Origin of the sequence: Bradyrhizobium sp. th-b2, assembly GCF_000426785.1 — a bacterium.
Classification (GTDB): Bacteria; Pseudomonadota; Alphaproteobacteria; order Rhizobiales; family Xanthobacteraceae; genus Bradyrhizobium; species Bradyrhizobium septentrionale.
Genome location: NZ_AUGA01000050.1, coordinates 1 through 55716, shown reverse-complemented (window position 1 = coordinate 55716; position 55716 = coordinate 1). Strand labels below are relative to the sequence as shown.

Genomic DNA, 55716 nt, shown 5'->3' with positions numbered 1-55716 from the left:
GATGGCGACGCTTTCCTGGCCTACGTCGAGCAATTGCTCGCCCCATCGCTGCGGCCGGGCGATACCGTTATCATGGACAACTTGCCCGCTCACAAGGTCCATGGCGTTCGAGAGGCCATCCGGGCGGTCGGAGCAAGCCTGCTCTATCTTCCGCCCTACAGTCCAGACTTCAACCCGATCGAAATGGCCTTCTCTAAACTGAAAGCCCTGTTGCGGGCCGCCGCAGCGCGCACCATGCCCGATCTCTGGCAAGCAATCGCCAACGCTCTCAAGCGCTTCTCACCCGAGGAATGCCAAAATTATCTCGTCGCGGCTGGTTACGACGCAACGTGATCGGAAAATGCTCTAGTTGCAGCTCCGATCAGGGGACGCGCTTTCGGCTGGGACGATCGTTATTGAGCTAGGCTCCGATGCTCTCAGCGTGACAACTTCTGCTCATGCCCTCAGCGGACGTCGCACCGGTCTCGGCTCGCGTGAGCTTCTGACCAAAGACGACTTCGCCGTACCATCGCTAATGCTAAATCGGCTACTTCGGGCGAAAATGAAGGACGCGCCCTCGCGGCTCACTCGTGTTAGAACGCCGACTCTGGTAGCTTAATAGTCGCGATCTTCGCCTCCTTGGGACCAGCCGAGCTTACGAAATGACGCAGCCGGTCCTTCAGATCAAAGAGCTCGTCAAGAGGCACGTTGAGGAAGCAGTAGAATTCGCCCAGCATCTGTTCGGTTCGCCTGCGAAGCGCAGCGCCTTTAGGCGTTAAGTCAACGAGCACGCGCCGTTCGTCTTCTGCCTGCCGCCGCCGCGTCACCAATCCCTTGGCCTCAAGACGTTTCAGCATCGGCGAGAGGGAGCCGAGATCCATTTGCAGCGCGGAAGCCAAGTCTCCGACGCCCCGCGCCCCGCGTTCCCAAAGCACAACGAGGACCAGATATTGCGGATAGGTGACGCCGAGCTTCTTGAGGAACGGTACGAATAGGCGCGTCATGTGGTTGCTTGCAGCATAGAGCGCAAAGCAAAGGTGGTTGTCGAGCCCCGGCATCTCAACTGGCGCAATGGAACGCTGGTTGCCTTGGTTCTTAGCGTCGCGCCGCGCGTTCATCGTTTGTGTCTTCATCCTGCCTGCCCATTCAAAACAAATCATCCCTTAGGCGGAATCCTAACGTTAGCAGTTGCATCAGCCAAGTCTCACCGGCCGCAATATTATAGCGCTTGACTATATAGCATCCAGTACGTTTGACTCTCATTACTTTGTGTGCAAAATATATGCACCTCATCAATATGGGGTGCCTCCGGCAAACGTATTTCGTCACCGGATTTGCAAATGAAAACAAAACCAGAGGGGAGGAATGCCATGTCCGACATGGATCGCCGTGCGTTCGTTGGAACTGCTGCCATCGGTGGTGTTGCGGCCGCGGTTTTTGCCGCTTCACCGGCAGAAGCCGTGGGACAGAGTGGCTATTTTGTGATCGCGGAGATCGTGTCCAAGAAGGACAAGGCGGACGATCTACGAACGCTCCTCGTGCCCTTCGCCGAAAGGTCGGCCAAGGAGCCTGGCTGCGTCGTCTATACGCTGATGGAAGTCATTGGCGAGCCCGGGCGGTTTCTCACCTTCGAGCGCTGGTCCGATAAGTCCGCGCTCGACGCTCACATGGTAACGCCCGACATCAAGGCGATTGTGCCCAAGCTTGAGCCGGTGTTGGCAAAGCCGTTTACCCAGCTCTTCCTCGAAGCGCGAACGGGCGGTTAGTCGAAGGGCTCTCAGAGTCGCTCGATAGCGGCACATTACCAGCGGGTCGCTCTCTTTCGGAGGGGCCTGGACGACGCCCATTCGACAATTCAAACACAAGAGGGAGGGAAAGAAATGCGTGGCCTAATTTATGGGCTCGGGGTGGCACTCGCTTTTGCTGCCCCGGCGTTTGCAGGCGATCTGACGAGTATTGAAGTGGATCCCAGCGGGAAGGCGATTGCTGTCAAGAAGGATCCTGGAAAGCTCGCGCCGATACCGGATATCGGCGGCATACCGAACAAAGGTTTCAACTATGCGGCAATCTATCAGGTGCCGCCTAACAGCGTTGATATCGGCAAGGGCATCAATGTGATGCGCGGGCATGTTGATGCCAACGGCTCGATTGCGCTTCACGAGGGAGCGGAGGAACAAACCTACGTTCTTTACGTCATCAGCGGCACTGGCACGATGACCTTGAACGACAAGGCTGGCAAAAAGTACGGCGAGATCACTTACAAGCCTGACGACGTCATCCTGTTCCAACCGCATACGTGGCACGGCTGGGTCAATGGCGACACGCCGTTCGAATTCCTTGGCTTCGACATGCAGGCGCAGCGAAAATAGGAGTAGCTAATTTTCTGCACTCAAATGCGTCCAGCTATCGCTGACCGTCAGGCTCGGCGATAGCTGGAAGTTGGTGGCTCGGATTTTCTGGAGTCTCCGTCTCGCGGAATGCCCACGAACAAGCTCTCTCGAGCCGAGAGCGGATTCAGCCGGTTTGTATATCTGCAGGATAACACGGGGAAGGAAAACATATGTCAGAGATCATCTTGCATCACTACGCACTCTCGCCTTACTCGGAAAAGGTACGGCTCGCCTTGGGTCTCAAAGGCGTCACATGGAGCTCTGTCGACATTCCCATCTGGACGCCGCGCCCCAAGCTCACGCCGATGACGGGAGGCTACAGAAGAACCCCGATTCTCCAGATCGGATCCGAATTCTATTGCGACACTCTGCACATCATTCAAATCATCGAGAAATTGGGTCAGTCAGGCGCGCTTTATCCAAAAGGGCAGGAAGCGATGACGAAGGCTTTCGGCTGGTGGATCGAGAAGGGCTCTTTCTTCAACGCCGTGTGCCTGACGATCGGCAACATGCCCGGGATTCCTCAGGAGTTAATCGATGAGCGGCGCCCGTTGTTTCGCGTCAACCTTGATCCCGGTGAACTGCGCCCCAAGCGCGCGCTTTACTTGCAGAGGTTTGACGCCCACCTCGCGTGGCTTGCCGAAGCCCTCGCCGACGGCCGCAAGTTCATACTTGGAAACGAGCCTTCCGCCGCCGATCTGTCGGCCTACCATCCGATTTGGTTCGCGCGGCAAAATGGCGGCAGCGAAGTCAACGACCTGCTCGCTTTCGCAACCGTGATCGACCCCTGGTACAAGAGAGTTGCTGATCTTGGCCACGGAAAATTCTCGGAAATGACGCCCGACCAGGCGATCGAGGCGGCCCGGGCAAACCAGCCAAGCGAGCCTGACGATTGGTTGCCCGAGGCGGCGAACGTCGGGCTCCAGCGCGGCGATTGGGTCAGTGTGACGCCGGATGACTATGGCAACGCCGTACATGGAGCACTGCTGGCGTGGACCGCAGACGAGGTGGTGATCCGCCATGAAGACCCCTCGGTGGGAGAAGTGAACCTTCGTTTCCCGCGCGTCGGCTTTGACACAGTTCCAGCGGAGAGAAAGGCCGCTTGACCATCCACGTCATGAGGCTAATCCGAAGGCGGCGGATCGGGCTTGTGCGTACACTGGATGCCCTTCTTCTGGGCGCCAAGTGAAAATGAGGGAGGCTGAGCACGGTAGCGATTGAGGTCACCTTCTACGCGCAACCGTAACGTCCGCTTCACTCCCGACATCGGACATTGCAGCGTTATTTAGGTGGAACCAGCTGCTATCGACCACGCGCGCCAGTGCGCATCCGTTCAGATGGACGGGTGACCGGAAAAGCATCCTTCATGAAATCCGCGAGCATGTCGCAGAACGCATTGGCGTAGCGGGGGAGGGTGCGCTGCCGATCCCAGAACAATGCGATCGGCTCGCGCAGCGGCTTTTTTTGAAACGTGACACCGGCAATTCTCAACTTGTAGCCCATTGCCCGCACCGCGGAGGGAATGATTGCAACGCCGTGCCCATCCTCAGCCATTGCCATCAGCGTGTGCGGGGTGCGACTTTCGAATTTGACGTTGATCTCGAGGTGGGCGAGACGGCAGGCAGCGTCAAACGTTCGGCGGAACACGAAATTGTTGTCCAGCAGCAACAAAGGATGGGATGCCAGTTCCGCAATTTCGATCGTTGCGGACTTGCGGATCGCAAGCGTCGGATGAAAGGCCGCAAGCTGATCCACGGGCTTCAGGGTGACACTTGCGTAGCGCGTATCCCCCTTGGGCACAGCACTGAGAAGATTCTGACCGAGATGAATGTCGCCACGCTCCAGCAGGTCGCGGATATGCGGCCAGCCCAGCGCCTCGATCATCACCACGTGGACGTTGGGATAGCGCTTCGTATACTGGTGCCAGAACGGCGAAATAACCCCTTCGATGAATTGCGGTGAAGCGGCGAGGCGTAGCACGCCTGTTTCTCCGCTTCGCAGCACCTCCGCACGTTCACGGATCACATCTGCCTGGTTCAGCAGCGCGCGACAGTCGCCGAGCAGTTGTTCTCCTTCGCCCGTCAACGTCAGCCGCCCGCGGATGCGATCAAATAGCTTGAGGCCGAATTCCTGCTCAAGATTGGCAATCTGGCGCGAGAGCGCGGGCTGCGCGATACGAAGTTGCTGAGCGGCTTTTGAGACGGTGCCGGATTCCGCGACTGCAACAAAGGTGCGGGCGTGCCTGATGTCCATGGCCCAACAGTATGCTGCTGCGGCATAGGATGCTAGATCAATTAGCTATTGGACGTATGGACGGGCCTTTGTGACGGTGGTCGCCGTTCGCCGATGCGAACGGAAAGGCTTTCGATGATGCCATGAACCCATTGCGTCTGCTCGCTTCCCCAACCGTTGCATTTGCCCTGATTGCTTCCACCGCCGGCGCCGAAACTTGGCCGGTCAGGCCGATCCACGTCATTGTGCCGTTTGGGGCGGGCACGACGACCGACATCGTTCCGCGCATTGTCTTCGAGCAAGTCTCGGCCCAACTCGGCCAACCGGTCATCGTCGAGAACAGGCCGGGCGCCGGTACAACGACCGGCGCCAGCGCCGTCGCAAAGGCCAATGCGGACGGTTACACGCTGTTGGTCAATTTTTCCGCTCATACGATCGCCCCTTCGCTCTTTCCCTCACTCAGCTACGACGTATCGCATGACTTTGCAGCGATAGCGCCGCTCGGCCTCGTGCCCAGCGTCCTGCTCGCGTCGCCCGCGAAGGGTTTTACGCACGTCTCCGACCTTGTGGGGGCAGCGAAGGCAACACCCGGTTCACTCAATTTCGCGTCGGCGGGCATCGGCACTGCGACCCATCTGAGTGCGGTCAGGTTCAACAACAGCGCTGGAATCGTATCCGTCCACGTGCCCTTCAAGGCCGCGCCCGAGATATTGGGTGAAATGATGGCTGGCCGGATCGACTATTTTCTCGCGCCGATCGCGATCGCGCTTCCGTTCTTACGCGATGGCAAGCTTGTGGGATTGGCGGTCAACGCGCCGGCGCGGCTGTCGGCCATTCCTGATGTGCCGACGCTTTTGGAGGCAGGGTTTTCCAACGCCGATTATTCGTTCTGGATCGCAATCTTCGCACCCGCGAAGACCTCCCGCGCCATTATCGACCGGCTTGCGGTCGAGACGCACAAGGCGCTTGCCGAGCCGAAGGTGCGAGACAAGCTTGCCGCGCTCGGTATTGAGCCCATGCATTTGATCCCCGAAGCGCTGGATGCAATGGTAGCCAGGCAGATCACAATCGATGCCGAGTTGGTGCGCACCGCCGGCCTCGGGGCAAAATAGTGGAGGGGAGACGATGGACCGCGCACCGACACAGGCCTTCCTGGCGAATGACGGTGACGCTTACGAATTGCAGATGGGACGATGGAGCCGACGCCTCGCACCGCTGTTGATTGACTTTGCCGGGATCGATCGTGCCGCCCGTGTACTTGACGTCGGCTGCGGGACCGGAAATCTCGCCATCTGTCTCGCCGGCAATCCCGCCATCGGCAGCATCACCGGCCTCGACCTGGCACCCACCTACATCGAACACGCAAGGCGTGGAAATAGCGATCCGCGTCTCACATTCGAGGTCGGCGATGCCTGCGCCTTACCGTTCGCGGACGCCTGGTTCGATCATTCGCTTTCGATGCTGGCGTTGCAGTTCGCTCCCGACACCGATCTGGCGATACGCGAGATGAAGCGGGTGACCCGACCGGGCGGCACCATCGCCGCCGCGACATGGGATACGCGCGGCGGATTTGTGGCTTTCCGGATGATCTTCGACGCCGCAGCGATGCTCGATCCACGCGGGTACGCGGCGCGGGCGCGCGCCTACACTCGGCCCTTGAGCCGGCCCGGAGATCTGGCGCAAGCGTGGTGCGCGTCCGGTTTGAACGAGGTCGAGCAGGATATGCGAACTATCAGGATGGACTATGCGTCTTTTGCCGACTTTTGGACTCCCGCAGACGGCAGCGAAGGACCGATCGCAGCCTTTGTCGGCTCGCTGGATAGCGCTGCGAAGGCCAAGCTACGCGAAGCTGCACAATCGGCCTATCTCGACGGTGAGACGGACGGTCCCCGCTCTTACGCAGCTACTGCCTGGGTCGTGAGAGGTACGGTGCCGTAGGGAGCCGACTTCTGGCCCTTAACGGACATCGCACACCCCTGAGTTTACGCCGGCTTTTGACCCCAAAGCGGACATGGGACGGGCTGTGAGCGACGTTCGCCTCTGATCGCAGCGGTCGAGAAGCCGCGCTGTCTCGCCAATGACTGCGCCCCGTCATTGCCAAGCCCACGAGCTTCAATCAGACTTACTTCAACAAAAAAGCACTTGGGAGGAAGCCGATGTCCATTCGCGTCACCGCGCTAGTCGGCGCGGCGTTTGTTCTCGTTGCTCAGCCGGCGCTGGCCGAGAAGAAGTACGGGCCGGGTGTCAGCGACAGCGAGATCAAGGTCGGTCAGACCATAGCCTACAGTGGACCGGCATCGGCATACGGCGTGCTCGGCAAAACCGAGGCGGCTTACTTCAAATGGTTGAACGACGCCAGAGGTGGCATCAACGGCCGCAAGATCACATTAATCAGTCGGGACGACGCTTACTCGCCGCCCAAAGCGGTCGAGAACGTCCGAAGCTTAGTGGAAGGCGACGAGGTAGCGCTGATCTTCGGTGTCCTTGGCACGCCGCTGAACATGGCGATCCGCCCCTATCTCAACAAACAGGGCGTGCCGCAGCTGTTTCCGGCCGCAGGCTCGTCGGCTCTCAACGACCCCGAGCATTTCCACTGGACGATGGGATGGCAGCCTAACCTGCACGACGAGGCGAAGTTCTATGGCAAGAGCTTGCTTGCCCACAATCCGCATCCGAAGATCGGAATCCTTTATCAGAACGACGATTTTGGCAAGGACCTGATCGCCGGCCTTAAGGACGGGCTCGGGCCGGACGCCGACAAGATGATTGCCAGCGCCCAGAGTTTCCAGCCGACCGATCCGACCATCGATAGTCAGATGGTGATCTTGCAGAACTCCGGTGCCGACGCTCTGTTTCTTTTTACGTACGCGAAACAGGGGGCACAGGCGATTGGCAAGATGTGGGATTTGAAATGGAAGCCGGAGACCTTCCTGCATCTCGGCGCGGCCTCGATCGGAGCGACCTTCAAGCCCGCCGGGCTCGAGAAGTCGGTGGGCATCATGACCGCCGGATTTATTAAAGATGCGACCGATCCCCGATGGGCCAACGATCCCGATATCGTCGCGTGGAAGGCCTGGATGAAGGAGAACATGCCGGGCACGGACACCAATGACAGTCTGACAGTGGCCGGCTACGCCGTAGCTCAAACACTGGAGCAGGTGTTGCGTCAGTGCGGCGACGATCTGACCCGGGAGAACATAATGAAGCAAGCCGCGAACCTGAAGAACTTCCGCCTCGGCCTGCTGCTACCCGGCAGCCTGATCAACACCAGTCCAACGGACTACCGGGTGGTGACCCACGTCGTACTGCAGAAATTCAACGGCACCAGTTGGGACGAAGTGAAGTAGAGCGGATAACCTTAGATCGGCAGCCTGGGTCGCGACTCCTTGACGGGGCGTAGATGGCAGTCCGGATGTCGCGCAGCAACCGCGCCTCGAGGGGCGTCCTTCCCCTCGGCGCGCCCTTGCTTATGCAGTTTCCGTCTCACTTGCTCGTTGAGCTCAGAAATGGGCAATCAACCTTGCAATTTGAATTACCTAAGTATTATCAAGGTATTAACTTGCCCGCTCCGAGTATGTTTTGTCCCCGGTTCTCTCCATCCGCCACTTTGCCTCGCCACTTCGTACCTCCAAACGGAGACACGCCCGAGAGGCGTAGGGTGATGTTTTGGAGCCATGAGCGGCATTTTCCCGCCAAATCGAGCGGGCGGGAAGCCGCTAGCAGTTGTCGATCGTGCGACGCGTCGCACAATCGATGGGTCAATCGTTCTCCGGTCGGATGAGCCAACTAGTTTCCGACAGGAACGAAGCGTGTTTAGCAATGGTTGTTGGATGTCCGGTGCCGTTCGGCCTAGGGCGGTGCTGGATGATGACCAAAGTGAAAACTCGGCCTCAGCTTGCCCCCCTCGCTGGGGCCATTTTTTTCGCGCGCCTTGTCATCGTCTTTTCGGACGTGAGCATGAGGCCCTCTCAGCCGCCGATGGTGCCGAAGTCTGGTCGCCCGAGCCTTAGTCGTCCAGGTTCGTTCGCCGCATGAGCTGCACTCAATAATGTGCTCGTGTTTCCCGGTGCGTACGTTGAGGATGGTCCGGACCAAATCTTGGGGCCTGCCGCACCGACAGATTTTGACCGGCGGCTGTTCGATCTCTTGGATTCTCTGCCCGATTGCGCGCATGGACTTGCCCCTCCAGCGAGGCGAGTCCTTAAGTTAAAAACAACGAGCCGATGCCGCGATGGTCGAATTGAAGCCGGCTACCCACGCCGCTCCAACTGCCAAAGCTGCGCCAGCCAACGTGCTGGCGACTATTCTTCTCATCGTGGCACCTCGGGAGCCTTCCGCCAATCTAGCTATCCGCATTCTGCGTCGCGTGGCGCGATACCGTGGATTTTGACCGTGGCTTTTCAGCCTCTCTCAACAGACCGCAACAAAATCAACATTGTGTAGAGGAGGGGATGTCCGCGCGGGCTAAAAGAGCGAGCGGCAGCAAAAATGCCTATGCCTGTCCGCTTCAGTGTTCACGATCGATAACGTCCATTATCGATGCTTGGCCGCGATGTAAGCGCATTTTTTCCTGAGGCGTGCCTCAGCGAAGGGCTACCAACGGACAAGCTGCGCTATTCGATAGCCTTGACGGCGTCAGGGTGCAGAGGCACCAAAGTAGCCGTGCTCAGCCACTCACGCCGCTTTTCTTCGGCGCGTTGCGATGGCGCAGGAAGCGGCCGAGCAGTCGGCGCTTGCTCTTGCGTGGAATCAGGTCGATATCGCTGACGAGCTTGGCGCCGCCCTTGCGCCGCTCCAGCACGATCTTGCGGCTGTGGAACGCTTCCAGTTCGACGCGGTGGGCGACGCTGACGATGGTGGCTTCGGGCAATTCCTTGATGACGATGTCCATCATCTTGTCCTGGCTCTTTTCGTCGAGCGCGGACGTCGCCTCGTCCAGCACCACGATGTCGGGGTTGTGCAGCAACAGCCGCGCAAAAGCGAGGCGCTGCTTTTCGCCGCCCGACAGTGTCTGGTCCCATGGCGCGTCGTCCTCGATCTTGTCCCTAAGGTGATCGAGGCCGACCTTGTGCAGGGCTTCGCCGATCTGCTCCACGTTCCAGTCGTCGGCCGCACCGGGATAGGCGACGGCGCGGCGCAGCGTGCCCGAGGGTATGTAAGGCCGCTGCGGAAGCATGAACAGCCGCCGGTCAGGATGGAAATTGACGCTGCCGGAGCCCCATGGCCAAAGCCCGGCGATGGCGCGCACCAGCGTGCTCTTGCCTGATCCGGATTCGCCGGCAACCAGTAACCGCTCGCCGGGCTCGACCACCACCTCGGTCTCGTCGACCACGGCCGTGCCGTCGTCGAGCGATACCTTGAGGTCGTTCAAGGTGAGCATGGCCTCACCCTCGTTCTTGCCACGCCGGATCCGGCCGAAGCCGTCGGCCTGCTCGGCGCGCTCCAGTCCGTCGAGCGACATCATCAGCGAGGCAATACGGCGCGCACAAGCGTTCCAGTCGGCGAGCCGCGGATAATTGTCGACCAGCCAGCCAAAGGCGCTTTGCACGATGGTGAAGGCGGACGCGGCCTGCATGACCTGTCCAAGCGTCATGCTGCCGTCAAGGAACTTCGGTGCGCAGAGCAGGATCGGAACAACCGGAGCAATGAGGCTCGATCCCTGCGACACCAGCGTGGTGCGCATGTGTTGGCCCGCAAGCCGCGCCCACTGCCGCAGCACATTGGCAAAAGTCTTGTCGATGCCGTCGCGCTCTTCGTCCTCACCGCCAAGCAGCGCAATACTCTCGCCATTCTCGCGCAGGCGCGTCAGCGTGGAGCGGAATTCGGCCTCGGCTTGGTTCTTGTCCTCGGAGATCTGCACGAAGCGGCGCCCGATCACCATGATAGAGCCGGAGGCGATGGCGGCATAGACGAAGGCCGCAATAACGAGAAAGCCGGGGATTGTGAGCGTCGAGCCCCCGAGCGTCACGGTGAGCGCGCCGCCAATGCTCCAGAGCACGAGGATGAAGGTCGAGGCCGAGAGAAAAGCCGATGTTACGCCGGCGATGAAATCGACGGGCGAATCGGTCGCGATCCGCAAGTCCTCGGCGATGCGATATTCGGGGTTCTTGTGGTCGCCACTGACAAGGTTGAGCTGGTAATAGCGGCCATTGGTTAGCCAGCGCGAGATGACGGAAGTGGTCAGCCAGGTGCGCCAGCGCCGCTGGATGCTCATGCGGGCGAACACCTGTGCGACGCCGAGCGCGACGCTGCCGATCGCGAGCGGAAAGAAGATCGCGGTGAGACGAAATACCGCGGCCGAATCGCGCTTCTCGATGGCATCGAAGATCGCGCGATTCCAGATATTGATGCCGTATTGGAAGCCAACTGTGCCGACAATCAAGACCAGCAGACCGATCGAGAACGGCCAGGCGAGGCGATCGCCCTTGCGTCCCCAATAGCCGCGGGCGCTGATCCAGAAGCGAGTGAGGAGGTATTCCTTGCGGACTTGCTCCGCTTCTTCCGGCGTGAGCTCCGGGTCAGGCTCGACGACCTCTGGCGGCGGCGGTTCGACCTCGCCGCCGTCCTCGGCGACGACCTCCGCGATTGGAGCCTTCGCCGCGCGCGATTTCTTGTTGTCGTGCAGGCTTTCGCCGTCGCGCGATTTTGGTTCTGCGACAATTCCGATCATAACCTGATAACATGTGTGATATCAGAAGGTTCCTTATCGCCTTTCCGGGTTGCCCCGCGGATGAACACGGGAACCGCGGGTGGATTTATATGAGCGCCGGCGGTGGATCGAGCTATGGCGGTGACGGCAATGACGTTGGCGTCGGATCGGCTGAATGGACGTCTTCAGCGGGGACGCCGGCGATGATGTTCTCTACGGATATTCGGGCAACGATTATTTCTACGGTGGTTTCGGTAACGACACGATGTACGGCGGCGACGGCGTCGACGTCCTGATCGGCGGCCCCGGCAGCGATTATTTCGACGGCGGCACGGGTGTGAATTACTATTTTGACGGGAGCGGGACACCCCGTATCGGTGCCGACACATACGTCGTCAACGATGTACCCAGCGTCCAGGTGGTGCAGGACTGGAACGCGACTACCGATATCGTTCAGATGAACGGGTCTGGTTTTACGTCCTTTGCCGACGTTCTGTCGCACTCCTATCAGAACGATGCATACTTCGTCGTTCAGGTCGATGGCGATACGGCAGTGTGGCTCAACGGAGCTAGCGCCAGCACTCTCACGGCTTCCAATTTCTCGATAGTGAGCTAGGTGCCAATCCACAACGGCGACGCCTTCGGCCTGATGCGCACCCATTGCGGTCACGGCCGGCGCGGCGCCGCCGCCGCGCGAGCGCTACGGACGAAGCTCGGCATCGGGTGGTGGTTCTTGTCGCATCCGGGGAACAGTGGCGTCGCCGGAGAGGTGTTCCTGATTCTATGGCTTTGAACTTGGCGACGGTGCGGGAGTTTGAGGCGCCGGCGCGGGTTGATCCAGAGAGGTGATTGGCTGATCCGTCCCCGTATGCGGAATGCAGGTCCCGGCATTCGCGAGTTTTCCGGCCGCGTCCTCTCGAGCTCGGCGGTGGTGGCGGCCACGGCGCCTGTCGAACTGGTCGTCATCCATCATCGAGCGTAGACTCAAAGCGCCGTAGGCGTTCGCATAAGTCTGTCGCAACTGCTGCTCAGCGGTCAGGCAATCCGAGAGCTTCTCGAACACAATATCGGTTTGAATTGGTGCTACGCCACCAACCAATACGACTAGAATCCATTTCATGTCTTCGCGATCTCAACATCCGAACCTGCGCGAAAACGCCGTGTAGATGAAGGAGTTCCTGCTGCCCTGCGGCTTTTGCTTGTAGAAGTAATCAGAGACATCGAAGGACAGGTTGCCGAGTTGGATAATCGCCCATATGGGCACCAAGTCTGGCAGATGGAAAAGGCCGCCAACGTGGCGGCCTTAATAGTTAAAAGAAGCTAGTCGCAACGGCGGACCCTGCGAACGGACCCGTCGTCACGCTCGATCGTGACGGTGCGGCAATCGCGATAGCCGCGATCGTAGCCGTAGGCACGATAAGCGGGGCGATCGTAGTCGCGGTAATAGCCACGGTTCGGTCCCACCGCCACTCCGCCAAACGGGGTCTCAACTGCAACTTGAGCTGATGCGGGTGTTGTGATCATTGGCGTGACGAGGGCAAGCCCGGCAACCGCCAATGCGCCAGTCAAAAACAAAGTCCTCATGGTTCTCCTCCTGGGTCATCGAATTGGCGTCTAACATCACAGGTAAAGCAATGTTCCTGCGACCAGGCCCCGCAGTGCGTTTCGGATTCGAATAAAACGCTGCGGGTTGCGCTGGGAACTTTCGAGACCGGCCCGGCTTGAAGTGCAGAACTGAAACTGGAGGAGGGATTGGTTATGAATGGGATTATTTACTTGATCGGTTTGATTGTCGTGATTGGCGCTATCTTATCATTCATTGGCTTTAGGTAAGCGGCCGATGAGGACTTGCGCGAAATCTGTTTGGTGCTGACTCACAAAACCGCTCGTCCCCAAGCGAGAAAATCATTTCCAGCCCGATGATAGCGTCAAAATTCAATCCGAATGGATGAATTTTGATGCTGAACGAAGCGGGCGGCTACGGTACGGGCGATGAGGGCGAGCACGAGGCGCCGTCCGATGCCGAACAGATTTTTGACAAGCTCCAGAAGTGGTGCAAGGCGGATTTCAACAGCAAGGGTCAGGTCAAGTGGCGCCGCGAGGCCCGCGAGGATTTTGACTTTGAGGCCGGTGAACAACTCTCCGAAGATGACAAGCGCATTTTGGAGGATGCCAATCTGCGCACTTGTCCTCGCGCCAGTGTGGCCGGGCGGTGGAACTCGCGGGCGCGACAGTCGTTTCTTGGCCGCGGCAGCGGTAACGAATAGGAGAGTACGTGAACCGACGCCAGCTTGTTCAAGGGTCGGCGGTGCTGCCGGCGTTGCTGCTCGCTTCGCAGAGCGGTTTCGCCGCCGCTCGTCCGTCGGATGAGGCGTTCGGGCCGTCCACGGTGAGGGACTTGGCCCGTATGCTGGCGGGCAAAACGTACGAGGCCCCGGACGAGAGGCTGCCGAGCGGATTGAACGACCTCGACTACGATCAATACCGTTCGATCCGCTTTTTGCCCGAGCGCGCACTTTGGCGCGGCAAGAGCCTTCCGTTTGAAGCGCAGTTCTTCCATCGCGGCTTCTTCTACAAGAACAGAGTGAACATCTTCGAGGTCGCGGACGGAAAAGCGACCGAGCTCAAGTACCGCAAGGCGGATTTCTCGTTCGGCGCGAAGGTCCCGGCGTTCGACGACGTCGATCTCGGCTTCGCCGGCTTCCGCGTACACGCCCCCATGAACCGGGCCGACTATTACGACGAGGTCTGCGTCTTCCTGGGCGCAAGCTATTTCCGCGCCGTCGCCAAAGGACAGACGTACGGGCTTTCCGCTCGCGGGCTTTCGATCGATACGGGTGAAGCCAAGGGCGAGGAATTTCCGCTCTTCAAGGCCTTCTGGCTCGAGCGGCCGGCGCCGGGTTCGACATCGTTGGTGATCCATGCGCTGCTCGACAGCAAAAGCTGCGCAGCGAGCTACCGGTTCACAGTGCGGCCCGGGGAAACGACGGTCTTCGACGTCGAAATGTCTGTCTACCCGCGCGCCGAAATGCAGCGGGCCGGGCTCGCGCCCATGACCAGCATGTTCTTCTACGGTCCCAACGACCGCAACGACATCGACGATTTCCGTCCATCCGTCCACGACTCCGACGGCCTTGCGATCTTCAACGGGAAGGGCGAAAGCCTCTGGCGGCCGCTCAGCAACCCCCGCGACCTCCAGATCAGCACTTTTCAGGATCTCAATCCCCGCGGGTTTGGGTTGATGCAGCGGGAGAGAAACTTCTTCGCCTACCAGGACATGAATCAGGTTTCGAGAAACGACCCAGTCTCTGGATGGAGCCGATCGAGGACTGGGGCGAGGGCGGCGTCACGCTGTTCGAGATCCCAACTAAGGAGGAGGTCCACGACAACATCGCCACTTTCTGGCGGCCCAAGAACCCGCTGCAGGCCAAGGGCGAACACAACTACACCTATCGGCTGCACTGGGGACCGGACAGCCCGAAGGAGCATTCGCTCGCCCGTTTCACCCGTACAGGCATCGGGGCCAGGGGCCAAGACGACCGCCTCTTCGTCCTCGACCTGGTCGGCGAGAACCTGAAAGGCGTCGACCCTGCGGGCGTCAAAGGCGTCGTGACTGCAGAGAAGTCCGAGGTGAAGAATATCGTCACGCAGCCCAATCCTTACACCGGTGGTTGGCGGCTGAGTTTCCAGTGCCAGGTGAAGGGGGAGCCGATCGAGCTGCGGGCGTTTCTGGCGGAAGGCGACAAGCCCTTGTCGGAAGTCTGGGTTTATCGATGGGCACCCTGAGCACCGCACCGCAACCGATCGCCGGTGATATCGCAAGCCAAAGGCTCTTGCCGCGCGAGTCCCCCCTTCCCATGGCTCCGGGCGATCTCGGAAAGAACCGGGTATCGGACCGCGTTCCTGCGCCGGTCGCGACCACCATGGTATGGCGGCGCAGCATCATCCTCCTCTCGACGGCCGCGCTCACCGGGGCGGGCGGGTATGAGATGTATCGTGTGCTGCAGGTCGGCGGCGTCACGGTTCTCGAAGCAATGGTGCTGGCGCTGTTCCTGATCCTGCTCGCCTGGGTCGCCTTTTCATTCTCGTCCGCGGTAGCCGGCTTCTTTGTGCTGCTGGCCTACCGTCCGGACGAGGACGCATTAGCGTCTGCCACCGAACCGCCGGCCATCGCAAGCCGCACCGCGATGCTGCTTCCCACCTACAACGAAGATGCGCATCGGTTGACGGCACGGCTGCGCGCGATCATCGAATCCTTGAACGCGACCTCGCACGGAAAGCTGTTCGACTGGTTCGTTCTGAGCGACAGCACCGATCCGGACATCTGGGTGGCCGAGGAAAAAGCGCTTCTCGCGTTGCGAGAGGCCGTTGGAGGGCCGCGGCTGTACTATCGGCATCGAGCCGACAACACGGCGCGGAAAGCCGGCAACATCTCCGAGTGGATCACGCGGTTCGGCGCCAGCTACGACTTCATGATCGTGCTCGATGCCGACAGTCTCATGACCGGGCAGACCATCGTACGGTTAGTCCATGCCATTGAGGCCAATCCGACCGCCGGCCTCGTTCAGACTCTGCCGATGATCGTCAACGCAAGAAGTCTTTTCAGCCGTGTTCAGCAATTCGCAGGCCGCCTGTATGGACCGATAATCGCCGCCGGCGTCGCCTGGTGGCACGGCTCGGAAAGCAATTATTGGGGACACAACGCGATCATCCGCGTGAGGGCATTTGCTGAAGCAGCCTCGCTACCGCAGCTGCGCGGGCGCAGGCCGTTCGGCGGGCACATCTTGAGCCACGATTTCGTCGAGGCCGCGCTGATGCGGCGCGCTGGGTGGGGCATCTACATGCTGCCGACGCTCGGCGGAAGCTACGAAGAGGTGCCGCCTTCGCTCCTTGACTTCGCCGCGCGCGACCGGCGCTAGTGTCAGGGCAACCTCCAACATCTCGCTGTGGTCCCTGCACGAGGTCTCCATTGGGTGTCGCGCCTGCATTTCATGGTGGGCATCGGGGCCTATCTGATGGCGCCGCTTTGGCTTATGTTCCTGCTGCTGGGAATGCTGATCTCGCTGCAGGCCCGCTTCGTCCGACCGGAGTATTTTCCTAAGGGTTTCTCGCTGTTTCCCACGTGGCCGGCCCAGGATCCCGTGCTCGCAATCTGGGTGTTCGTCGTCACCATGGGTCTGCTGCTGTTGCCAAAGCTGCTCAGCCTGGCCCTGCTATGGACGCGGTGCTCGGTACGGAGTCAATTCGGCGGGGCATTGCGTGCCTCGGCCGGAGTTTTCGCGGAGATTGTGTTGTCCGCCCTGATGGCGCCCGTGATGATGATCTTCCAGTCCATCGCGGTCGCCGAGATTCTGGCCGGCCGCGACGCGGGGTGGCAGACGCAGAGGCGCGATGACGGCACCGTGGAGCGCCGCGAACTCTATCGAAAATACGGCATTCCGACCTTGTGCGGCATAGCGATGGCGGCAGGCGCGTACGCCGTTTCGCTGCCACTTCTGCTCTGGATGTCGCCGGTCATCGCAGGGCTGCTGTTTGCCGTTCCCATAGGCGCGCTGACTACCAGGCCCACGACCGGCAAGTTGTTCGCCACCCCCGAAGAACGAGCGCCCCCTCCGGTCACTTCGGGCGAACGAATTGAGCGCGTCGGTGGATGTAGGAATCAAACCCGCGTTGGTGGAGTTACGAGAAGACGCCGCACTCCTAGCCTTCCACATCGCGCAGCTGCCGCCTCCTCGCGCCGCTCGACCTGACACGATCGATGCAAACCTGGCGGTCGGCCGTGCCAAGGTCGAAGCGAGCGACACGTTCGAGCAGGGCGTTGCGCATCTCTCGTCCCGGGAGGTTTTTTCGATCCTGAACGACGACACTATGCTGTCGGCGTTGTTGCAAAAGCGATGAACAAGCGCCGGGCGCACGGAGACGAGGCCTGGGCTCGAACTAGGATAGAAAGTAGTCCGCTGCTTTTGCATTGAACTCCACCGGATCGATCGGACCCTCGACCCGTCATGGGAGGAAAATCAATGTCCCTGGCAATAGCGGCCGATGGGCCTGGTAGAGATTCGTGTTCCCGGAGGGCGCCTATCGGCGAGATGCAACGGTTGGACCCGAAGCCTTTGTCTGATCCGTGGGGCCGCTCAGCAGCGTCGCTCGCCTTTCGGCGACGGCATGATCGTACAGTTCAAGGACCAGACCGAATGCCGCCAGGTCCTCTTGTTCGAGCGTTCCATCATCGTAGCACTTCAGCGTCTCGCCGATGATCGCATCGACTTCGCGCTGCGACGCCAGTAGGTCATGTTCGGACTCGGCATCGCGAACCTCCCGGACTACGGCCAGAATGCGGTTGCGATGGCTGGTGGTGTCGTCCCGGTCGTCGCGGTTCAGATAGCGACGCAGCCAGGCGGCTGCCGAACCGATCCCGGAAAGAAGAAGCAAGGCAAACCAGAAGTAGTCGCTGTACTTGTCCAGAAAGGTCCGCTCGGTCCCGTTGATGACCGCCGCGGCGCCCCGGTGCACGGAGGGCTCCGCCTCCTTCTCCGTCTCGGGCTTCGTGACGTGCGCGGCGCCGGCAACGCGGTGCGCGATCGTGTCGCGGACAGCGAAAAGCTGCCGGTAGAAGGCCGCCGCCTTGGCTTCGGACAGTTCTTTCCTGGCCAGGATGAGATGGTTGACGCTGATGGTGTCGACCTTGTCCTCGGGCCAGGCCGGTTTCGCGTTGAAAACACTGCCCGGAATCTCCTCGGCTTCGTAGCGGGCGTGCTTCAGAGCGATGGCCTCGGATGCTTCGACCGGAAGAAACTTCGGAACTCCGCGCGATCGCGAAGTCGCGGCGATCGCGGCCGCAGTGATCCGGCTGTCGAGCGGGCCGACGGCGAGATAGGCGTCGAGAGCGGGGTCCTGCGCAAGCTTTTCGATTTCGTCGGTCCTGAATTGGACCGTCGCAACCTTGTCCGGCTCCACGCCGGAGGCGACAAGAATAGTCCGTAGCAGTTCGAGGTTGGCTCCGGTCCTTCCGATGATGGCGACCTTGCGACCCGCCAGATCGGCGATCTCCCCGATCTTGCCGCTGGCCTTCTTCTTGGAGTCTTTGCCCGGTCGCCCGGAGGGCGACCACAGGACAACGTAGTTCTTCCGCAGGACCGCCAGTGTCTGCGCGTCGGCCGGCATGCCAAGGTCGCCGCGACCTATCGCCAGGTCGGCTTTGCCGGCGCCGAGCAGAGCCAAGGATTCGGCCGCTCCTTCGGTCGTGATCGGGGAGAGCCTAACGGTCCTGCTTTCATCGCCGAAAGCCTCGGCCATCGCTTGGACCACCTGATGATCGTCGCTCCCTGCGGGTCCGACGGCGATCGAGAGGGTCTCGGGCTGCAAGACGTGGAAGAGGGCGGCCGCAGCGGCGCCGAAAACAACAAATCCCAAAGCCAACACGAGCAATAGCCTTCGTTGGCGTCGATCGTGAGCACTCCTGAATGGATCGGACGGTGACATCAGCAGAACCTACGTGAACAAACGCCTGCTTGGGAGCTACAAGTTCGCCGCCCGGAACTTGGGCGAACCAATGTCCGACCGGAATGTTCCGACGCGCGAGAATGAGTTCACGAAGGGCCCGGATTCGACTGCAAAAGATCACTTCCTCGGGCGCCGATTGCGGAACCTTGAGGGCCCGAAGCCGTTTGTGGAGGAAGGCGAGAACCATGATCTCGTCCGAGGTCAGCTTCGCGTACTGTCGCTTGAACTTCTGCGCGATCTTGGCGTCGATCATCTTGATGAGGTCGCCGGACATATAGGCGGTCAGGATCTCCGGATGGACGTAGCTCTTGCGGCAGATGGCAGGTGTATTGCCGAGTTGCTTGGCCACCTTTTCGATGGCCGCGACGACGTTACGCTTGGCTTCGGCCTGGCTGTCGTACTTCTTGAACTCCGAGAGTGCGAGGGCCGCAAGCACCGTGCCGGCCCAGGTACGAAAGTCCTTGGCGCTGAAATCCTGTCCCGTGATATCCTTGATGTAGCCGTTGACCTCGCCGGAATCGACCGTTCGGGATGCTCCATCGTCATCGAGATACTTGAAGAGTTCGTGCCCTGGAATCTCCGCGCAGCGCTTCACGATGGCAGTGATTCGCCTGTCCTCGACCTGGAGCTTCCATTGTTTGCCGGACTTGCCGGTAAAGTCGAAGCGCAGCACGCCTCGGCCGATCGCCACGTGCTTACGCCGCATCGTGGTGAGCCCGTACGATTTGTTCTTCTCGGCGTATTCGGCGTTGCCGACGCGGATGAGCGTCTTTTCAAGCAAGCTGACGATCGTCGCAAGCACCTTCTCGCGGGGGAGACCGTCCAGCTTCATGTCCGAAACGACGCGTGCACGCAAAGCCGGCAAGGCCGCCGCGAATTGCATGATATGTTCGTACTTGTTTTGCTCCCGAAGCTCTCGCCACTTCGGGTGATAGCGGTACTGCTTGCGCCCGCGCGCATCGAGGCCCGTCGCCTGGATGTGCCCGTTGGGAGACGGACAGATCCAGACGAACTCGTACGCCGGAGGGATGCCGATCGATTTGATACGGCGGACCACGGTGGCATCGGTGATGCGCTTGCCGTCTTTGTCGTGGTAGGTGAACGAGGTGCCTTTCCGTCTTCGCCGGTAGCCCGGCGTCGCGTCGCTCACGTATCGCAGACCTTCTTCTGCGATGGCGGCGGCGACATCGGCCGTGCGGTCAACTAGCCCCTCGTCCTTACCTTCTCGCAGCATTGTTCGTCCTTGCCGTCAGCCGAGGACCGAGGCCCCCAATAGGAAAAGTCGGATCCATCGTTTGGTTCCGACGCTCCGAGGGAGGCGCGCTATGGCCGAGCCTTCGGCCGTTCGCGCACCACGTTCTTCGCCTTTTGTCGGACCGCAGACCTAGATAGACGGGCTGGCGAAGCTCGCCGTTCTTCGTCCATTCCGCGAACGTCACTTCAGCGACCAGAGACGGCCGGACCCAGGTGGTGGCGTGCTCGTCCTTTACCTTGTCGGGGAAGCGCGACTTCGTAACCTTCAACCTTGTGAGCTTGCCGTGGAGCTCTTCGAGGGTCTGATGGCTGAAGCCAGTACCGACGTGCCCGATATACCGCCAGGCGTCATCGTCCCGCACCGCGAGCGCAAGAGCGCCAAAGAACGGCCGGGTGCGGCGAGGTGCCGTGAAGCCTGCGATCACGACTTCCTGCCGCTGCCCAATCTTCACCTTGAGCCAGTCGGCAGTCCGGCTGCCGGAGGCGTACGGGCTGTCAGCGCGCTTGGCTATGATACCTTCGAGGCGCTTGCGCTCGGCTTCGGCGAAGAACTTCTTTCCGCTGCCTTTGCGGTGGTTGCTGAACGCAATCAGCTTATTGCGCGGAAGGATTGCCTTTAGCCGCGTCTTGCGTTCGAGCAGCGGCAACTTGCGTAAGTCCTCGCCATCCAAAAACATCAGATCGAACGCGCAATACAGGAGCTTTGCTTCGTGACGTAATGCGTTCTGCAGCAGTTGGAAGTGCGAAACGCCGTCCTCGCCGATAGCTACCAGCTCGCCGTCGATGACCGCGTCGCTCTTCACGTCTTCGAGCGCCTTCGCGACCTCGATGTATGAATGGCTGATGATCTTACCGTTGCGGCTGTAGAGCGCGACCTTACTGCGGCGGATCTCCGAAACCATGCGGAAGCCGTCGTACTTGTCCTCGAACACCCAATCGGGGTCGTCGAACGGGGCGTCGGTCAACGTCGTCAGCATTGGCTGCAGGCGTTTCGGCAGTGTGGACTTGCGATTCATCTCCGCGCGGACTTGGGGGCAAGGACTGGCTTGGCGGCCGGGGCTGCGCGCTTCCAAGAGGAAGACGCGATCGGCCTTCGATCGCTGCGAAGGCCGATCGAAGTTTTGAGGATCCGCCATACGCGCGTTCGGACGAAAACGAACCCTTCCCAGAGCTTGGCGAACCAGGGAATCATCAGAAGCTTTGGCTTCACGATCACGAAAAGCTGCTCGACGACCAGGAGGCTGAACGCGTAGCAGGCGACAATCATCGCCGTGCCGGCGATCCAGTGACCTTTTCCGGCTACAGCTACCGCAGCTAGCTTCAGCGGCTCGACGGTGGCGGTCGGCACCGCCAGCAGGAGCAGGGAAGGATAGGGTCTCAGACCTTCGATCGTTCGTCTCAGCCTCATGCGAAAGGCCTCCATCGGCGGTTAACCGCAGCAGCCCCCTTATGTTCCGCAGAAGGAACATCCGGCCTCTCAGCTGGTTTTAAGCGCGCGGAGAATTTGAGAGGAGACGAGATGCACGCAACGATCGATCGGAAGGGTCAGAGGGTGGCCGAATCCTCAGATTTGGAGGCTGAGGTCGAGGCCTGGCGGCGCAAACGCACCCGGCGACGGATTTCCGTGTCCTGCGACGTCACCGTCCGCATCCGTCGGCACGTGCGGCCGGCGTCGTTGTCTGGATCGTCGGCAGATCGCCCGCTCTCACCCCACAGCGGGTTAGCCGCCCCACGAGGGCGTTCTGGAGAAGTGCTGGGAGGGCGGAAACGGTGAAGCGATGGTTCGATGATGAACGCGAGGTATCAACGTTCCTTGCGGCGCTAAACGAAGTCCGACACCAGGCGACGAGGGTGGTGTTATCACCACGTCCAAGCCATCATCGTGGCGATTGACCGGTATGCGGAAGCCGCAACTGGTAACCGGTGGTACTTTCTGAATAAGCCGGTTTCGATTGGAGGAATTCGGCAGGACGCTTCACACTAAGCGTCGGCGAATTCATGCCGCCCATCGCGCGGTCGTGCGTCGAGGAACGAACGCTAGCGCGAAGAGTCTGCTCTGCAGCTCCCGGCCTCTGCCCTATCAGCTCACTGGGAGTAGCGATCTTCGGCGCCGCAAAAATTTCCGGTGCCGGGGGTCGCTGGTTGGGGCGAGGAAGGTGGAAATAGGACCGAGCTAATGCGCTGATCGGTAGTCGTAAGTCCGGCGCCATTCGGTAGCGGCGCTGGGACGACCAAAGTGGAAACTGGGCCTCAGCTTGCCCCCCTCGCTTGGGCCCTTTTTTAACCCACGACTCTCATGAGTTCATCAACAGTGCGCCCCAGCACTTCAATGGTGAAGGGTTTCTCGATTGCCGGTACATCGGCAAATTCGGGTGGAATCCCACTGGCGCCGTAGCCGGTTGAGAAGATGAAGGGAAGCTTACGTGCTCGGATGATCTCAGCCACGGGTGAGCTCGATCTGCCGGAGAGATTTACATCTAGCATGGCGAAGTCGAACTCACTACGGTTTGCCAGATGAACCGCCTGCTCGAGGTGACCAGCTTCGGCCGCGACGGTGTGACCTAACTCCTCCAGCATTTCCACAAGCATCATCCTGATCATCGTCTCGTCCTCAACGACGAAGACTGAATAGGCCGGTCGGGTCATCGTGGAATGTCTGCCTTTTTGTCGGGCCAAATTGGGTTCTATAAGCATAACCGGCCGCGCGCTCATCGTACCTTAATTCGGCCGTTAAGCTTGATGTCTGTACTGCAGGCAAAGTCCGGAACGGACTTGGACTTTTAAGGCGAATTGGCCAGGGCACGGCTAGGGCCGCGCCGATCCTTATTTCGGCGAATTTTCCTCGGGACGGAACCCGCATTTTCATTGGTCCGCGTGGTCGCGCACGCCCGCGGGTTGCCCGATGGAGCCGACGCGGACGTCGTTGCAGTAGATGTCTCATTTCTTCCGCACTGCCGCCCTGTCACGCCGGCGCGCCAGCTCGGTCATGTCTTGTCTCGGATTGGACAGCGTTGCCGCAGCTGCAGCGGTTCGGCGGCTGTCCGCTTGCCACTTTACTGCATATCACGCAGCGCAGGCGGTTGGCGAGATCATGAACCCTGGTCGTTCGCACGTGGCGCAGCGCGGGCCAGGCTGACCGCCCTCGGCGTCTTGCAACGTTAGCACTTGATCTCAAGCCACGGATAGCCGGCGTCGATAGCCTGGTCGATCGAGGGTGACGGATCGATCGGTCTCCCGTCGGCGCACATCTTTTCGTTCCAGCTCTAGCGGAGCAGATCGTTAGCCTCGCGCATCGGCGTTCTTTCCAAGGTAGGTCATTGACGCAACAGTTCCCGTATGCGGCCCGCCAGCCCGTCCATGGCAAACGGTTTGGTAAGGATAGCCATCTCCGTGTCCAATGCGCCTGTGTCCATCACTACCTTTTCCGCATAGCCCGTAATGAAGAGGATTTTCAGTGCGGGTCTCGCAGATCGTCCGAAATCCGCGAGCTGTCGTCCGTTCATTCCCCCGGGTAGCCCGACGTCGGTCACAAGGAGGTCGATGCGTGTATCTGACCGCAGAACCTGCAAAGCGCTGGATCCATCGGCCGCCTCGATCGCCGTATATCCAAGCTCGGCGAGAACTTCAGCAACGAGCATGCGCACAGAAGATTCGTCGTCGACGATGAGTACAGTTTCGCCTGCTCCGGCACGCGGGGCCGTTGAGAAATCGGCTGAGCTTACGGTGGCCTCCTCTCGCTCCGAATGTCGCGGCAGGAAAAGGTGGACAGTAGTGCCACGGCCGAGAACTGAGGAAATACGGACTTGGCCGCCCGACTGCTTGGCGAAGCCGTAGATCATGGAAAGGCCAAGCCCAGTTCCTTGGCCGAGCGGTTTGGTCGTGTAGAACGGATCGAAGGCGCGCTCGACGACTTCGTCGCTCATGCCGGTCCCTGTATCGGTCACGCTCAGGCACACGTAGTCGCCAGGTCGCATCTCGAACGAGAAAGCATCTACGCTATCCACGGTCCGGTTGGCCGCTTCGATTTTCAGCTTGCCGCCATCTGGCATTGCGTCGCGAGCATTAATGCAGAGGTTTAGAAGGGCGTTCTCCAACTGGTTCGGATCGACCAGCGTCGTCCAGAGCATCGCTCCGGTGGTCATCGTCATCTCGATTTCCGGGCCCAATGTATTGTTGATGAGGTCCTTCATGCCGGCGATGAGCCGGTTGACATCGGTTGCCTTCGGGTCGAGCGTCTGACGTCTCGAAAAAGCCAATAGTCGATGGGTCAATGCCGCTGCCCGGCTCGCGGCGCCTTGGGCGGTCGATATATAGCGTTCAACGTCCTTGTAACGGCCTTGGGATATCCGGATTTGGAGAAGTTCAAGCGCGCCCGAAATGCCCGTCAGCAAATTATTGAAGTCATGGGCGAGGCCGCCGGTAAGCTGACCAACAGCTTCCATTTTCTGCGCTTGTCTCAGCGCGTCCTCAGCCTTATCCAGGGCTTCCTGTTGGCGGTGTTGCTCTGTGACGTCACGGGCTACGCAGTAGAGCAATCCATCGACGTTCACTGCTGTCCAGGCCAGGTCGCGGAAGTCACCATCCCGGGTCCGGAAGCTGCTTTCGAATTCTGCGTTCTGTTCCGGCAACGCAAGTGAGGCAACAGCATCGCGCATCTTGCGCCTGTCGTTCGGATGCTCCAGCCATTCCGATGTTTTTCCTCTGATCTCGTCGATCTGCCATCCGAGCACTTTTGTCCACGCCGGATTGACGCTGATCCAGGTCCCATCAGACAAGGCGACGCCGAGCATATCTCGGCTGACCCGCCAGATCCGGTCGCGTTCTTGCGTGCGTTCTTCAACGCGCTGTTCGAGGCTCGTGTTCAACTCGCGAAGAGCCTCTTCCGCAGCATGCCGTTCAGTAACGTCCCGCAAAATGGCGGTTACGAACATGCGACCGTCGCTCGTCCATCGAGATGCCGATACGCCGAGGAAGATGCGCGATCCATCCTTGCGCCGTGCAACAATCTCGATCGGGCGCAATGAGCGGCCCTCGGAAAGCACCTTATCAAAAAGTTCGTCCCATTGGTGCGGCTCTTCGAACAAATGCCCGAGGGCGCGACCGACCAGTTCGTTCCGCTCAAAACCTGTTTCGCGCAACGATGAGGAGTTGGCGAACTGAACGAGGCCATTCGCGTCCAACGTGAGAATGGCATCCGACGCGCTTTCGACGACCGCGTCGTAGCGTGCGTTTTGACGCTCGCGGAGCACCCGGTCGCGGTGGGCAGAGCCGGTGACATCTGAAACCTGGAGCAAGCAGTACGAATAGGGTCGCTGGCCGAAGGGACGCACTGACACGTTGTGGATCAGCGGCAAGCCCGCCCTTGTCCGGAGAGGCAGCGGGTCGCGGTTCAGCAAATACGTCAGAAACGCAGAGGAGCCCAGGCTGAGCGCCTCCGAGACGGACATCGCGAGGCGGCCGAGAGGGCGGCCCGGGAAAAGCTCTGTCAGAGTCTTGCCAGCGGCCTGGGCCGAGGAAATCCCGCTCGCCGATGTGAACCAGTAATTCCAGTCGACGACGCGCTGGTCACGATCGAGCACAACGACGCCGGAATCCAAGGCATCGAAAGCTGCGACAAATTCCTCTATTTCAAGCCGGATCGTCAATTGAATGTGCCGTTTTGCCGGTCGCTCGTTCGATAAATTCGTCTAGAAGAAGCGTCAAAGCCGTGAGAGAGGGAAGATCCATGATCATCGCGATGTAACCACTGATGTCACGCTCGCGAATCGCGAAGTTTATGTAGAGAAACATCACGACGTCGCCGGCTTCCGGCGGTGGCGCGAGGTTGAAGAAAGTTGCGGCGCTTCCGCGGAGCACTTCCGGCAACGACATCTTCAAGCTCCGGTGGAGCATGTTGGCAATAGTCGCAAGGCAACTGTTGAGAAGGATGTTGCCCGTTTCAGCCAAAGCCTCCTGCTCCAGTTCTATGATGTCCTCCAGCGGAAGGTCACCGCCGGTGATGGCCCGGACGAGTTCGAGACTTTTGGTCTCGGGAAATATCAGGAGTGCTCGTCCCGTGAAGTCGCCTTCGAAGACCTGATGCACCGCGACCAGGTTCGAGACCTCCCTTTCAGCGAGGATGGCTATGGCCCGAGATCGGGTTTCGAGCGAAACGTTGGGTACTGAGAGATGGACCTGCGAACCGACCATCTCCCGTAGGCTTGAAGCCGCGCGGCTAACGCCGATGTTGACGAGCTCGGTGAGAGCGTCGAGCTGTAGCTCGTTGAGCAGATCCGTTTGCGTAGCGATCATGCTTGCGCCTGCTTGAGCCGCCGCACGGCATCTTCCAGGAAAGCGCCCAATGCTTGCTCGTTCAGCGGCTTGACAAGAAATGCGGCGCCAATCTCGCGGACGCGGCGCACGATCTCTTCCTGGTGGTTAGCAGAAACCACGGCAAGCGGCATCGACGGGCGGAGAGCCAACAATGCGGCCGCAAGCTCGAGTCCGTCCCGCCCGGGCATGTTGAAGTCGAGGAGGGCGACGTCGAACGCAGTGTTCTTGGCCAGCGAAAGGGCTTCGTCAGCATTCGACGCTTCCAGCCGACTCCAATCCGGCTGCAAACTGTTCAAGGCCTTGGCGGCGGACATCCGGGCGAGCTTGCTGTCATCAACGATCAGGAGCGTGTAAGACATAAATTCTCCGATTGTGGCTCCTTAGCTTGGAACCGAATTCTTCAATGGTTTCGCATCTTTGGCGGAGCGGCGAAAGATCAAACTTGACGGTTGGAACGCGCCAATGCAGGGCCGATAAACCGTTCTAGAAAAGGGCCGGCGGCGGGCCCCTGGACCGCACGACCGGAAACCAGAAGAACCTGGATCACCGTCGTATGGGCGCTTGCGCAGCCCTGCCAGTCGATCTGGGCCGTCGGATTGGTCAGCAAGTGCTGCAACAGCGTTTCGCCGTCCTCGGCGGGGCATGAGCCGATCAGCCGGATAACGTTATCATGCAATGCGATAGTCACGCGAACAGCTCCTGCAGATCCAATACGACCAACACGCGTCCGTCTCCCAGCAAGGTGGTTCCGGAGACCGACCTCATACCGCCCAGAAGCCCTTCCATCGGCTTGAGCATGACGTCCAGCCGTTCGCCGAGCCGGTCGACCTCCAATCCACCGATCTGTCCACTTGTGGACACAACCACGATCTTTGCCGTCTGCAGATCGGCTTCATCACGTGTAAGGCCGAGCGCTTCCGCGAGGTTGATCAGGGGGATGGCCCGTTCCCTGAGCACAAACGCTTGGCCCGATCCAATCGGGACGATTGCGCTGCGACTGACAATTGTTGTCTCCACGACGCTGTCGAGTGGAAGCCCAAAAGCCTGACCCGCGGCTTCCACGGTCATCACCCGGGTCATCATCAGGCTGAAAGGCAGAACCAAGCTAACCGTGGTCCCGATGCCGAGCCGGCTGCGGACCGCGGCCGTGCCGCCCAGGCGTCCCACGGCCGCTCTGACCGAATCCATTCCGACCCCGCGGCCGGACAGGTCGGTCACTGTTGCCGCAGTGGAAAAGCACGCCGCGAAGATCAGGTCGACCGCCTCCGCATCCGTCATGGCTGACAGCGCTTCCTCCGAAGCAATTCCCCTCGCGGCGGCGAACGTGCGGATCCGGTCCACGTCGATGCCGGCCCCGTCGTCCTCGATCTCGATGAGGATGTTCTCGGCGTCCTGGCGTCCGCGCAGGATGACCGTGCCCATCGCCGGCTTGCCGGCAGATGTGCGCTCTTCCGACGTCTCGATTCCGTGATCGAGCGCGTTGCGCAGCACATGCAGCAACGGCTCGAACAGGGCGTCGACAATGGTGGCGTCGGCCTCCGTGCCTTCGCCTTCAGTGATCAGCCTGGCGGCCTTGCCGACGTCGCCCGCAATCTCTCGCACCAACCTCGGAAACCGACGAAAGACGGTTCGCAGCGGAAGCACGCGGATGCGAAGAACCGCACGTTGAAGTTCGGCCGTCAATCGGTCGAACCGTGCATGTTGATCGTGCAGGGCCGAGGCGATTGCTTCCGGACCTTCATGATTTTGAAGTTGTTTTGCCACGTGCCCGATCGTGTTTTTCACGACAAGCAACTCGCCAGTGAGTTTCACGAGCGCGTCGATCCGGTCCATATCCACCCGTAACGCACGTGGAGGGACGATCTGAACGGTAGGAATATTGGTCGATTGCTTTGACTTAGTTGCGGTTTCAAGCGTGCGCTCGATCGCAGCAATCAACGGGCCGGATTTTTCTTGCGCAAGCGCGATAGCCAATGCGGCCTCGATCTCACCAGCGAGCGCACTCCTGCCAAGGTACCGCAAGGTGTTGGCGGACGTGCGGCCCGCAGATGAAAGGCGGCCCAAAAGGCCCCCAGACGCGTCCTCACGCAATAGCCCGACTTGGGCTTCGAGGACTGCGGTCGCACGCGCGAGATGATCGGCATCTCGTGCAGGAATTCCGGATGGAATCAATGGGCAGATTTCTGCCCTGTCGCCGAAGCCATGAAGAGCCTTCCGGATTTCCACGATGGGGGCTTTTGTCAGCGCCAGAATTTCGAGGTTGCAGCTGAACGTGTTCATCGCTTCGAGCGAAATCGCCGGATTTGTCAGGACCAAGTCGACGATCAGCAACTCCGGGAGGTCCGCTATGGCCGAGAGCGGATCGCTTCCATGAAAGAAGGCCTCCGGATCCGGTGCGAGACGCACTGCAGTCAGCGTCCCGGAGAACTGGTCACCGGCGGCATTGCGCAACCTGTTCAGCCAATCGCCGCCAGGCGGAGCAGGAGCGGCGGGCATCTCGCTTTCGTCGATATCCATCGACCCGACGAGCCGGGCGATCATCTCGTCCGCGTCGGCCTCCGCAGCGGGAGGCGTCCCGCCATTCGCCTGCATCGCGTCCAGCCATCGCGACGTAAGATCGAGACAAGCCAGGCACTCGTTGAGGACGTTTGGAGCGACGGGCCTTGTCGAGGACCGTAAGAGCGCCAGAATGTCTTCGGCAGCATGCAGTGTTCTTGCCATGGCAGCGAATTCGACGATGCCGGCGGCACCCTTGAGCGTATGGAAAGCCCGGAATGCACCGTCCAGACTTTCTCTGTCACCGGGTTTCTCTTCGAGCGCCATCAAATCGTCGATCGCTTGGTTGATGAGCTCCCTCGATTCTAGGAGAAACTGCTCTACAAACTCGTTCATTGCGGAGCTCCGCAGAACACGGCTGCATATTCCGCCAGAACTTCCTGCTTGATTGGCTTTACGAGATAGTAGTTCGCGCCGGCGCGTCGCGCCGCCGCGATGTCCTGTATTCCGGCTTCCGTGCTGATCACCAGGACCGGTACGCCTGACACGGGAAGCGCCTTCGAGCGCAACTCGAGCAGAAACGTGATTCCGTCCATTTGCGGCATGTTGACGTCAACGATCGCGAGATCGAAGGGCTGCAACAACACCTTCTCCAGACCCTCTAGGCCATTGAGAGCTTCCTCCACGATGAAGCCACGCACTTCCAGGGCCGAGCGATAATATGTCCTGACGAGCGCGGCATCGTCGATGATGAGAATCCTTTTTTTGGAAGAGCCGTTCACGGGAGCAATTCCTCCGGCCTTCGATAAACGATCGCGCCTGAGTATCGGCAGACCTCGAACAGGGGCGAGATTCGACTCATCGACTCGGTATGCCCCAGACAGATGAAGCCGCCTGGGAGCAGGTTATCGTACAGGTTTTCCGCAGCGATGCGGCGTGATTCGTCGTCGAAGTAGATCAGTACGTTGCGGCAGAAAATCACATCGAACCTGCCCTGCGGCTTGGTTTCCCTGGTCTCAATCAGATTAACGCGGGAAAAGCGGACCGACTGGCGTAGGTCGTCTAGAATTTGCCATCGCTCGGCGTCCAGCCCATGAAAGTAACGGCCGATCAGTTCGGGCGACATTCTCATGAGCGCCCGTTTGCCGAAGATGCCTTCTCCCGCCGCTTGGAGAGCGCGGGTGTCGATGTCCGATCCCACGATCTCGATGTCGTAGGCGTCGACGTCCTTCCAGTTCTCCAGCAACCAGATTGCAATTGAATACGGTTCTTCTCCGGTCGAGCAGGGGACCGACCAGATCCGGATGGTGTCGCCGAGCCGCTTTGCTGCCACACGTTCCTTCAACAGATCCGCGCTGAGGCACGCAAGTTGGTGGTCTTCACGATAAAAGTAAGTCTCGTTGACGGTGAACGCGTTGATGAGATGCTCGACCTCGTCGCAAAGCTCGCTGCGGAGATAGGCGAAATAGGCCGCAAATGATTGGCTCGATGTTGCGTCTATTCGATCCAGAATTCGGCGTTCGACATAATATCGCTTCGTCTGCGTGAAAACCATGCCGGTCCGCCGATACAGAAATTCAGCGAGCTTCCGGTATTCGTCCTCGGTTATGTGAGGAGGTGCAGCAGACATTTGTCAGCGTGATCCGATGCGATCGCGCGCGACATTGATTGCAAATTGCAGAAACGGGTCGTCTGGAAAGCGGTCGGAACATCGTGCCAACACCGGCAGGCTCGTTGCATCGCCAGTCTCGGCCAAAACTTCGATAGCCGCCGCGCATACATTGGAGTTGAGCTCACGCTCGATCATATCTCCGAGCAGCCGGCTTGCGTCCTCAGTTGAAAGGCCGCGTGCAATCTCGCATGCGAGCAAGCGAACATCCGCGTCGGCATCACTCAATAGGCCAGGAAGATGCGTAGCCGCTGCAGCTGGCATGGCGCGGAGCGCATCAAGAACCGCGGTTCGCTGAGCCGCATCGTCGGAACGCAAGTAGGGCAGGGTAACCGCGGCGCTTTCCGGCGAGCCGATCCTGGCAAGGGCCGTCAGGATAGCCTCGCGGACTCGGGGTGCGCTCTCCTTTGACAGCGCTTCACTGAGCAATGGAAGCGCGTTTGGAAGCGCCGGAGCGTTTCGCGCCGCGGTCCATCGGTCCTCCAATGACCCGCCGAGAAGCATTTCGGAAACTCGCCGGTTGTCCAGTATGGGCTCTGTTGGGGATGACGGCTTCCGTACCAACGGCATCAGCTCACCAATTTCTTCAACTGCGCTGCAATCTTGTTGAGTGGCATAATGAAGTCGGCGCCTTTCGCCTTGACCAGTTCTCCGGGCATGCCCCAGACGACGGCCGTTTCCTCCGCTTCCGCGATGGTCTTGCCGCCGCCCGCATGGATCAGCGCCATTGCCTCTGCCCCGTCATTTCCCATGCCCGTCATGAGTACTCCGATCAACTGGCTCGCGGCCATATGGTTCAGTGCGCTCCGGACCAACCGGTCCGTGCTGGGGTGCCACGGATAGTCAGCCTGTGCGGGGGCGGCCATGGCGAGAAGGGCCGAGCCCCGCCTTGAGACGATGACGTCGGCGTCGCCGCGGCCGATGTAGACGTGCCCGGGCTGGATCGCGATCGGATCGCGCACTTCCTGAACGCGAAGTGCGCTCATTCCGTCCAGGCGGCGCGCCAATGGCCCAGTGAAGGTGGCCGGCATATGTTGGGCAACCAGGATTGGCCACGGAAAGGACGGGGGAAGGCCCGAGAGCAGGGCCTCCAATGCCGGGGGGCCTCCGGTCGACGTTCCGACCAGCACCAGACCTTCGCCTTTGCGGATTGGCTTAGCTTTTCTGCCTGGTGACGACGCGGGGGGGCGGGCGCCTTCGCCGATCCGGAAGCGGACCCTGTCGCGGAGCCTCAAGCTGGATTTCAGGCGGGCCCCCGCGGCAGCCCGGACTTTCTCGATCAGCATGCGGCCGACATCGTCAAACCGGAGAGAAACCGCGCCGGTGGGCTTCGCCACGAAGTCGACCGCGCCGAGCCGCAACGCCTCGAGCGTGGCGTCAGCCCCTGCCTCCGTCATCGACGACACCATGACGACCGGGCAGGGCGTTTCGACCATGATCCTGTCGAGGCAGGCGAGGCCGTCCATCACTGGCATGTGAACGTCTAGCGTCACCACGTCGGGCCGAAAGCTCGCAATCGCGGCAAGCGCCTCACGCCCGTTTCGGGCGAAGCCGACCTCGAAATCGGCCTCTCTCGAAAACGCCTGGCCGATCAATTTCCGGACGAGCGCGGAATCGTCGACGACAAGGACTTTGATCACGGCTTCGTCTGCCGGCTCTCTTTGCTGAGGGCTTCCTTGTTGAAGGAATCCAGTAGGCCTCGTTCGGTCCGGGTCAATAACTCGGCAGGGTCGAGCAGCAGGACGATCCGGCCTGACGCCTCGAGATTGATGACCGACTGCACGACGCCAAGTGCATCCCCGGTCAGATCGGGGGAGGGCTTGATCGATTCAGGCGCGCAACGCAGGACCTCCTGGACGCTGTCGACGATCAGTCCGGCGCGATGTTGCTTGGTCCGAACCACAATCAGCCGCCGGTTCTCTCCCGCAATGGTTGCGGTCATGTCAAAGCGGCGTCGTTGATCGACAACTGGAAGGACTTCACCCCGAAGATTGACAACGCCTTCAAGGAACTTTGGCGTTTTCGGAAGACGGGTCATGCGATCCGGCACTCTTGCGACTTCCTCTACTGCTTCGATCGGTAACGCGAACTCACCGCCGTCGAGCCGGAAGACCAGAAACTGTAACTCGTCGGCCTTCGCCTCGCTGTGACTGTCCTCGGCCTTCGCTTTCATGGTTGCATCGCCCTGCATAAGCTTTTGCATGACGTCCTCGCGAAATAAGCGCTCCGGCGCCAGAATCGAAACGAGTCTGCCTTGCGCTGCACGATAGATTTCCTTGATTTCCGCTTCCCCGCCGGCCCGGGCAGCGAGAACGGGAGGCGCCGGTTCGACCCGGCTCGGATCGACCGAAAGAACTGCGTGGCTGCGATCGGCGACAAATCCGACCACAACGTCGCCGATGGCGACGATCAGCACCTTCTCTCGCGAAAGGACAGCCGATGGCAGCCCTAGAAGCCGCCGCAACGATAGCAATGGTAACAACCCGTCCCGGTAGGGCATGACGCCACGCACCGCCTCGTCGCTCCCGGGAACGGATGTAAAGGTCTCGGGCGCAGTAACGATCTCCCGCACCGCTTCGAGCGGAAGCGCATACTCCTGGCCGGCGACCTCGAACGTGACCAGACGCTGCCGGATGGTCTCGACCGCGGCATTGCGCACGGTTGCCGCTAGAACCGCCGTCGCCTGCGATTGCCGTTTTGGTGCGCTCTGGGCGAAGCCGCGGCGCAGCAATTCGGCGACGTCCAAAATCTTGGTGACGTGAGCGCCGCTGTCGAAAACCCCCGTCAGATGTTCGCCGGCTTCGGACGCCACCTCGGCCTCCGCCGTCTTGACCTGTCCAGGCATAACTTGAACCAGCTTCGCGATCTCGTCCACCGCCAACGCGACGGGCGATGCGCCAGCAAGGACGATCAGGCGGGTGGTCTGTGTCGAGGTGGTTTCCTCCCGTCCCAGAAGCGCCCGGACGCTCGCCACGGGGAGCACCGCGCCGCGATGGTTGGCGAGACCCATGAGGCTCCGGGGTGCCTGCGGGATCCGCGCGAGAGGCAGCATCCGGGTCACTTCCGACACCAGCGCGGCGGGTAGGGCGTAGAAACGACCCTCGCTCTTGAACGTAAGAAAACGTTCGTCGGTCAACTCTCTGGTTTCGACGATGTCAGCCATTCTGCTTCGTCATTGCCTCAGACAAGGATGCAATTTCTTCGATCGCGGCGGCAAGGTCGTCCGCACCCTGAGCCTGCTCGGCGGATGCCGTCGCGGCCTGCCGCGAGGCTGTGCTTGCTTCCTCCGCGGCGGACGCGATCTGTCGGGCTGCGGCCGCGGTCTCTCCCGCCGCGGTCAAGATTGCGCTGGCGCCTTGCTGGATGAGCTTGTTGGCATTTCCCAATGCTGCGAACTCGCCGGTGGCATCTTCGAGCGCCTTGATGACCGACCTATTGTTCTGAACTTCGACTTCTCCGGCGGCGATGATCTGTTCGAGATCGCGCCGAAGCAGCGCGATATGATCAAGAATGCCGCGTACTGTATCCTTGATGCGTTCGACGCTTTCCGACGCCTCGCGGGCGAGGGAGCGGATATCGTTCGACACAAGGGCAAAGCCACGACCAGCTTCGCCGGCGCGCGCTGCTTCCACGGATCCACTCACAGCAAGCATGTTGGTCTGGATATTGACCAAGGCGATCGCATCGACGATCTTCTCGATCTTGCGGCCGATCGCTTCGAGGGAGATGATTGTTTCGAGGCTCGCACGGGTCTTGTCGAGGGCCTTGGCTACACCTTCGATCAGGCCTTCGACAGCCTTGCGGCCATCCGCGAGCGACTTGACCATGGTCGCGATACGGTCGGTAGCCAGTCGCCCCTTCTCCTGCGCGACGCGCGCGCTCTTCTCGATTTGGGCCAGCGCAGCCGAAGTCTGCTGGGCTGCCGCAGCCTGCTGTTGCGATCCGCGATTTATTTGTTCGACCGCGGTCGAGATCTGACTAGCTGCGCTGGAAAGCTCCTGAATCGTCGCCGAAAGCTGCTCCGCCATGCTGGCGATCTGCTCGGCCGCAGAAGTGCCGGCGCTCCCGGCGCGAAGACTTTCCGAGATGGACGCCAGGGATTGGGCGGCCGCCTGACCCTGATCCAGCGATTGAGCCTGTTGACGGATGGCCGACTGGGCCTCGTTTGCAGCGGAGGCCTGCTCCTCGGCCGCTCCAGCAACGAGTTCGGCACCTTTTTGTGCCTCCTGGATGGCCCGTTCGGCTTCGATGGCTGCCGTGAGGGTCTCCTCGCTGCCGTCGGCGAGCTCAATCATCCCGGCCCTCAGCCTGCCCAAAATTTCGACGACAGACTGCCCCGTCTTGGCATGCTCGACGGCCATATCCGCCGCCGCTTTGACCGTTCCGGCCGTCTCGCGAACGTTCGACTGGATGTCCTCCGCCAGTCCCTGCACTTCAATGGCGCTCTTGTCCGAAACCTCGGCGAGGGCTCTGACCTCTTCGGCGACGACGGCAAAACCGCGCCCGTGATCGCCGGCACGTGCGGCTTCGATGGCAGCGTTGAGAGCAAGCAGGTTCGTTTGATCTGAAATTCGGCTCACCGCGCCGGTGATTTCGCTCACATCCTTCGCCCGACGTTCAAGTTCGCGGATAATCGCGCTCGAGGAGACCTGCCGTTCGGAATTTCGCTCGATGGATTGAATGGACGCGCCGATCTGCGCAGCGGTTTCGGCGAGCAGAACCTGGGCGGTTTCCGTCCTGCGCCGGGAATTGTCGGCTTCTCCGCGGGCCGTTGTCAGGTTGGCTGTAACCTGCCTGATTGCCGCCAACTGCTCCTGGGAAGCGCCCGCTGCCTCGTCAGCACCCGCCGCAATCTGCTCCATGGAGCGCCGAAGTTCTTCCGCGGCCGCCGAGGCTTCCGAAAGGCCGCTGGATAGTTCTTCCGTGGCGGCGGCCACCCTCTCGGACACCTTGTCCTTGCCTAAGGCTTTCCCGGCCCTGGTCCTCCGGGGTGCCGGGGGCTGCGCGGCCACCGCGGCGCGCTGACCTTCGGCCGGGCGCCGGGCCTTTGTTGCCGAACCTACTATTTTAGACGTCTTTACAAGGGCCATATGGAATCTCGATTGAACGGGCGCCGGGCTCACGAGACGGACCATACGCCATATTTGCGCAGATTGGGTATTGCTCCGACGCGCCGCGTGGGCTGTAGGGATGGCGGGTGAATGCCCCATCGGCAGTGGTGGGATATGGACTAGTCGGCTGAGTGCGCCCGAGCGGCGACCGCCCTAGGCTTGCGGGACACGGACGCAAGAAGAGCTGCGCGCGCACCGATCCACGGCGGCAAGTTCGGCCTCACAACTTGCCTGTTGGTCTGCCAGGCAGGCTAAGCCTCACTCAATGGGAGCGCCGGACTTCGGTCGAAAGCCCGGCAATCGCAACGAACCCGATTGGTAAACCCTGGCCGTGCTATGCTGCAAGGTCGTGTTCGGCCTCGACATTAACCAGGGTCTTAGCGAGCTTGGTGAGGGCCGAATCCGTGGCTTGCTCCTCGTCTAGCGTCGCCTGCAGAAGCTTGGCAGCATCCGGCATCCCGAGCTCTTCTGCCCAGGTCCGCAACGTACCATAACGCGACATCTCGTAATGCTCGACGGCCTGGGCCGCCGCCAGCAAACCGGCGTCGAGTGCGGGCATTCCCTTGAAGTCTTTCATGATCTCGGCACCTTCTTCGGTGATGCCGTTGATGGCGGCGCAGGTCTTTCCGCGTGCCGGCTTGCCAATGATCTTGAAGATCCGATTGAGCCGTTTGATCTGGCCCTCTGTTTCTCGCAGATGCTTGGTGAAGGCCTTCTGCAGGTCCTTCGACTGTGCCGCCTTCGCCATCTTCGGGAGCGTTTTGACGATCTTGTTCTCGGCGAAATAGATGTCCTTCAGCGTTTCGTGAAAAAGGTCGCTCAGCAGCATTGGCTTTTTGGCCATGGGGTTACCTTGTAGTGAGAAGGGAGAGGCGTGGCGCCTGCGTTATCAGTCATGATGCTCATCTGACGTTGCAATGAGATGAGTTAGCGTGCCACGACAATGGGCAGCTATGTCAATGGTTCCTCTGCGAACCTCCTGTCACCGGTCTCCACGCAGTTTGCGGAGCGCATCGATTAAGCCGGCTCACATCTCGCCTGCTCAGCGCGCAAGAGACAAAAGCGTATTGATTTGATTGCAGCGTGTTTGCCGTCGGGCCCGCGATCCATTCCAGTCTGTCCTGCGGCGGTTCAAGTGCTGCTTCCGTTCCGACTTCACGTTTCCGCTTGCAGCCAGAGGACGATTTCCGAATAGCTTGTCTTGCCGCTCTCCTCCCAAAGCTCGTAGGCTCGCTGTCGACGCTTGTTCAGGCCGCGCATCGCGGACTCCTTTTCTAGGGCATCTTGACGTTGGGTTCGCGTCCCCAGACGCGGAGCTTGGCAAGACCGTCGACAAACGATTTGACGTCCTTAGCGTTTTTTAAGGCGATGCAACCTTCATCGAAATCATCAGCGGCGATACCTGCTTTCCCGAACAACGGCAGCGCAGAGCGGGCGTAGCCGATGAACTTGCAATGAGCAAAGGCGTCGGCGACAAAATCTCGTGCAGAAGACTCCTGCAGCAGATCCTCCATGGCCGCCTCAGCCGGCAGCAGGGCAACCGCGTCGTATAGCACCGATGGTCCGCCATCGATCATTTGATCGGCGTTAATCCAGCTGCCGTCGCTCGCCTCGACACCAGTGACCACTGGCGCGATGATCTCGTACGTCGCTCCGGCCTTGTCGAGAGCAGCCTTTAATGCCCGAAGCAGGCTGGCATCCGTTCCGCCGGAAACGAGGATACCCAGGTTTCGGCCCTCGAAGCACTCGGGTCCATTTTCGACGATGCTCAGCGCCGGGGAGGGATCAAGATCGTGCCGGGTCGGTACGGCTGCGTCCGCTGGCTTCGGCATCTTCTGCAATCCGAGCTTGCTGGCGACTTTCTTGGCAAGCGTCTCGTCGATGTTCAGGAGATGCGAGACCATTCGCTCTCGGATTGCGGGTGTTTTGACCTTGCTGAGTTCGAACGCCAAAGCCGCGGCGATATGGGTCTGCTCGCCCACGGTCTGGCTGATGAAGAACTGGCGGGCCTGGCTATAATGGTCCGCGAAACTCTCGGCGCGCAATCGACGTTTGGGGCCATGCTCTACGTCGGCGAATGACGTGAAGCCGTGCTGAGGTGACTCTCGCGGGCCTTCGCCGAAGGAATTCGGCTGGTAGTTGGCGCGCCCGACCGGATTGCGCATGGCCATGTGCCCATCCTGTTGGAAGTGAGCGAACGGGCATTTGGGCGCATTGATCGGAATGTGCGTGAAGTTCGCGCTTCCCAGACGCTTGAGCTGGGTGTCGAGGTACGAGAAATTGCGTCCCTGTAGCAGCGGATCGTTGGAGAAGTCGATTCCCGGCGGAATGTTTTGGGTCATGAAGGCGACCTGTTCGGTCTCCATGAAGAAATTGTCGGGCATGCGGTCGAGCACCAACCGACCAACCGGGACGGGAGGCAACATTTCCTCTGGTATGAGCTTAGTCGGATCAAGCACATCGAACTCGAAGGAATCTGCGAACGCTTGATCGAACATTTGCAGTTGAAGCTCCCATTCCGGGAAGTTGCCGCTTTTGATTGCCGTCCAGAGATCTCGCCGGTGGAAGTCTGGATCGGCGCCGTTGATTTTGACGGCTTCGTTCCAGACCACCGACTGCATGCCCAATTTGGGCTTCCAATGGAATTTGACGAAGGTGGACTCGTTCTTCGCATTCAACAGTCGGAAGGTGTGGACGCCAAAACCTTCCATGAAGCGAAACGAGCGCGGGATGGCCCGGTCGGACATCACCCACATGATCATGTGCATGCTCTCGGGGGTGAGACTGATAAAATCCCAAAAGTTATCGTGCGCCGATTGCGCTTGCGGAAACGCGCAGTCGGGTTCTTCCTTGACCGCATGAATTAGGTCGGGGAACTTGATGGCATCCTGGATGAAGAAAACCGGCATGTTGTTGCCGACGATGTCCCAATTACCTTCCTGTGTGTAGAGCTTCACGGCGAAGCCCCGGACGTCCCGGGCTAGGTCGACAGAACCCTTACTTCCAGCAACGGTCGAAAACCGGACGAACGCAGGCGTCATTTCGCCGGCGCGCTGGAATAGATCAGCCTTGGTGTACTTTGTTAGCGGCTTGAATGTCTCGAAGTAGCCGTGCGCCGCATAGCCACGCGCATGCACCACTCGTTCGGGAATCCGTTCGTGGTCGAAGTGGAAGATCTTCTCCCGAAAGTGAAAATCCTCTATCAGCGTCGGGCCGCGCGGACCAGTCTTCAGGGAGTTTTGATCGTCGGAAACAGGGCCACCTTGCGCGGTCGTGAGCGCAGGGGTCTTGCCTGATGCGAATTGGTGAAGTTCACCTCCTTCACCACGGTCGAGCTTTTGATCGTGGATCGTTGCCGTCCCGCTGGATTCGTGGGTTGCTTTCGTTGTCTTCGCCATTGTTTGGTTTTCCGGAGCCGGAGCTGAGGAACCTCTAATTCCGGCGAGACGCGCTACGTTCCTATTTCGACCACGTGTCCTTCTTGGTGTTGGTTGCAAATCGCCTCGTCTATCGCCGGACGTTTGTGTCGTCGGGCCGTCGTCCCGTGGCTCACCGTGCCTTGGAAACTGCGATCCTCTGGCTGATGACCTGGCACTGCCTGTCCGATGTCAGAAAGGCGATATCGGATGCGTCGCGGCCGCTCGCGATGCGGACGATGCCCTCGATCGGCGCCAGCCGGGTCGGATCGATGAGCCACCAGCAATTCTCAAGGTAGACCTCGAAGATGGCGTGAAAATCCGGCGGGTCGAGTTGCAGCGCGTAAGCGCTCACGGCCCGGGCCGGGATGCCCAAAGCCCTGGCCAATGTGATCCCTAGATGGGTAAAGTCACGGCAGACCCCAGCCCGGTCCACGAAGGTCCTCTCGGCCGTCGTTTCGGCATTGCTGACGCCGGCAACGTAATCGACGTTGCCATTGATCCACTCAAGAATTGCCATAATCCGGCTTACCCCGTCGCCCGCGTCGCCGAACTCACGTTGTGCGAACCGCATGAACTTGTCGGACGGGCAGAAGCGGCTTGGGAGCAGAAACGGGAGGACGTCGCTTGGCAGGTCGGACCATACACGCTGACGACCCGACCGAGGAAGCAATTGCCGGAGGTTGTTCTCGACGACCGCAACGTAGCTGATCGTCACCTCACCGGAGAGCGAGGCGCGAATCCGGCGGTCCCCGTGAGAGGTGATGTCGGAAAGGATTCGCGCCGTCGGCTGAACGCGAAACGATTCCGATAGGATGGCCTGATCGCTGGTGCTCGCGGCCTCGATGTTGGCGATGATTTGGGTATCCTGGACAAAATTGTAAACGAGTTCGGCTTCGATCGACAGCTTCATCGTATCCTCTATGTCCTGTATTGGACTGCGTGCTCTGCAAGACGCGAGCCGTTATCGTTGTTCCATCGGGCCATGCCGTCGGAGGTAGGAGCAGCATCTGAGTGCAACAGAATCCAAAGCAGCTCTTCGGATATAGATTTCCGCACTCGGGGCAGGGGCTCCAAAAGCCCTTAGCAAAGTTCCTCTAAAGCAAATCCGGAGGTCAGCATTGTGGGGCCGGACAAAAACCGCGACAGTTTGGCACGCCGCTCAACTGGTCCTCCTGATGCGCGCCGCGTTTTCGCTATGCGTCCCTCGCCGCGCTCGGCGGCACTGTTCAGGGATACGACCATCGGAGTGCTGCCTAATCCGTCGAAAAGGAGGGCGCGGAGTTCGCCTTTACCTAGATCGGCGAAGGGCTGGATATGAAAGTCAGTTCCGTCTACGAAGACCGCGTCTCTGTAAAATTCTTCTCGTCGTCAACGGCATTGAAGCCATTCCGACAACGCGGCTTAACGAGATGATTTGGTTTGAAGAAACGCTGCAACGAGTTGGCCTTGCAGATGGGCCGCCAGCTGGCGGCCGATACCTCCTCCCGCAAAATGCAGCTATGTCTTCACCAACCCATCGCTCGATCCAGCCTGCAATATGTGCAGAATGGGCCCGATGGTGTCACCTCCGACAGGATTTAAGCGCTCATGTCCGAATGGCTCGCCTCTGCGCTTGATTACATCCCTATCTGGGTCGATTATCAGCGGGAATTGTCCGATCAGCCAGGTGTCTCGCTAGCCGTCGCTTACAAGGGTCAGGTGCTGCTTGAGCATGCCAGCGGTATGGCTGATCTCGCAACCCGGGAACTGCTCACCTCTCGTCATCGTTTTCGCGTCGCCTCGCACTCGAAGACGTTCACGGCGGCTGGTATCATGTTGTTGCGCGAGCGCGACAAAATCCGGCTTGACGACCGGCTCGGTGCGTACGTCGCAGACCTCACTCCAGAGGTTGCTGATGTCACCATTTCCCAATTGCTCTCGCATGCGGCCGGTCTAACCCGCGATGGGACCGACAGCGGTCAGTTTTTGGATCGCCGGCCGTTCCTGAGCGAGGCTGAGTTTCGCGCTGACCTTTCAGTGTCGCAGCCCCTCGAGGCCGGGGTCACGTTCAAATACTCCAATCATGGCTTCGCTTTGCTGGGTAAGATCATCGAGAAGGTGACCGGCGAGCCATATGGCCGGTGGATCTACGATCAGGTCGTCGCCCCAGCCGGCCTTACGGAGACAACACCTGACTTCGATCCGATCGTGTGTCGCCCATTTGCCCGTGGCCACTCGACCCGCTACCCCTATGGCCAGCGTTTCGTTATCCCCGGCGACAATGTGACGAACGATATGGCCTCGGCGACGGGCTTTACGGCATCCGCTGGCGACCTGGTGCGGTTTATCGGCCAGCTTTCTCCCGCCGTCGGATCGAGCATTCTGAAGGCGACAAGCCGTCGCGAGATGACGCGACGTCACTGGCGCGATGCCCACTCGCAACTGGAGCGCTACTACGGCCTGGGCACGATTTCCGGTCCGCCTGGGCCTTGGAGTTGGGTAGGTCATGCCGGTGGTTTCCAGGGAACGTTGACGCGCACGGTTGTTCTGCCTGAGCAGGATATCGCGATCAGCATCCTCACCAACGCCATAGACGGTCTCGCAAACGTCTGGTTCGAAAGTGTTATCCACATCCTGAAGACCATTCACGATCTCGGCGCCCCAGGTCCGGCAACCGCTGACTGGCGTGGCCGCTGGTGGACGTTGTGGGGCCCAATGGATTTGGTGCCTGGCAAAGATAAGGTGCTGGTTGCAACGCCCGGCCAATTGTCTCCCTTCTTCGATGCGACCGAACTTCGACCGACTGGCATCGACGAGGCCGTGGTGGCCAAAGCGCAGGCATTCGGCGATCTCGGCGAGGCCTGTCGCTTGATTCGCGGCGCTGCCGGCACCATCGAGGGAGTTCAAATCGGCAGCAAGCGGCTGGTGACCGAAGACATGATCAAGTCCGAAGTCCAACATCGATACCAGCCCAGCACCCCTGTAATCTAAACAGCTTTGGCCTTCGGTTGCCTTCCCGAACATACTCCGACTCTCTCGGGAGGGACGGTAGGATCCTGTTGGTCTGAAATGCCACCAGGCACCAATTACCTTGTTGCGCCGGCGCATCAACTGTCGAGCGATGCATTGACGCCGATAGAATTCCTTTTGACTGATCGCGGACGGCCCGTTTTGCTGTGCAGATTATGTTTGACGCAGCAGTTTCAGTACTTTTGATTTTGAGTGTTGGCATCCTCGTCGCTCACGCGATCGATGCGTTCAGATCGTGACATCAGGCAGCGATCTGCACTTTCGCGCCCAATAGATAGCGCTGGCGTCATTGGGAAAAAGTAGCAATTTTTCAGCGCGATTCACACACGTTATTTCCGGAACCTCAATCCGCCCCGATCATCCGAAACTTGGGCAGACTGTTTCATTTCGTATTTTTACAGGCCCAGCACGGCCGTTGAATTTCGCGGCAATCGGCGGTCTGCGACAGCATAGGAAGTAGGCCTCAGCGTTGTTACCCAACGCTGAGGCCGCTTTCGTTGCACGCGAAGCTGATCAACTGGGAGCAGGAACGAAGCGTATCCGGTGATGGTTGTAGTATGTCCGGTGTTAGGCAACGCCGGAGATGACCACAGTGTAAACTTGGCCCTCGGCGTGTTCCCCCTCGCCGGGGCCGCTTCTTCGGGCAAGTCGGATGGAGAGCCGTCCATGCATGATGATTACGAAATCTTTTGCGATGCGGAGCTTTGGTTAGCCGCTGGGGTGAGCTGCGCGCCGGCGTTTCTAATCGCGGCGGTGATGATAGCATCGCTCATTCAGCCGCAATTCCCGGGCTGAATAACAAGCGCGGTCGGGTCTATAACCCCAGGGCAACCACGATGGCGGGTTCATGGTTGAGATCCCTGTTCGCCCGCAATGCCATCTGGCTGCGCTTGAAGGGGACGAGCTGGCGTAAGCATTCCTTGCACCGCATGTAGCGCTTAATCAGTTCTCGTGAGCCAGGGTGGCGATTAACCGGAGGAGTGCCTGCTGCTCTGGTCCACCCTTGGCGTGAGCGAGGAGGTCCGAAATCTCTATTCGGTTGAAGGCGCCGCCCGAAGCAAGATTGGCCTCATGCAAGACGAAAACGCGTCCGTCTTCTTCGCTGCAAAGCGTCCAGCGATCTCCATTCGAGCTTTGGTAAAGTTCACGTTGACCGGGCATAATGATGCCACCAAAGGATTTGTTTTCGGCAGACGGCGCAGCCGTCGTTTGAGCGCGCGCCGCTGAGTTAATTCGATCAGATCGGCACGCCGTAGTAGTCGTTCACCGAGCGACCGATCGCCGGATCACTCCAATTCCAGCCGGCCTCATCGCGATACTTGGGCGCGCCCTGGAGTTGGCTTTCGGTAATGCCGGTGACATAGCCGCCGAGGTTAGTGTCGTACTTCAACGATTGCCACGGGAGAGGATAGTGGTCATCCCCAATGCCAAGGAAGCCCCCAAAGCCGAGAACGGCGTATGAAACCTTGCCGCTCACCTTGTCGATCATCAGCCGTTCGATGCTGCCGATCTTGTTGCTGTCAGCTCCGTAAACGGCCGTGCCCTCGACTTTGTCGCTTCCAATCAGATTACCAGTTTCTTTGCTATCCAACGCCATGGTGCTCCTCCAATGCGATTAGTTTAGAAAACCAATCATGATGATCGTTGATGGTTCCTACGGCGGCGGAGTCGCAAAGAGCAAAGGCTTGGCATTTGTCCCCGATGATCGTGTTGCGCCGACATACAGCCAAAGAAGCGGCCCCAGTAGCGATGTGCACGCGCTCGGGCCGGTGGGGCAACCCAACCGCCAATCGGCGCGTTTCTATTTCCTGATTCCGCGAAACCCGAGCGCCCGACGTCTTCATAGCCACCGAGGCAAAACCGGCTCGTTTTCGTCACCGGGGACGTGTGCTGTCCCATTGATCATTAAGTTGCTTCCGCTCAAAGTCTGCAGGTTACGGCAGCGGCTCATACGGCTGTTATGGCTGCCCAGTCCTCCCGACGAGCCGTAAACCTGACCCGTTGCGAAGCTTGCATCGGCGGCCGCCAATTGGACGTAAATCGAGCCCAGTTCTGCCGGTTGGCCAGGCCTGCCAAGTGGGGTATGGCCGCCAAATTTCTCGAGCTTCTCCATAGACGCTCCGCCGGAGACTTGCAGTGGGGTCCAGATCGGGCCAGGCGCCACACCATTCACTCGAATTCCTTTCGGGCCGAGCTGTTTAGCCAACGACTTCACGTAGTTCATCGTCGCGGCCTTGGTTTGGGCGTAGTCATAAAGTTCAGGCGAGGGGTCGTAAGCTTGCTCCGAGGTCGTCCCGATAATGCATGCGCCGGGCTGGAGATGGGGTAGCGCCGCTTTGATGATCCAGAACGGCGCGTAGATATTGGTCTTCATAGTCGCGTCGAAATCGTCCGACGAGATGTCTACAATAGAATCGTGCGACTGCTGTCGGGCGGCGTTACTGACGACAATATCGAGACCACCCAGCCCATCGACGGCACGAGTGACTAGTTCCTGGCAGAATGCCTCGTTTCTGATGTCCCCAGGGATCGCGAGCCCGTGGCGTCCTGCTGCTTTGATCAGCGCGATCACGTCCCGCGCGTCCGCCTCCTCCGTAGGGAAGTAGTTGATCGCGACATCGGCACCTTCGCGTGCGAAGGCGATTGCCGCAGCCCGGCCCATGCCGGAATCGCCGCCGGTGATCAATGCCTTCCGGCCTACCAGCCGCGCGGATCCTTTATAGCTTGTTTCGCCATGGTCGGGACGGGGGCTCCATCTCGCCCGCAAGTCCGGGCCACGGTTGCGACTGCTTCTTGAACGGCGGTTTCGGGTAGAGATCGGTCGGATTGGTCAAGATTTGCTGTTTCATTTGTCGTTTCCCTGGGCGGTCGCGGAGACACACGAGGCAACAGCGATACATCCGCCGGGCCCATGATGTACCGGGTAGGCACCGCTGATCTCCGTGCGAATAGGCAACATGCGAAGATTGACTTCGTTGCAAGTTTGCGTGCATCGCGTGCGCCCCCACAGCCGATACGGTCGCTCAAACAGGCGCCATCGAAGTTTGAAGAAAGCTCAACAGAACCTCGCGGCCACTCACATCAGCGAATGCCCTGGCTTAGGAACTTTGCCTTCTCGGCCAGATTGTCAAGCTAGAGCGGAGGAGGCGTGCATGAACCAGTTGATCTATCTGGTGGGGCTAATTGTGGTTATTCTTGCGGTGCTATCGTTCTTTGGATTGCGGTAGGTGCATCATGGACACCGGGCGAAGTGCTGCTGACGTCCTCGACGATAAGGGCGGCTTGCGACTGCAATGGAGTCCGATTTTCGCGGGCGCGCTCACCGCTTCGGCCTTGTCGCTGATCTTGATCAGCTTCGGAGCAGCAGTTGGATTGGGTGTGAGTTCGAGCTCGCCCTCATGGCGTGATGCATCCGCCGCGCTCGCGCTGCTATCCGGGCTGTTTCTGATCCTTCAAGCCCTTGTGAGCTTTGTCGTCGGCGGCTACATCGCCGGCCGAACGCAACGTGTGATTGGCGCGATACCGGCCGACGTGGTCGATAGCAACGACGGACTCCACGGGCTGACCGCCTGGGCGCTTGCCGTTATCGTGGGCGGGACAATCATCGCGCTGGTCGGCTTGTCGACCGCTCGCCCGGTGGTCCAGAGCCGGCCTGTTGCGACGGCTGCGGAGCAGCTGCTGAGCGCTGAGCTCGATCACCTGTATCGGTCGGTGCGGCGTCCGGCCAATCTCGACATTGGTTACGATCGGGCCGAGGCGGGCCGTATCCTGCTGACCAGCTCTGGCCACAGCGGCGTCAGCACCGAAGATCGAAGCTATCTGATCCAGCAGATCGCGGCAGCGACCGGTTTGCCCGCCGCCGAGGCCGAGAAGCGCGTCGACAGCGTCGTCGGTGATGCTAGAACCGCCATCCAGCGATCGCGGCGGAGCTCGGTAATCCTCGCATTCTCGGTTGCGGCGGCGCTGTTGTTCGGCGCGGTCGCAGCCTGGGCCGCAGCCTGTGCGGGCGGCCGGCACCGCGACGGCGCGACGCTGCCGGAGTGGATGGGCGGCAGGCCAACGACCCCTGTGCCGGTGGTCTGATGCAAGGGCGAACGTGCTACGATGGGAGACGATGATGGCAATGATCTTGGTCATGGACCACACCGGCGACACAAGGCAATCTTTCGATCCCGAGGACAGCGAGCAACTGGCCTGGGCGAATGCACGCTTCGCGGAGCTGACGTCGGACGGCTACACCGCCGCAGTGCGGAGATCCTCCGGCGAAGCGGCGCTCGTCCGCACGCTGGATCCGACCGCCCAGGAAACATTGTTCTATCCCCGGCTGGTGGGCGGCTGACGCCGTGATCGCCCGTCTGCGCGCCGTGTCTCTGCTGTCAGTGCTGCAGCACGCCGTCGGCACGCTGCGTGCGACGCTGGTCGCGACCCGGGAGCGTTGGCAGGCTTATGAACGAAGGGAGACGCGCGGGCTGGCGCTGCTGGCCGCATGGCTCTCGCCGGAGCAGCAATCGCAATTTGAAAAGCACAATCGCTTCGACGTCATCGGCTCGGAGTCCGGCAAGCGTTATCGGATTTGCTATGGTACGTCGACTAATGTCTATGAAATGGACGGCCGCGACCGCGTGGTCCTCGGCTGGTGCTTCCGGCCTGTCGGTTCGCTGGTGGCGGGCGACGTGATGCTTGCCCAAAAGATCGCATTGGAGACCGACGAGCGCGCGACGCTGATGGTGGCGCGGCCATTTCCGAGTTCCCTGCCGCCACGCGCGATACTCCCTCCAGCCCGGTAAGCCCTCGGTCCGCTCGCCGTGCCCGCTATCGGGAACGCGACTTTCCCTGGCGCGTTTGCCTTGCTGCCGGCGGCCATGTTGGCCGCCTTCGCCGTAGGGGGACCCATGGCGCTCAATTTTGAAACCCTCAAGGCGACGCTGGTCCTCTATGGACTCAATGCGATCTTTGCCGTTCTGCTGCTGGTTCTTGGATGGTACGCTTCAGCCATCGCTCAGCGATTTGTCCTGCGCGTGCTCACGGCCACGCACCGTGTCGACGCCTTGGTCACGGTGTTCCTCTCCAGCCTTGCGCGCTATGCGGTGCTTGCCGTGGTCGGCATCGCCGTGCCGCAGCTTTTCGGCATTCAGACGGCGAGCCTGGTTGCGGTGCTCGGCGCTACGTCGCTGGCCATCGGGCTGGCCTTGCAGGGAACGTTGTCCAACCTAGCCGCTGGCGTGATGCTTCTGTTGTTTAGGCCGTTTCGGCTCAACGACGACGTCGAGGTTGCCGGCAAGGCCGGTAAGGTGCAATCCTTGTCGCTGTTCATGACCGAACTCATCACGTCCGACAACACCCAGATCCTGCTGCCCAATGGTTCGGTATGGGGCAGCGCCATCATCAATCACAGCACCCATCCCAGCACCGGTGATGTGAAGGTGTCCTTCCCGGTCCGCGCGGTCAGGCCGATCGGGCACATCGGCGAGCAGATTTTGAAGCATTTGCGCGAGGACTCGCGAATCGAGGCGCGACCCGCGCCCGAAGTGCACGTCTCGAAAGTGGTGGACATCTCCGATGCCGCGCATCCGATCGTCGAACTGACGGTCAGTGCAAAGGCGAAGCCTGCCGACGCGGACGCCGTGAAGCATCGGCTCCTGGACCTCGTCACCACAATGCTCAGCGACGCAGGCGCCACGCTGCCGGAGCGGTCACGCGTGGCGGGGTAGGGAACGTCGTTCACCCTGCCGGGTTGTCCGATGCCGACTAGCAGTGGACACCGCCATGCGCGCCAACGCTCGACCGTCACTCAGCCTGATCGCCCAATCTTACCTCGCGGACTTACGACAATGGATCGAGCGTCTGGTGACCGGCTACGCGCTGGCATGCGGCTTCATGCTCGTCGGCGCAGTGTCGCTTCTGGTGGCAATCGGGATCGGGGGTGCCGCGGCCTTCCATGCTATCGACCTTCGTTACGGCATTTGGATCGCCTATGCCGCGATCGGGGGTGTCTTTCTCCTCCTCGGGCTGCTGGGGCTGGGGACGGGCCGCGGGCTGCTCGCGCGTCCAGCGCCGGCGGCCCCGCGGTCAGGCCAGCAAGCCGACATGCTCAAGCGAGCGGTCGCAGTGCCCGTGGCGGCGCGCCTGATCGCCACCTCCCGATCGGGAGCAGGGGTAAACGCCGATCCCACGACCCAGGTATTGGCCGCCGGGGCTGCCGTGATGCTTATCGGCTGGTTTGCCGTTTCGCGTTTCAAGCGTCCGCGCGACGTTATTCAGGACTAGCGATGGCTCCGCGCTCGAATTGGCCGAACGACCTGCTGCTCGCTGGCGCAACCGCGCTGGCGACTTTGGCGATCTATCGCCACGTATCACGATCGGGGACACCATCCGTCCCAGGGCGGCGGGCGGAACCCGTGCTCGCCGAAGCGCAAGATCGTGGACGGCAGGCTCACACGCCGCTTCAGATTCCCGCCGCCGGCTGGAAGGACATTCTGCTGCGTACCTATCAGCAGATCGACGAGGACCGGCTGTTGGCGACCGCCGCCGGCGTCGTGTTCTACGGGCTGCTCGCGATCTTTCCGGCCATCACGGCGCTGGTCTCAAGTTACGGCCTGTTCGCCGATCCGTCCACGATCGCATCCAATCTGCAAAGCCTGGCGCTGATGCTGCCCGAAGGTTCATTTGTCATCGTCCAGGACCAGATCGCCCGCGTGCTCGCGAAGGGGACTTCGACGCTCGGCCTTACCTTTGCCGTCGGTCTGCTGATCGCGATCTGGAGCGCCAACGCTGGAATGAAGGCGGTCTTCGATGCGCTCAACGTCGTCTACGAAGAGAAGGAAAAGCGCGGTTTCGTCAAACTCAACCTGATATCCCTCTCTTTCACGATAGCAGCCCTCATTTCGGTCATGTTGATGGTCGGGGCCGTAGTGGTCGCGCCGCTTCTGCTCCAGCAAGTCGGTCTAGGCACACGGGCCGAACTCATCATTCGATTCGGACGGTGGCCTATCCTGGTCCTCCTGCTCCTCGTCGCGCTCGCGGTGCTCTATCGCTACGGCCCCAGCCGGACCACACCGCGCTGGCAATGGCTGAGCGTTGGTGCCGTTGCCGCGGCCGTGCTGTGGCTGATCGGCTCGGCGCTGCTGTCCTGGTATCTTGCGAATTTCGGCGATTACAACGCGACCTACGGCTCGCTTGGCGCGGCCATTGGCCTGATGACCTGGATGTGGATGTCCGCCATCATCGTGCTGTGTGGAGCGGAACTGAACTCCGAGATCGAGCATCAGACCACAATCGATTCGACCGTGGGCCGCGGGAAGCCGCTCGGGGTGCGGGGCGCAAGGATGGCGGATACGGTTGGCAAGGCTTCGTAAGGAGGAGACAATGGGATTGGCTCAATACGCTGTGATTGCAACCGGCGAGGGATGGGGCGTGCTGCACGACGGCAATCTGAACAGCGGGTACGCAACCAAGGAAGCTGCATTCGAATCTGCGGCGGCGGCCGCGTCGCTCGCGATTAGGATGGGGCACGAAGTCCATATCAGCGTGCCCGGCCGCGAGGAGGGGGAGGCCGCCCCGACCAAGCGGTCAAACTGAGACCATCGAAGAAATCTTGTAGCGCGGACTGCTGGAGATGAAGCCACTCGATACGCCCGGCTGACGTGATATTTAGTGTGAGTTCGTCGATGGGTTTCGCAGCGGCCTTAGGCAGCGCGCCGCTTTCGCGTCCGGGCAGCCTTCTTGGCGGAGCGGGACCGCTCCGCGGCGGGTCGTTTGGCCGACGCGGCGCCTCCGAGGCGGCCGCCTTTCCTGGACTGGGAGTGGTCTTCCTTGGTTCCACGTCCCGAGCCGCTTTTCTTGCCGCCGTGTGTTTCCTTGTTCACGGTCGCCCACGCGCGCCGCTCGGCTTCCTTCTTCGCAACACCGCGGTGCTCGTAACCTTCCTCGATGTGCTCGGCTTGGCGCTTTTGCTTGTCGGTGTAGCTGGACTTGTCGCCGCGCGGCATGGTGGTCTCCCTCGCTGGATTAGTTGAGAAACCAAAAGCCGAGTAGGCCCGAGGGTTCCTAGGAGTGGCGTCGCTACGGATGCTGTGGAGGAAGAAGCCGCCAATGCGGAATATCGCCGCGCGATCGCGAGACGGCGTCGTTGCTGCATTACTTCTCGAGATGACCGCTGCCGAGGGAGTGGTCTTCGGCGGCCCGTTTCCGCTTCCCGCGAGAACAGGAACTCCCAATTATTTCGGCTGTGGATCCCTGAGTCCCTTGGCGGGGTCTTCCAAATGACCGGTCCGCGCGAGATCCACGGCGGCGCCAAGAGCCAACGCGACGTTACGTACCTGATCCTGGAATGCACGGTCTTCGTCAAGTTCCTGGTGCGAAGTCGCATATGGCTTCATGTAACCAATGTAGCCGTCCATCTCAGCCATGCCGCCCGCCGAAATCAATTCCATATCGGTGAGCCAGTCAGCAAGGAAACGGCGGCATGTCTCCGCGCCGACGCTATCGCCATGGACCACGATGCCGAAATGTCGGCCCTTCAAATGCTTAGGATAGGGCCAGCCCCTGAGTTCGAGCGTCTTGGCTTCTCTCGCGGACTTGCCGTCGGTTGAGGTTGGATCAGGGTTGCCGCCGTCCGCGCAGACTAGGCGATCAATCATCGCCATGAGTGCGGTGGGCGTTTGGTACCAATTGACAGGAGAGACGATCATGATGCCATGCGCACGCACCCAGAGTGGATAGATCTCGTTCATCCAGTCATCTGCTTGCCCAAGCGAATAGTTTGGATAGCAACTACAAGGCCAGTGGCAGAGCGCCATCGACGTGGAAACGCAGGATTTGCAGGGATGAATCTCCCTGCCGAACTCGGATGTCAGCCGCGACAAATCGAGGACATCAACCGTGAAGCCCATCTCGCGAAAGCAGGCGTCAGAAATTTCGACCATACGCCAGCTCTTCGACATCTCGCCGGGGCAGGTGTGTTCGCTGCGCGAGGAGCCGTTGATCAGCAGGATATGCGGCGTCGCGTTCGGATCATCGTGCGTTCGCTGTGCTGCTTCGATGGCATCGCGCGCGGACAGCCAATCGACCGCGAGATCATAGTCGGGATCGGCAAACCCGGGGCCGGCCTTGCGCGTGACTGGCGCTTTGCGTGAATGGCTATAGGCATCCCACGCACCGGCGATGATCGTTGCAAGTTCCTCCTGCACGGATTGGAAGACTGGATCGAAAAATCGCTTGCGGTAGCGCCGCTCGAACTCATCGCGCGAGAGCATTACGACCGGCATCCCCTTGCGAACGTCCGGCTCCGCCATCGACATCTCTCCCCGAAAAGCGATCTTCGCCCACCATGCATCGCGACCGGTTGCGCGAAGCTTCGGTGCGTGTCCCAGTAAAAGGCTAGCAAACCTAAATTGATTGGACTGCCATTGGTTCCTTCTGACCTCTCTCCTGACACCCGGCATGGGCCATTAGGACCCAGGCCGTATCTGGCGCGTTGGATGGAAATACGGCTTTGAAAACCATGCGTACGACCGCCCGCATAAGAGCAAGCCGCCTTCGCGGTGCACCAATTTTCCCGATGACCGTTCGCCCGACCGCGGCGGATGCCGTAATCGCGCACGCAATCGCCCGCAACACCGCGCCCGCCCCCGAAGCAATCGCGCGCGCGCTGACTTGGGGCGCCGACGAAAAGGTTCTGCTTGTTCTCGCCGCCGCCGGCTGGATCGCCTCGCGCGGACGCGATACCTCGCTGCAGCGCGCCGGCAATCATGCGCTGTTGGTTACGGTCGCGGCGTCGCTCCTGCCGCACGGTCTTAAATTGCTGTTCAACCAGACCCGCCCGGACCGGCTGACGGTGGTCGGCCACGTCCACGGCATCTCCATCTCGGGCAATCGTGAGGACGCATTTCCATCCGGCCACGCGCTGCACATGGGCGCGCTGGCGTCAGCGGCAGGAACGCTGCCCGCGGGCGCGTGCCGTGCAATACAGGCAGTTGCGGTCGCTCTTTCGGTGACGCGTGTTGTGGTTCTCGCACATTGGGCGAGCGACGTGGTCGCGGGATTCGCGCTCGGAGCAATTCTTGAGCGACTGCTGCGACTCTGGACCGGTTATTCGGCGGACGATCCGCGGCGGAGCAAGACGCGATGACCGAATACGTCCTCCGCTTTCTGCTGGGCGGAGCCGCGGTATCGACCTTCGCGATGCTGGGAGATGTTCTGCGCCCGAAGAGCTTCGCCGGTCTGTTCGGAGCGGCGCCGTCCGTTGCGCCGGCGACGCTCGGCATCGCCGTGTACCAGCACGGAGCCGACTACGCCGGCCTGCAGGGCCGCGCGATGATGGCGGGCGCGGTCGCGCTCGCCGGCTACAGCTTCTTCGTCTGCCAGCTGCTCGTTCGCGCCAGGCCGCGCGCCGTCCCCGCAACATTGCTGTCGCTCATCGTCTGGCTTGTGATCGCCTTCGGCCTGCTGGCCTTGCCGAAAAGCAGGCATGACACCCGTCCGCGTCTCACTGTCATCCCTTAGGGAAGGCCGCTGGTATGAATACCTGATCCGCTTTGGACTTGGTGGTGGCGCGACCATCTTCACCGGTCTGATCAGCAGTTACTGCGGCGGGTGTATCGGCGATGCCTTTCTCGCGCTTCCCGCCATCTTCTGCGCCAGTGCAACCCTGATTGAGAAGCATGAAATGCGCAGCAAGCGGGAAGCGGGTCTCACTGGCGAGTGGCGCGGGCAGCAAGCCGCCGCACTCGACGCAACGGGCGCAGCGCTGGGAGCAATCGGGATGCTGGCGTTTGCGTTTGCTTTCCAGTCGACGGTACGGAGCAGCGTTCCGGCCGCTTTCATCTGCGCATCATTCGCCTGGCTGGTTTGCTCGGTGCTTGCATGGTTCGTGCGTCCGAAGATCCGATCACCCCGGCGACTGGTCAAGAGGCGGGCGCAGTGATGGAGGAGACTAGGACGGCGGGAGCTTCGCTCTGACGCGTCGGCGCCGGCGCTAAGTTTGTACTTTGTGTTCGGACCCTCAAAAGGGTGCGACGTCTGATCAGGCCGGCAATACAGATATCTGGCTCAAAGTCTGCGCTTCCTGCTCGCCGAGCTCTCGCATGTATCGCCTGAGTGCTGGCAATCGTCGCTTGACGTGCCGGCGCGTATTGTCGCGAATGTCGGCGATGATATGGCTTTCGGGACTGAGACCAGTGTCGCGCGCGGCGTCTGCACGCCGGATCTGTTCGGGCCGGTTTATGGGCTGGCCGAATTTAAATTGCGCAAAGTCGTCATGGTCGGCGCCCCGCTGACCCGAGACGTCATGGTGAAGAACCTGCAGAACGAGCGCTTCCGGGCATCGCCAGAACCGCGTATTATGCAGTGCTTGTATCGTCCTCGAGGCTATCAAACCCACCAAGTTCAAGGACCTTTTCGAAGTCACGAAGCGTGACGACCCGGTTCCTTAAATCAAGGATGCCCTTCGTTCGAAACGCCTGAAGCACCCGGTTGACATGCACAACGCTCAACCCAAGCGCGTCGGCCAGCTTCGATTGGGTAACCGGAAAGTCAAACTGCTCGTTTGCAACCAATCCCATCGCGGCAAGCCGCCCCCGCAACTCCGCAAGTAAATAGGCCATGCGGCCAGATGCCGATCGCGTGCCCAGGTTGACGATCCACTGCCTGAACAACGCCGAGTCGGTAAGCGTCTCGCGCCAAAGTGCTTGTGCCAAGGCTGGCCGCGTGCTGAGGGTCCGTTCGAGCAAATCATGTCTTATAAAACCAACCTTGGCTTTCGAGAGAGTCGTCAGATCATGATCCATCCGCTTTACTGGCAGGCCTTGGAGATCAGGCATGTCACCGGCGACGTGGAACGACAGGATTTGCCGCTTGCCAGTTTCGGAGACTTTGGACCGATAGGCGAAGCCGCTCATGATTACGCAGCATTGGGTGCTGAGCTCCCCCTCGCGAACGATGAGCGAATCTTCCGGCAGGCTCCTCACCGGCGCCACGATGGACCGCAGAGCCGCGACGTCTTCGTCCGGCAACTCAGAGTGCAGCCGCAACTTACGGACCATCATCTCGAGGGGCATCTGAAAGATTCCTTGAAATGGCTGCGGCCGGAAAGGAGCCGGCTCTGCCCCGCAAATTTAGCGATGACGATCAGTCAAGACAATATGTCGAGGCCGGGCGTTCGGCCTTCTGGCCGCTGTTGCAGAGATCGCCGGTGCGTTCAAATGCGGCCAAGCTCGTCGGCGAGAAGGCAAACGGTCTGATCATTGGCGACGGTCGGGGGCGCCAGCTGGATTGACGCATAATCAGCTCCACGCAACAGAGCCGGATTCAAGCGGCCCGAACCGGGATCGGTCTGGCCTGAGGAACCGCCTGTGGGGTCAAAGCTTTGGTTTCATATGCACGGGAGCGAAGCATGAGCAAGGAAACACCGAAAGACGATCCGCGGCTGCAGTCGGATAGAGCCTCACATAAACAGACGGACAAGCCCTGGAAAGGCAATCCCGAGAAAGAGCAACGAAATGAGGCCGATATCGACCTCGAAAATTGGCACAGATCCAATACTCACTAAAAAAGACCGGTAACACTCGTCAGCGATGCTTGAATCCTAATTGTTTGTGGAAGAGCGACATTGGTCGACGTAAGGCCCATACCCTCAAAAGTGAGCCGGGGCCAAAAGTGAGCCGGGGCCAAAAGTGAGCTGGGGCAAATTTGTACGTTGCAACTATTGGTCGATATATCTCGTTCGATACAACAGGAACGACTCTTTGTGCGCGGAGTTTCGGCTCATGAGCAAATACTTCTTTCATATATCTAACGGCCACCCCTTCGACGATGCGGATGGCGAAGAACTCCCAGACGACAAATCCGCCTGGGACCAGGCCGTCATGACCGTTCGAGACATCGAGTCAAATCTTGACCTCGATAGATCCAACCGCTGGTCGATTTCGGTCAAGCGAGAAGACACGCCAATCTTCCAGATCAGTGTAACCGCCAAGCGTATTGGCCCGGCCCGCCGAACGGGGAGGTAGGTAACGACTGAGCACAGTCAGAGCGGCATCACGCCGGCTGCTGTCGACAAGAGCTCTTCCATCTGCAAGGCGCGATCGGCCTCGTATGCTTTCCTGAGAAATCGATCACGCTCCTCACCTGGTGGCAGGCTAGCCGCTCTCGTCCTTGCTGCTTGTGCGAGCTGGATAAGGCGATAGCTCAGTGACGTCGTCTGCTTGAACCGGTTGCGCCTTTTCATCGTTGTTGCCTTCGTACGTTCGCGATAGGGCACCATCGCAAGACCGATCCGAAAATTCAGTAACTTGCGATATAAAGCGGCGGACCAAATTTTATTCTCTGATCAGAAACCAGGTACGCATACGACGGAGGCCGCCTGATTGACGCATGCGCGCGGGCACGGCGAGGTCTATGATGGCATTGGGTGAAGGGTGAAGGTCAGGCGGCCTGCTGATTGGCTGGCTTGTCGGCCTGGCGCAGGAGCTTCCATTCCCAGGGCAAGAGCTCGTGCAGACGCGATGCGGGATGATCGGCGATACGGGCCAGGACGTCGGCGAGCCAGGCCTTGGGATCGACGTCGTTGAGGCGACAGGTCGTGATCATCGTCAGCATGATGGCGGCACGGTCGGCGCCGCGCTGGCTGCCGGCGAAGGTCCAGTTGCGCCTTCCCAAGGCGATGCCTCTCAATGCGCGCTCAGCGCAATTGTTG

General features: G+C 60.3%; 53 protein-coding genes and 4 pseudogenes. 26 read left to right on the top strand and 31 right to left on the bottom strand.

Features of this window, described 5'->3' with window-relative positions:
* Positions 1-333 (top strand): transposase (locus K359_RS54245; protein WP_029084555.1); only part of this gene is annotated, 333 nt, incomplete at its 5' end.
* 239 nt (positions 334-572) lie between these two features.
* Here K359_RS54245 and K359_RS54240 read toward each other — a convergent pair.
* Positions 573-1112 carry a MarR family winged helix-turn-helix transcriptional regulator gene (locus K359_RS54240; RefSeq protein WP_063618982.1) on the bottom strand — a complete coding sequence of 180 codons (540 nt, stop codon included), beginning with the start codon at positions 1110-1112 and terminating at the stop codon, positions 573-575.
* Positions 1113-1349: 237 nt separating this feature from the next.
* Here K359_RS54240 and K359_RS57605 point away from each other — a divergent pair, with 237 nt between their 5' ends.
* The 3 genes from K359_RS57605 (at position 1350) to K359_RS0137460 (ending at position 3475) form a co-directional block, all read left to right on the top strand.
* Positions 1350-1745, top strand: a complete 396-nt coding sequence (locus K359_RS57605) for a putative quinol monooxygenase (RefSeq protein ID WP_051346627.1) — start codon at positions 1350-1352, stop codon at positions 1743-1745.
* 114 nt (positions 1746-1859) lie between these two features.
* Positions 1860-2348: a cupin domain-containing protein gene (locus K359_RS0137465; protein ID WP_084518639.1), complete on the top strand. Its 489-nt coding sequence runs from the start codon at positions 1860-1862 to the stop codon at positions 2346-2348.
* A 191-nt stretch (positions 2349-2539) separates the two neighbouring features.
* The gene (locus tag K359_RS0137460; protein WP_029083834.1) at positions 2540-3475 is read left to right on the top strand and encodes a glutathione S-transferase family protein; all 936 of its coding nucleotides are present in this window, start codon (positions 2540-2542) and stop codon (positions 3473-3475) included.
* A gap of 196 nt (positions 3476-3671) precedes the next feature.
* Here the strand turns inward: K359_RS0137460 and K359_RS54230 are convergent, their stop codons facing one another.
* A complete protein-coding gene (locus K359_RS54230; RefSeq protein WP_051346626.1) occupies positions 3672-4622 on the bottom strand; it encodes a LysR family transcriptional regulator in 951 nt (316 codons plus the stop codon).
* A gap of 122 nt (positions 4623-4744) precedes the next feature.
* Between K359_RS54230 and K359_RS0137450 the strand changes: the two genes are divergently transcribed.
* From K359_RS0137450 to K359_RS0137440, 3 genes are all read left to right on the top strand, one after another.
* Positions 4745-5713 carry a tripartite tricarboxylate transporter substrate-binding protein gene (locus K359_RS0137450; RefSeq protein WP_029083833.1) on the top strand — a complete coding sequence of 323 codons (969 nt, stop codon included), beginning with the start codon at positions 4745-4747 and terminating at the stop codon, positions 5711-5713.
* A gap of 13 nt (positions 5714-5726) precedes the next feature.
* Positions 5727-6539 carry a class I SAM-dependent methyltransferase gene (locus K359_RS0137445; protein WP_051346625.1) on the top strand — a complete coding sequence of 271 codons (813 nt, stop codon included), beginning with the start codon at positions 5727-5729 and terminating at the stop codon, positions 6537-6539.
* A gap of 218 nt (positions 6540-6757) precedes the next feature.
* Complete coding sequence (locus K359_RS0137440) at positions 6758-7948, top strand: ABC transporter substrate-binding protein (RefSeq protein ID WP_029083831.1); 1191 nt, start codon at positions 6758-6760, stop codon at positions 7946-7948.
* Positions 7949-9267: 1319 nt separating this feature from the next.
* On the opposite strand, the gene K359_RS0137435 is transcribed toward K359_RS0137440, so the two are convergent.
* Positions 9268-11271, bottom strand: a complete 2004-nt coding sequence (locus tag K359_RS0137435; RefSeq protein ID WP_084518638.1) for an ABC transporter ATP-binding protein/permease — start codon at positions 11269-11271, stop codon at positions 9268-9270.
* A gap of 154 nt (positions 11272-11425) precedes the next feature.
* Here K359_RS0137435 and K359_RS65925 point away from each other — a divergent pair, with 154 nt between their 5' ends.
* Positions 11426-11866 carry a calcium-binding protein gene (locus K359_RS65925; protein WP_029083829.1) on the top strand — a complete coding sequence of 147 codons (441 nt, stop codon included), beginning with the start codon at positions 11426-11428 and terminating at the stop codon, positions 11864-11866.
* 165 nt (positions 11867-12031) lie between these two features.
* On the opposite strand, the gene K359_RS64845 is transcribed toward K359_RS65925, so the two are convergent.
* The gene (locus K359_RS64845) at positions 12032-12370 is read right to left on the bottom strand and encodes a hypothetical protein (RefSeq protein ID WP_084518637.1); all 339 of its coding nucleotides are present in this window, start codon (positions 12368-12370) and stop codon (positions 12032-12034) included.
* 200 nt (positions 12371-12570) lie between these two features.
* Positions 12571-12834 (bottom strand): hypothetical protein, encoded by a 264-nt coding sequence (locus K359_RS61955; protein WP_156928861.1) that lies wholly within the window; start codon positions 12832-12834, stop codon positions 12571-12573.
* 374 nt (positions 12835-13208) lie between these two features.
* Here K359_RS61955 and K359_RS0137410 point away from each other — a divergent pair, with 374 nt between their 5' ends.
* The 3 genes and pseudogenes from K359_RS0137410 (at position 13209) to mdoH (ending at position 17148) form a co-directional block, all read left to right on the top strand.
* Positions 13209-13517 carry a hypothetical protein gene (locus tag K359_RS0137410; RefSeq protein WP_029083828.1) on the top strand — a complete coding sequence of 103 codons (309 nt, stop codon included), beginning with the start codon at positions 13209-13211 and terminating at the stop codon, positions 13515-13517.
* An 8-nt stretch (positions 13518-13525) separates the two neighbouring features.
* Positions 13526-15036 (top strand): annotated as a pseudogene (locus K359_RS54225) (glucan biosynthesis protein G).
* Positions 15024-17148: pseudogene (gene mdoH, locus K359_RS54220) on the top strand (glucans biosynthesis glucosyltransferase MdoH). The pseudogenes K359_RS54225 and mdoH overlap by 13 nt, the downstream one beginning before the upstream one ends.
* Before the next feature lie 180 nt (positions 17149-17328).
* On the opposite strand, the gene K359_RS0137395 reads toward mdoH, so the two are convergent.
* The 19 genes and pseudogenes from K359_RS0137395 to K359_RS0137295 form a co-directional block, all read right to left on the bottom strand.
* On the bottom strand, positions 17329-18546 hold the full coding sequence (locus tag K359_RS0137395; protein ID WP_245284836.1) for a TAXI family TRAP transporter solute-binding subunit: 1218 nt from the start codon (positions 18544-18546) through the stop codon (positions 17329-17331).
* Positions 18524-19987, bottom strand: coding sequence for a DNA topoisomerase IB (locus K359_RS54215; protein WP_245284835.1), 1464 nt, complete (start codon positions 19985-19987; stop codon positions 18524-18526). Before K359_RS54215 ends, K359_RS0137395 begins: the two co-directional genes overlap by 23 nt.
* 89 nt (positions 19988-20076) lie before the next feature.
* A pseudogene (ligD, locus tag K359_RS54210) lies at positions 20077-21023 on the bottom strand (non-homologous end-joining DNA ligase).
* The gene (locus K359_RS54205) at positions 21020-21430 is read right to left on the bottom strand and encodes a hypothetical protein (protein WP_245284834.1); all 411 of its coding nucleotides are present in this window, start codon (positions 21428-21430) and stop codon (positions 21020-21022) included. The pseudogene ligD and the gene K359_RS54205 overlap by 4 nt, the downstream one beginning before the upstream one ends.
* 857 nt (positions 21431-22287) lie before the next feature.
* Complete coding sequence (locus K359_RS0137375) at positions 22288-22653, bottom strand: response regulator (protein ID WP_029083826.1); 366 nt, start codon at positions 22651-22653, stop codon at positions 22288-22290.
* Positions 22654-23321: 668 nt separating this feature from the next.
* The gene (locus K359_RS54195) at positions 23322-25652 is read right to left on the bottom strand and encodes a PAS domain S-box protein (RefSeq protein WP_051346624.1); all 2331 of its coding nucleotides are present in this window, start codon (positions 25650-25652) and stop codon (positions 23322-23324) included.
* Positions 25636-26295: a chemotaxis protein CheC gene (locus K359_RS0137360; RefSeq protein ID WP_029083825.1), complete on the bottom strand. Its 660-nt coding sequence runs from the start codon at positions 26293-26295 to the stop codon at positions 25636-25638. Before K359_RS0137360 ends, K359_RS54195 begins: the two co-directional genes overlap by 17 nt.
* Positions 26295-26678: a response regulator transcription factor gene (locus K359_RS0137355; protein ID WP_029083824.1), complete on the bottom strand. Its 384-nt coding sequence runs from the start codon at positions 26676-26678 to the stop codon at positions 26295-26297. The genes K359_RS0137360 and K359_RS0137355 overlap by 1 nt, the downstream gene beginning before the upstream one ends.
* A gap of 77 nt (positions 26679-26755) precedes the next feature.
* The gene (locus K359_RS0137350; RefSeq protein WP_029083823.1) at positions 26756-27007 is read right to left on the bottom strand and encodes a hypothetical protein; all 252 of its coding nucleotides are present in this window, start codon (positions 27005-27007) and stop codon (positions 26756-26758) included.
* Positions 27004-29211 carry a chemotaxis protein CheA gene (locus tag K359_RS0137345; protein WP_051346623.1) on the bottom strand — a complete coding sequence of 736 codons (2208 nt, stop codon included), beginning with the start codon at positions 29209-29211 and terminating at the stop codon, positions 27004-27006. The genes K359_RS0137350 and K359_RS0137345 overlap by 4 nt, the downstream gene beginning before the upstream one ends.
* The gene (locus K359_RS0137340; protein WP_156928859.1) at positions 29208-29597 is read right to left on the bottom strand and encodes a response regulator; all 390 of its coding nucleotides are present in this window, start codon (positions 29595-29597) and stop codon (positions 29208-29210) included. Before K359_RS0137340 ends, K359_RS0137345 begins: the two co-directional genes overlap by 4 nt.
* On the bottom strand, positions 29594-30445 hold the full coding sequence (locus tag K359_RS0137335; RefSeq protein WP_198031232.1) for a protein-glutamate O-methyltransferase CheR: 852 nt from the start codon (positions 30443-30445) through the stop codon (positions 29594-29596). The genes K359_RS0137340 and K359_RS0137335 overlap by 4 nt, the downstream gene beginning before the upstream one ends.
* Positions 30446-30448: 3 nt before the next feature.
* Positions 30449-30988 carry a HEAT repeat domain-containing protein gene (locus K359_RS0137330; RefSeq protein WP_371261234.1) on the bottom strand — a complete coding sequence of 180 codons (540 nt, stop codon included), beginning with the start codon at positions 30986-30988 and terminating at the stop codon, positions 30449-30451.
* Positions 30989-31053: 65 nt separating this feature from the next.
* On the bottom strand, positions 31054-32124 hold the full coding sequence (gene cheB, locus K359_RS0137325; RefSeq protein WP_029083818.1) for a chemotaxis-specific protein-glutamate methyltransferase CheB: 1071 nt from the start codon (positions 32122-32124) through the stop codon (positions 31054-31056).
* Positions 32121-33647, bottom strand: a complete 1527-nt coding sequence (locus K359_RS54190) for a chemotaxis protein CheW (protein ID WP_051346622.1) — start codon at positions 33645-33647, stop codon at positions 32121-32123. Before K359_RS54190 ends, cheB begins: the two co-directional genes overlap by 4 nt.
* The gene (locus K359_RS0137315) at positions 33640-35421 is read right to left on the bottom strand and encodes a methyl-accepting chemotaxis protein (RefSeq protein WP_245284833.1); all 1782 of its coding nucleotides are present in this window, start codon (positions 35419-35421) and stop codon (positions 33640-33642) included. Before K359_RS0137315 ends, K359_RS54190 begins: the two co-directional genes overlap by 8 nt.
* 508 nt (positions 35422-35929) lie before the next feature.
* Positions 35930-36439, bottom strand: coding sequence for a ferritin-like domain-containing protein (locus K359_RS54185; RefSeq protein WP_035977790.1), 510 nt, complete (start codon positions 36437-36439; stop codon positions 35930-35932).
* Positions 36440-36869: 430 nt separating this feature from the next.
* On the bottom strand, positions 36870-38993 hold the full coding sequence (locus K359_RS0137300; protein WP_029083816.1) for a catalase: 2124 nt from the start codon (positions 38991-38993) through the stop codon (positions 36870-36872).
* Between the two features lie 151 nt (positions 38994-39144).
* Entirely contained in the window at positions 39145-39924 is a 780-nt protein-coding gene (locus K359_RS0137295) for a transglutaminase family protein (RefSeq protein ID WP_029083815.1), read from the bottom strand.
* A 677-nt stretch (positions 39925-40601) separates the two neighbouring features.
* On the opposite strand from K359_RS0137295, the gene K359_RS0137285 reads away from it, so the two are divergent.
* Positions 40602-41984: a serine hydrolase gene (locus tag K359_RS0137285; protein ID WP_029083814.1), complete on the top strand. Its 1383-nt coding sequence runs from the start codon at positions 40602-40604 to the stop codon at positions 41982-41984.
* Between the two features lie 705 nt (positions 41985-42689).
* The gene (locus K359_RS65920; RefSeq protein WP_256375193.1) at positions 42690-42818 is read left to right on the top strand and encodes a hypothetical protein; all 129 of its coding nucleotides are present in this window, start codon (positions 42690-42692) and stop codon (positions 42816-42818) included.
* A 442-nt stretch (positions 42819-43260) separates the two neighbouring features.
* Here K359_RS65920 and K359_RS0137270 read toward each other — a convergent pair whose 3' ends face one another.
* Positions 43261-43620 carry a PRC-barrel domain-containing protein gene (locus K359_RS0137270; protein ID WP_029083811.1) on the bottom strand — a complete coding sequence of 120 codons (360 nt, stop codon included), beginning with the start codon at positions 43618-43620 and terminating at the stop codon, positions 43261-43263.
* A 369-nt stretch (positions 43621-43989) separates the two neighbouring features.
* A pseudogene (locus K359_RS54180) lies at positions 43990-44919 on the bottom strand (SDR family oxidoreductase); the annotation flags it as partial.
* A 338-nt stretch (positions 44920-45257) separates the two neighbouring features.
* Between K359_RS54180 and K359_RS0137260 the strand changes: the two are divergent.
* From K359_RS0137260 to K359_RS0137230, 7 genes are all read left to right on the top strand, one after another.
* The gene (locus K359_RS0137260) at positions 45258-46106 is read left to right on the top strand and encodes a hypothetical protein (RefSeq protein ID WP_029083810.1); all 849 of its coding nucleotides are present in this window, start codon (positions 45258-45260) and stop codon (positions 46104-46106) included.
* Positions 46107-46140: 34 nt separating this feature from the next.
* Entirely contained in the window at positions 46141-46362 is a 222-nt protein-coding gene (locus K359_RS0137255) for a hypothetical protein (protein ID WP_029083809.1), read from the top strand.
* 7 nt (positions 46363-46369) lie between these two features.
* Entirely contained in the window at positions 46370-46810 is a 441-nt protein-coding gene (locus tag K359_RS54175; RefSeq protein WP_371261236.1) for a hypothetical protein, read from the top strand.
* A 105-nt stretch (positions 46811-46915) separates the two neighbouring features.
* On the top strand, positions 46916-47734 hold the full coding sequence (locus tag K359_RS54170; protein ID WP_051346621.1) for a mechanosensitive ion channel family protein: 819 nt from the start codon (positions 46916-46918) through the stop codon (positions 47732-47734).
* 55 nt (positions 47735-47789) lie between these two features.
* Positions 47790-48290, top strand: a complete 501-nt coding sequence (locus K359_RS0137240; RefSeq protein ID WP_245284831.1) for a hypothetical protein — start codon at positions 47790-47792, stop codon at positions 48288-48290.
* A gap of 2 nt (positions 48291-48292) precedes the next feature.
* Positions 48293-49378, top strand: a complete 1086-nt coding sequence (locus tag K359_RS0137235) for a YihY/virulence factor BrkB family protein (protein ID WP_029083807.1) — start codon at positions 48293-48295, stop codon at positions 49376-49378.
* A gap of 10 nt (positions 49379-49388) precedes the next feature.
* Positions 49389-49601, top strand: coding sequence for a hypothetical protein (locus K359_RS0137230; protein WP_029083806.1), 213 nt, complete (start codon positions 49389-49391; stop codon positions 49599-49601).
* A 107-nt stretch (positions 49602-49708) separates the two neighbouring features.
* Here the strand turns inward: K359_RS0137230 and K359_RS0137225 are convergent, their stop codons facing one another.
* Complete coding sequence (locus tag K359_RS0137225) at positions 49709-50011, bottom strand: hypothetical protein (RefSeq protein ID WP_029083805.1); 303 nt, start codon at positions 50009-50011, stop codon at positions 49709-49711.
* Positions 50012-50239: 228 nt separating this feature from the next.
* The gene (locus K359_RS0137220) at positions 50240-51316 is read right to left on the bottom strand and encodes a flavodoxin family protein (RefSeq protein WP_029083804.1); all 1077 of its coding nucleotides are present in this window, start codon (positions 51314-51316) and stop codon (positions 50240-50242) included.
* A gap of 266 nt (positions 51317-51582) precedes the next feature.
* On the opposite strand from K359_RS0137220, the gene K359_RS0137215 reads away from it, so the two are divergent.
* Genes K359_RS0137215 through K359_RS0137205 form a run of 3 tightly spaced genes read left to right on the top strand, consistent with a single transcriptional unit; the run spans position 51583 to position 52947 of the window.
* Complete coding sequence (locus tag K359_RS0137215) at positions 51583-52152, top strand: phosphatase PAP2 family protein (protein ID WP_029083803.1); 570 nt, start codon at positions 51583-51585, stop codon at positions 52150-52152.
* Positions 52149-52526, top strand: a complete 378-nt coding sequence (locus K359_RS54165; protein ID WP_051346620.1) for a DUF3147 family protein — start codon at positions 52149-52151, stop codon at positions 52524-52526. The genes K359_RS0137215 and K359_RS54165 overlap by 4 nt, the downstream gene beginning before the upstream one ends.
* On the top strand, positions 52492-52947 hold the full coding sequence (locus K359_RS0137205) for a DUF3147 family protein (RefSeq protein WP_029083802.1): 456 nt from the start codon (positions 52492-52494) through the stop codon (positions 52945-52947). The genes K359_RS54165 and K359_RS0137205 overlap by 35 nt, the downstream gene beginning before the upstream one ends.
* A gap of 415 nt (positions 52948-53362) precedes the next feature.
* On the opposite strand, the gene K359_RS54160 is transcribed toward K359_RS0137205, so the two are convergent.
* Positions 53363-54079: a Crp/Fnr family transcriptional regulator gene (locus K359_RS54160; RefSeq protein WP_035977788.1), complete on the bottom strand. Its 717-nt coding sequence runs from the start codon at positions 54077-54079 to the stop codon at positions 53363-53365.
* 17 nt (positions 54080-54096) lie between these two features.
* Between K359_RS54160 and K359_RS0137195 the strand changes: the two genes are divergently transcribed.
* From K359_RS0137195 to K359_RS54155, 3 genes are all read left to right on the top strand, one after another.
* Complete coding sequence (locus tag K359_RS0137195; protein WP_029083801.1) at positions 54097-54297, top strand: hypothetical protein; 201 nt, start codon at positions 54097-54099, stop codon at positions 54295-54297.
* 117 nt (positions 54298-54414) lie between these two features.
* Complete coding sequence (locus K359_RS63595; RefSeq protein WP_165127720.1) at positions 54415-54570, top strand: hypothetical protein; 156 nt, start codon at positions 54415-54417, stop codon at positions 54568-54570.
* A 217-nt stretch (positions 54571-54787) separates the two neighbouring features.
* A complete protein-coding gene (locus K359_RS54155; protein WP_035977787.1) occupies positions 54788-55030 on the top strand; it encodes a hypothetical protein in 243 nt (80 codons plus the stop codon).
* Positions 55031-55047: 17 nt separating this feature from the next.
* On the opposite strand, the gene K359_RS64830 is transcribed toward K359_RS54155, so the two are convergent.
* The gene (locus K359_RS64830; protein ID WP_245284830.1) at positions 55048-55284 is read right to left on the bottom strand and encodes a hypothetical protein; all 237 of its coding nucleotides are present in this window, start codon (positions 55282-55284) and stop codon (positions 55048-55050) included.
* Between the two features lie 161 nt (positions 55285-55445).
* Positions 55446-55716: transposase domain-containing protein (locus K359_RS0137180; protein ID WP_029083799.1), on the bottom strand; the 271-nt coding region annotated here is incomplete at its 5' end.

What these genes read in the sequence shown, in the direction of transcription:
- K359_RS54240 (WP_063618982.1), bottom strand. Translation starts at nt 1,112, where the DNA reads ATGAAGACACAAACGATGAACGCGCGGCGCGACGCTAAGAACCAAGGC.
- K359_RS57605 (WP_051346627.1), top strand. Translation starts at nt 1,350, where the DNA reads ATGTCCGACATGGATCGCCGTGCGTTCGTTGGAACTGCTGCCATCGGT.
- K359_RS0137465 (WP_084518639.1), top strand. Translation starts at nt 1,860, where the DNA reads ATGCGTGGCCTAATTTATGGGCTCGGGGTGGCACTCGCTTTTGCTGCC.
- K359_RS0137460 (WP_029083834.1), top strand. Translation starts at nt 2,540, where the DNA reads ATGTCAGAGATCATCTTGCATCACTACGCACTCTCGCCTTACTCGGAA.
- K359_RS54230 (WP_051346626.1), bottom strand. Translation starts at nt 4,622, where the DNA reads ATGGACATCAGGCACGCCCGCACCTTTGTTGCAGTCGCGGAATCCGGC.
- K359_RS0137450 (WP_029083833.1), top strand. Translation starts at nt 4,745, where the DNA reads ATGAACCCATTGCGTCTGCTCGCTTCCCCAACCGTTGCATTTGCCCTG.
- K359_RS0137445 (WP_051346625.1), top strand. Translation starts at nt 5,727, where the DNA reads ATGGACCGCGCACCGACACAGGCCTTCCTGGCGAATGACGGTGACGCT.
- K359_RS0137440 (WP_029083831.1), top strand. Translation starts at nt 6,758, where the DNA reads ATGTCCATTCGCGTCACCGCGCTAGTCGGCGCGGCGTTTGTTCTCGTT.
- K359_RS0137435 (WP_084518638.1), bottom strand. Translation starts at nt 11,271, where the DNA reads ATGATCGGAATTGTCGCAGAACCAAAATCGCGCGACGGCGAAAGCCTG.
- K359_RS65925 (WP_029083829.1), top strand. Translation starts at nt 11,426, where the DNA reads ATGGACGTCTTCAGCGGGGACGCCGGCGATGATGTTCTCTACGGATAT.
- K359_RS64845 (WP_084518637.1), bottom strand. Translation starts at nt 12,370, where the DNA reads ATGAAATGGATTCTAGTCGTATTGGTTGGTGGCGTAGCACCAATTCAA.
- K359_RS61955 (WP_156928861.1), bottom strand. Translation starts at nt 12,834, where the DNA reads ATGAGGACTTTGTTTTTGACTGGCGCATTGGCGGTTGCCGGGCTTGCC.
- K359_RS0137410 (WP_029083828.1), top strand. Translation starts at nt 13,209, where the DNA reads ATGCTGAACGAAGCGGGCGGCTACGGTACGGGCGATGAGGGCGAGCAC.
- K359_RS0137395 (WP_245284836.1), bottom strand. Translation starts at nt 18,546, where the DNA reads ATGGCCGAGGCTTTCGGCGATGAAAGCAGGACCGTTAGGCTCTCCCCG.
- K359_RS54215 (WP_245284835.1), bottom strand. Translation starts at nt 19,987, where the DNA reads ATGCTGCGAGAAGGTAAGGACGAGGGGCTAGTTGACCGCACGGCCGAT.
- K359_RS54205 (WP_245284834.1), bottom strand. Translation starts at nt 21,430, where the DNA reads ATGGAGGCCTTTCGCATGAGGCTGAGACGAACGATCGAAGGTCTGAGA.
- K359_RS0137375 (WP_029083826.1), bottom strand. Translation starts at nt 22,653, where the DNA reads ATGACCCGACCGGCCTATTCAGTCTTCGTCGTTGAGGACGAGACGATG.
- K359_RS0137355 (WP_029083824.1), bottom strand. Translation starts at nt 26,678, where the DNA reads ATGTCTTACACGCTCCTGATCGTTGATGACAGCAAGCTCGCCCGGATG.
- K359_RS0137345 (WP_051346623.1), bottom strand. Translation starts at nt 29,211, where the DNA reads ATGAACGAGTTTGTAGAGCAGTTTCTCCTAGAATCGAGGGAGCTCATC.
- K359_RS0137335 (WP_198031232.1), bottom strand. Translation starts at nt 30,445, where the DNA reads ATGTCTGCTGCACCTCCTCACATAACCGAGGACGAATACCGGAAGCTC.
- K359_RS0137330 (WP_371261234.1), bottom strand. Translation starts at nt 30,988, where the DNA reads ATGCTTCTCGGCGGGTCATTGGAGGACCGATGGACCGCGGCGCGAAAC.
- K359_RS54190 (WP_051346622.1), bottom strand. Translation starts at nt 33,647, where the DNA reads ATGGCTGACATCGTCGAAACCAGAGAGTTGACCGACGAACGTTTTCTT.
- K359_RS54185 (WP_035977790.1), bottom strand. Translation starts at nt 36,439, where the DNA reads ATGGCCAAAAAGCCAATGCTGCTGAGCGACCTTTTTCACGAAACGCTG.
- K359_RS0137300 (WP_029083816.1), bottom strand. Translation starts at nt 38,993, where the DNA reads ATGGCGAAGACAACGAAAGCAACCCACGAATCCAGCGGGACGGCAACG.
- K359_RS0137295 (WP_029083815.1), bottom strand. Translation starts at nt 39,924, where the DNA reads ATGAAGCTGTCGATCGAAGCCGAACTCGTTTACAATTTTGTCCAGGAT.
- K359_RS0137285 (WP_029083814.1), top strand. Translation starts at nt 40,602, where the DNA reads ATGTCCGAATGGCTCGCCTCTGCGCTTGATTACATCCCTATCTGGGTC.
- K359_RS65920 (WP_256375193.1), top strand. Translation starts at nt 42,690, where the DNA reads ATGCATGATGATTACGAAATCTTTTGCGATGCGGAGCTTTGGTTAGCC.
- K359_RS0137270 (WP_029083811.1), bottom strand. Translation starts at nt 43,620, where the DNA reads ATGGCGTTGGATAGCAAAGAAACTGGTAATCTGATTGGAAGCGACAAA.
- K359_RS0137260 (WP_029083810.1), top strand. Translation starts at nt 45,258, where the DNA reads ATGGACACCGGGCGAAGTGCTGCTGACGTCCTCGACGATAAGGGCGGC.
- K359_RS0137255 (WP_029083809.1), top strand. Translation starts at nt 46,141, where the DNA reads ATGGCAATGATCTTGGTCATGGACCACACCGGCGACACAAGGCAATCT.
- K359_RS54170 (WP_051346621.1), top strand. Translation starts at nt 46,916, where the DNA reads ATGGCGCTCAATTTTGAAACCCTCAAGGCGACGCTGGTCCTCTATGGA.
- K359_RS0137240 (WP_245284831.1), top strand. Translation starts at nt 47,790, where the DNA reads ATGCGCGCCAACGCTCGACCGTCACTCAGCCTGATCGCCCAATCTTAC.
- K359_RS0137235 (WP_029083807.1), top strand. Translation starts at nt 48,293, where the DNA reads ATGGCTCCGCGCTCGAATTGGCCGAACGACCTGCTGCTCGCTGGCGCA.
- K359_RS0137230 (WP_029083806.1), top strand. Translation starts at nt 49,389, where the DNA reads ATGGGATTGGCTCAATACGCTGTGATTGCAACCGGCGAGGGATGGGGC.
- K359_RS0137225 (WP_029083805.1), bottom strand. Translation starts at nt 50,011, where the DNA reads ATGCCGCGCGGCGACAAGTCCAGCTACACCGACAAGCAAAAGCGCCAA.
- K359_RS0137220 (WP_029083804.1), bottom strand. Translation starts at nt 51,316, where the DNA reads ATGGCGGAGCCGGACGTTCGCAAGGGGATGCCGGTCGTAATGCTCTCG.
- K359_RS0137215 (WP_029083803.1), top strand. Translation starts at nt 51,583, where the DNA reads ATGACCGTTCGCCCGACCGCGGCGGATGCCGTAATCGCGCACGCAATC.
- K359_RS54165 (WP_051346620.1), top strand. Translation starts at nt 52,149, where the DNA reads ATGACCGAATACGTCCTCCGCTTTCTGCTGGGCGGAGCCGCGGTATCG.
- K359_RS0137205 (WP_029083802.1), top strand. Translation starts at nt 52,492, where the DNA reads ATGACACCCGTCCGCGTCTCACTGTCATCCCTTAGGGAAGGCCGCTGG.
- K359_RS54160 (WP_035977788.1), bottom strand. Translation starts at nt 54,079, where the DNA reads ATGCCCCTCGAGATGATGGTCCGTAAGTTGCGGCTGCACTCTGAGTTG.
- K359_RS0137195 (WP_029083801.1), top strand. Translation starts at nt 54,097, where the DNA reads ATGGCTGCGGCCGGAAAGGAGCCGGCTCTGCCCCGCAAATTTAGCGAT.
- K359_RS63595 (WP_165127720.1), top strand. Translation starts at nt 54,415, where the DNA reads ATGAGCAAGGAAACACCGAAAGACGATCCGCGGCTGCAGTCGGATAGA.
- K359_RS54155 (WP_035977787.1), top strand. Translation starts at nt 54,788, where the DNA reads ATGAGCAAATACTTCTTTCATATATCTAACGGCCACCCCTTCGACGAT.
- K359_RS64830 (WP_245284830.1), bottom strand. Translation starts at nt 55,284, where the DNA reads ATGGTGCCCTATCGCGAACGTACGAAGGCAACAACGATGAAAAGGCGC.